The 42,094-nt window shown below is 64.6% G+C and carries 8 protein-coding genes (1 of these 8 running past the window's edge); 5 read left to right on the plus strand and 3 right to left on the minus strand.

The window, feature by feature from the left end:
* Together IVA79_RS11615 and IVA79_RS11620 are read left to right on the plus strand one after the other, a co-directional pair.
* Positions 1–33,402, plus strand: partial view of a tandem-95 repeat protein gene (locus tag IVA79_RS11615; protein WP_247552976.1) — the 3' portion only. Its footprint begins 6,996 nt before the window's first position; only the last 33,402 of its 40,398 coding nucleotides appear in the window; its start codon lies beyond the left edge, outside the window; it ends in the stop codon at positions 33,400–33,402.
* Between the two features lie 30 nt (positions 33,403–33,432).
* Complete coding sequence (locus IVA79_RS11620) at positions 33,433–33,747, plus strand: DUF3467 domain-containing protein (protein ID WP_247552979.1); 315 nt, start codon at positions 33,433–33,435, stop codon at positions 33,745–33,747.
* A 5-nt stretch (positions 33,748–33,752) separates the two neighbouring features.
* Here IVA79_RS11620 and IVA79_RS11625 read toward each other — a convergent pair whose 3' ends face one another.
* The 3 genes from IVA79_RS11625 to IVA79_RS11635 are packed head-to-tail and all read right to left on the minus strand — an operon-like array spanning position 33,753 to position 39,680.
* Positions 33,753–35,753, minus strand: coding sequence for a prepilin peptidase (locus tag IVA79_RS11625; RefSeq protein ID WP_247552982.1), 2,001 nt, complete (start codon positions 35,751–35,753; stop codon positions 33,753–33,755).
* Positions 35,753–37,897 carry a peptidase M50 gene (locus IVA79_RS11630; protein WP_247552984.1) on the minus strand — a complete coding sequence of 715 codons (2,145 nt, stop codon included), beginning with the start codon at positions 37,895–37,897 and terminating at the stop codon, positions 35,753–35,755. Before IVA79_RS11630 ends, IVA79_RS11625 begins: the two co-directional genes overlap by 1 nt.
* A 4-nt stretch (positions 37,898–37,901) precedes the next feature.
* Entirely contained in the window at positions 37,902–39,680 is a 1,779-nt protein-coding gene (locus IVA79_RS11635) for an HlyD family efflux transporter periplasmic adaptor subunit (protein ID WP_247552987.1), read from the minus strand.
* A 251-nt stretch (positions 39,681–39,931) separates the two neighbouring features.
* On the opposite strand from IVA79_RS11635, the gene IVA79_RS11640 reads away from it, so the two are divergent.
* The 3 genes from IVA79_RS11640 to IVA79_RS11650 all read left to right on the plus strand — a co-directional run bounded on the left by IVA79_RS11640 (position 39,932) and on the right by IVA79_RS11650 (position 41,503).
* Positions 39,932–40,723 carry an efflux RND transporter periplasmic adaptor subunit gene (locus IVA79_RS11640; RefSeq protein ID WP_346658171.1) on the plus strand — a complete coding sequence of 264 codons (792 nt, stop codon included), beginning with the start codon at positions 39,932–39,934 and terminating at the stop codon, positions 40,721–40,723.
* 230 nt (positions 40,724–40,953) lie between these two features.
* Positions 40,954–41,115, plus strand: coding sequence for a DUF2934 domain-containing protein (locus IVA79_RS11645; RefSeq protein ID WP_247552990.1), 162 nt, complete (start codon positions 40,954–40,956; stop codon positions 41,113–41,115).
* Between the two features lie 100 nt (positions 41,116–41,215).
* Complete coding sequence (locus tag IVA79_RS11650; protein WP_247552992.1) at positions 41,216–41,503, plus strand: DUF2934 domain-containing protein; 288 nt, start codon at positions 41,216–41,218, stop codon at positions 41,501–41,503.
* Positions 41,504–42,094: the final 591 nt, after the last annotated feature.

Genomic DNA, 42,094 nt, shown 5'->3' on the forward strand with positions numbered 1-42,094 from the left:
TTGACCAATGCGCCTCCGCCCGTAACGACATCGCTCGTCTTCAACGGTACCGACAACAACATCCAGGTTGCCGATAGCGCGGTACCGCGCCCGACCAATGCACTGACCATCGAGGCCTGGATCAACACGGGCGACAATTTCACCTCGAACGTTCGTCACGTCCTCGGAAAGACCGTCGGAAGCGGTAGCCAGGATTCCTACGTGGTCTGGTACGAGAACGGGTCGTTGCGGGCCGCGGTCGGCAATGCGTCGACGGGCGTGTCGATCGCCTACAATTGGGCGCCTGTTCAGAACACCTGGTATCGCGTCGCATTCACCTATGATTCGAGCGGCCTCAAGCTCTATCTCGACGGATCGCTGGTCGCCTCCAGCACCTCGACCACCACGATCGGCTATGACAGCCACGCCCTGACCATCGGCGATGATTTCAACAACGAGCGGCTGGGCATGCCCTGGTCCGGCAAGCTCGCGGAAGTGAGTCTCTGGAACATCGCGCTGACGCAGGCGCAAATCCTGGCGACGGCGCAGCCTCTGAGCGGCACCGAGGCGGGGCTGATCGGCTATTGGAAATTGAACGAGGGCAGCGGAGCCGTTGCGCGCGACTCCTCCGGCACCGGCGCCGACGGTACCATCGCGGGTTCTGCGGTCGTATGGATCACGACACGCAAGCCTGCGGTGAACATCCAGGGCGGCACGCTCTCCGGCAGAGGCGTTGTCGCGGCAGACCTCACCAATGCGGGGCAGATCAGTGTCGGCGGCACCGGCGCGGCGGGATCGCTCGTCGTCACCGGCAATTATACGCAGACCTCTGCCGGCGCCCTCAACGTCGAGGTCGGAGGCATCTCAGCCGGCTCGCAATTCGATCAGTTCCTCGTCGATGGTGCGGCGACGCTCGCTGGCGCTCTCAATGTCAGCCTGATCAACAGCTTCCAGCCGACCTCGGGACAAAGTTTCGAGATCGAGACGTTCGACTCGCATCTCGGCACGTTCGCGACGATCAACGGCCTGCCGCCCGGGCTGGTCGCCAATTACAGCGCGACCGACCTCACCCTGATCAGCCAGGTGGTCGGCATCACGGTGGTTCCGACATCAGGCCTTCAGACCACCGAGGCCGGCGGCAGCATCAGCTTCTCGGTCGTGCTCGACGGCCGGCCGACAGCCGACGTCCTGATCGATCTCGACACCGACAATGCTGCGGAAGGCACGGTCTCGACCACGACGCTGCGCTTCACGCCGCAGGATTGGGACACGCCGCAGGTCGTCACGGTGACCGGCGTCGACGACAAGATCCAGGACGGCGACGTCGTCTATCACATCATTCTCAGAAAGGCGGTCTCGGCCGACGCCAGCTACAACGGCTTCGATCCGAGCGATGTCACGATCACCAATCGCGACGACGACCATGCGGGCTTCACCGTCACGCCGATCTCCGGTCTCGCGACGACCGAATCGGGAGGGCAGGCGTCCTACACGGTCGTGCTGAACAGCCAGCCGCTGGCCAACGTCATCGTCAGCCTGTCCTCGACCGTGCCGGCGGAAGGCACGGTCACGCCGCTCACGCTGACGTTCACGCCCCAGAACTGGAACGTGGCGCAGACGGTCACCGTGACCGGCGCTGACGATCAGCTGATCGACGGCGACGTTGCCTACAAGATCCAGGGGACGGCGGGCAGCACCGACGCGAACTACAATCAGCTCAGGCTAGCGGACGTCAGCCTCGTCAACCGCGACAACGACACGCGCGATCTGCAGATCGGCAATCTGAAGCTGACGCCGGCAACGGGCCTGCAATCCGGCGGCACCGTGACGGTGGAGTGGACCGTCACCAATGTCGGCAACCTCGCGACCTCGGCGTCCTTCAGCGATCTGATCGTGGTGAAGAACACGACGACCGGACAGACGCTCGTCAGCACGACGGTGCCCTACGACCAGAACGCCAACGGCCCGATCGCGGCGGGCGCCTCGCGGCAGCGCCAATACAGCTTCCGCCTGCCGGACGGTGCGGCCGGCGTCGGGCAAATCCAGGTCACCGCGACCGTCAACTACCAGCGCGCCGTGGTCGAATCCGATGCCGTCGGCACCAACAACATCGCGAGCGTGACGCAGACGGCGACGATTGCGCCCTATCCCGACCTTCAGGTGAGTGGATTGGTTCTCAGCGGCGTCTCGCTGCAGCCGCCGGCCGGCGTCTCGAACCTCTTCAATCACAACCTCATCGTGAACGGGAATGCGGAAGCCGGCGCCGCGGGCACTCCGTTCCCGGGATGGACCGTGACCGGCTCGCCCGAATTGCTGGCCTACGGCGCGGGCGGACCATCCAGCACGGATCCGGGTCCTGCCGACAGAGGCACGCACCTCTTTGCCGGCGGGCAGAACAGCGCGCAATCCTCGCTGTGGCAGACCATCGATCTGGGCTCGGTCGACGCGACCATCGATGCCGGCGCTGCTTACTTCGCGTTGGGGGCATATCTCGGCGGATTCAGCGGCCAGGACGATTCCGCATCACTGACGGCCCAGTTCGTCGCGGCCGACGGCACGGTGCTCGGCACCACGGCGGTCGGCCCCGTCACGGCTGCGGATCGCGCCAATGCGACCGGCCTGCTGGCGCGAACGGCCACCGATCTCGTCCCGGTCGGCGCCCGCAAGGTCGTGATCACCCTGGCGATGACGCGACAGGGCGGCAGCTACAATGACGGCTATGCGGACGATCTGTCGTTCTCGCTCTACACGAGCAACGCCACAACGACGCTGCAATCGGGCGACCTGGTGGTCGTCAAATGGAACGACACCAACACCGGCAACGCTGCGACCTCGGGCGCATGGCAGGACCGCGTCGTAGTCCGCAACATCTCGACCGGACAGATTCTGATCAGTCAGAACGTCCCCTACGATCCCGCGGCTGCGAGCAATGGCAACATCGAGGCGGGCGGTCAGCGCGCGCGTCAGATGGCCTTCCTGCTGCCGGACGGTGCGGCCGGCGTCGGCAATATCGAGGTCACCGTCACGACTGACGGCGCCAGCAACAGCGTATTCGAGTACAATGGCGGCGGGACCGCCGAGGCCAACAACAGCGCGGTTGCCACCGTCGCATCCTCCATTGCGTCCTACCCTGATCTCGTCGTCGGCAACATCACCGTCGATCCGGCAAGCGGCGTGACGTCGGGCAGCTCGGTCACCATCCGTTGGAACGACACCAATACCAGCACCAGGGCCACGCCGGTCGGGTGGACCGACAAGGTCGTCATCCAAAATGTGACGACTGGAGAGACGCTTGCCACCTTGCTGGTACCTTATGATTCCGCGGCAGCAGGCAACGGCAGCATCGATCCCGGTGCGTCGCGCGCCCGCCAGGTCAGCTATCAGCTGCCGGACGGGACACGCGGCATCGGCCAGATCAAGGTCACGGTGACCGCCGACAGCGCCAATGTGCTGGTCGAGAATAATGCGGACGGCTCGGCGGAAAGCAACAATTCGGGCACGCTCACCTTCGCCTCGGTCAGCGCGCCTTATCCCGATCTCCAGGTTGCCAACATCAACGTCGATCCAGCCGGCCTGACATCGGGCGGATCGTTTACGGTTCGCTGGGACGACAGCAACACCGGGACGAAAGCGACGCAGTCCGGCTGGACCGATCTGATCGTCATCAAGAACCTGACGACGGGCGAGACGCTCGCCAGTGTCGCCGTGCCTTACGACCCGGCTCAAGCCGGCAACGGCGCAATCGCGGGCGGCGCCTCGCACACGCGGCAATATATCGGCAAGCTGCCGGACGGCAGCCGCGGCGTCGGCCAGATCCAGATCACCATCACCGCCGACAGCAACAATAATGTCTCCGAGTTCAATGCGGCAGGAACGGCGGAGAGCAACAACGCTGCAACCAAGACCGTGACGTCGACGGTCGCTCCCTATCCCGATCTCACGGTCCGCAATCTCTCCGTCGAGGCGCCGAACGGCCTGCAGTCGGGCAGCACCGTCGTGCTGCACTGGGACGACAGCAACATCGGCACTTCCGCCAGCAGCGGTTCCTGGTACGATTACGTCACGATCAGGAATCTCACGACGGGTGAGACGCTCGATACGATTCCGGTCGCCTACACGGAATCGGCAAGCGGAAATGGAGCGATCGCCGCGGGCGGCTCGCGGGCGCGCCAGCTCAGCTACACGCTTCCCAGCGGCCTTCGCGGCACAGGCCAGATCCAATTCATCGTCTCGACCGACAATTTCAACCAGGTGTTCGAGCTCAACAATTCGGGCAGCGGTGGCAGCAATACGGCGGAGAGCAACAACACCACAAGCGTGACCGTCACGTCGTCGGCCGCGCCGGCGCCCGATCTGCAGGTCGCCAACCTGGCATTGACGCCTTCCGCCGGGCTGCGCTCGGGCGACGGCGCTACTCTGAGCTGGACGGTGCAGAACACCGGCAATGCCGCCGTCACCGGCTCGTTCTATTCCCACCTGGTGGTCCGCAACGTCACGACCAATCAGGTGGTGGCTCTCGGCGACGTTCTGTACGACCCCGCCGCGGCAGGCAATGGGTCGATTACGGCCGGCGCAACCCGCGCGCAGCAATATGCGTTCACGCTGCCTCCGGGATCCCCCGGCGCCGGCCAGCTCGAAATCACGGTCACGACCGATTTCTACAGCCAGGTGGGCGAGTTCAACGCGGCCGGCGCAAACGGCTCCAGCACGGCCGAGAGCAACAATTCGGCGACCATCACGGCCTCGTCCGCGCTCGCGCCTTACGCCGACCTCGTGACCTCGGCGGTCACCGCGCCGAGCCTGACCATCGGCGATCCCGCGACGGTCACGATCGGATGGACGGTCACCAATGCGGGCCAGGCCGCGACCACGGTCGGCAATTGGAGAGACGTGATCATCGTCTCGTCCGACACCAATCCGAGCCATGGCACGGTGATCGGCCAGCTCGATCACGTCGGCGCGCTCGCGGCCGGCGCGACCTATCAATCCAGCCTGACGATCACGCTGCCGCCGAGATACCAGACCCATTCGCATCTGTTCGTCCGCACGGACGCGGGCGACGCCGTGTTCGAAAACGGCGTTGAGGCCAACAATGCGGCGGAAGCATCGAACATGTTCGATGTGGTCACCGCTCCGTTCTCCGATCTTGCCGTCTCGAACGTCGTGGTCGCTGCGACCGCGGACAGCAGTCGCCCGCTCGAAATCTCCTGGACCGTCACCAACCAGTCGCCGCATGCGATCGGCACCACCGATCGCTCCGCATGGGGCGACAGCGTCGCGCTGGCATCGGACCCGCTGGGCAAGAACATCGTCGCAAATATCGGCAGCTTCGACCACGTCGGGGCGCTGCAAATCAGCGGCAGCTATACCCGCACCGGCACTGCGATGATCCCGGACGGCCTGCACGGCACATTCTATGTGGTGGTGACGACCGGCGGGCCGTCGGAATTCATCTACACCACCAACAATTCCGCCGTATCGGGACCCGTCACGATCAATCTGACGCCGGCACCCGACCTCGTCCCGGGCACGGTGGTTGCGACGACGCCGGGATCGACCGCCCAGGTCAGCCTTGCCAACGCCGGCGACAAGATCGACATCAGCTGGACCATCCAGAACGCCGGCGGTGGTCCGGCCAACGGTACCTGGATCGACAGCATCTACCTGCAGGAGGTCGGCGGCCAGCATCGCACCTTCGGTCTCGGCGCTTTCGATTTCAACGGGCCGCTCGGTGCCGGGTTGTCCTACAGCCGCTCCGAAGTGGTGCAACTGCCGAGCAACGTCGCCGGCGTCTTCCAGCTGATGATCAAGACCAATGCCGGTCTGTTCCCGATCTACGAGCCGGTCGGGGGCAACAACACGCTGGCCGATCCCAACACGATCACGCTGGTGGTGCCGCCGAATCCGGACCTTCAGGTCTTCTCCATCGACAATTCACCGGCCACGGCGAATGCAGGCGGGACGGTCGCGCTCGACTTCACGGTCATCAACCAGGGCATCGTCGACGCCAAGGGCCATTGGAAGGACAAGGTCTACATCTCGCTCGTCGATCATCTCGACGGCAGCGCCATCCTGATCGGAACGTTCGACAATCTCTCCGCCCTCGCGCCCGGCGAGAAGTACAAGATTTCGACCGGAAACATGCTGGTGCCGAAGCGGCTCGGCGGACCGGCCTATCTGATCGTCGACACCAACGCGAATGACGGCGTCGGCGAATATCCGAATGCGAACAACAACACCTTCGTCAAGGCGATCTCGATCAACGCGGAGCCTCCGGCGGACCTCGTCACAGGCAACGTGGTCGCGCCGAGCCAGTCCTATGACGGCTCGACCATCACGGTCTCCTACCACGTCGACAATCTCGGCCTCGAGCCGACCGACCAGGAACATTGGACGGACACGATCTGGCTGACGCGCGACAAGACCCGGCCCAACGTGACCAAGGGCGACGTGCTGCTCGCCACCATCGCCCATAGCGGCGTGATCGGCAACGATCCCAGCGTGATCACGCTGCCGACCGGCTACGACGTCACCGCGACCGTGACACTGCCTAAGCATCTCTCGGGCGAGTTCTATATCACGGCGTGGTCCGACTCCTTCGACGTCGTGCACAAGAGCATGCAGGACGTCAACGTCAATCCGGACGATCCGAACCGCTCCAACAGCGACAATTACAAGGCCCGCGCGATCACGGTGCTGTTGACCCCGCCGCCAGACCTGGTGGTGACGGCGGTCACGCCGCAGGCGACGGGCGTCGGCGGCGAGGACTATACGGTCAGCTGGACGGTTCAGAACCAGGGCACCAACGCGACCGAGAATTCACTGCTGTTCGATCATGTGTACCTGTCGGATACGCCCACCTTCGTGCCCCCGAACACCGGCAAGGATACCGGCAACCAATGGTTCCTCGGCTCGGTCGCACACAACGGCATCGTCAATTCGAACGGCAGCTACACCAATCAGGCGACGTTCAAGCTCGCCCCCGAAATCGCGGGCAAATACGTCATCGTCGTCGCCAACGCCGGCGGATACAACGAAGGCGGCAGTTACGTGGCCCCGACATGGGAGGGCCAGTATACCGGCAACAACGTCAATGTCGGCAACACCAGCGTCACGCCGCGTCCGGTGGCCGACCTTCGGGTCACCTCCGTCACCGCGCCGCCGGCGAACTATTCCGGCGAAGCCACGACGGTCACCTGGACCGTGCAAAATTTCGGCGCCGACGCCTGGCCGGCCACGCGTTATTGGGTCGATGACGTCTACTTCTCGCGCTATGCGACGTTCGATCCGAGCCAGGTCACCTTCGTCGGTCGCTACCCGCACAGCAACGCTGAGCCGCTCGCCAGCGGCGGAAGCTACACGCAAACGGCGACGTTCACCCTGCCCAAGGGGATCGGCGGCACGGCCGCGGACCCGCAGCCCTATTACGTCTATGTGATGACGAACGCGGAAGGCAATACGTCCGCCCGCACGCACGACAACAGCAGCGCGCGGGAATCGTTCACCGTCCGTGGCTACGAGGACGTCAGCAACAATCGCGGCTCCGGTGTTCTCCCCGTGATCTACCGCGAGCCGGATCTCCAGGTCACCAATCTCATCGTTCCGACCGCCACGCCTTACTCCAGCCAGATCGTCCCGATCACCTTCACGGTCACCAATCTCGGCAACCGCGACACGCGCGAAGGACGTTGGACCGACCGCGTCTTCCTGTCGCTCGATCCGTCTCTCGACGGGCACGACATCGAGATCGGCTCGCTGTCGCACAGCAGCATCCTGGCCACAGGCTCCAGCTACACCGTCACCGTCAACGCACAGCTCCCCGACGGGATCGGCGGGGATTACTACGTCCTGGTCTACACCGACAGCACCGCGTCCGGAACGCTCGACGTTCCCGGCCTGATGTACAGCACCGGGATGGGCGACGTCCCGGAGTTTCAGGGCGAGGGCAACAACATCACTGCGGCCTTCATGCCGGTGTCGATGGTGCCGCCGCCGGATCTCCAGGTCACGTCCATCCTGGCACAAGGGCCGGACCCGCTGCAGCTCGACCACGTCCTGACGGGACAGTCATTCACGGTGACCTACCAGGTGACGAACACCGGCGGCGGCCCGACGCCGGACCGCCAGGGCAAGTGGGACGATTATGTCTATCTGTCGCGGGATCAGTTCCTCAGCGATGCCGACATCTATCTTGGCACCGCGCGCCATGTCGGCGGTCTCGCCGCCGGCGCCAGCTACCAGACCACCCTCACATACAAGGCGCCGAAGAGTCTGACGGGCCCGTGGTATGTCTTCGTCCTGACCGATCCGCCGACTGCGACATCGCCGGTCACCGGCATCGTGTTCGAAGCCGACAAGGAAACCAACAACGCCAAAGCGACGGCCACGCCGCTGCTGATCGACCAGCCGCCGCCGTCGGATCTGGTCGTCGACACCATCACGATTCCGAATGGGGCGATGTCCGGCGACCTCGTGCATCTGACCTGGACGACGAAGAATGCCGGCGTCAACGCTGCAATCGGGGCATGGCGCGATGTCGCCTATCTCTCCAGCGACAACACCTGGGACATCAACGACAAGCCGATCGGCGCCTATGATCACAGCGGCACTGTGCTGCCGGGCGAGTCCTATAACGGCGTGGTCGACGCGCGGTTGCCGCCGGCGACGCCGGGGACGTACCGGATCATCGTCAGGACCGACATTTTCGACGACATCGCCGAAGCTCCGACGCAGAACAATACGACGACGTCCGCGAGCGTTCTCCAGGTCTCGGTGCCTGAGCTGCATCTCGGCGTGGCGCTCGACACGACGCTCAGCACCGGCCAGGACCGGTTGTTCCAGGTCACGGTGGCGCAAGGTCAGACCCTCCAGGTCGATCTGACCTCACCGGATTCGACCGCGGCCAACACCCTGTTCCTGCGCTACGGCGCGCTGCCGACGGGCGCGACCTATGATGCGTCCTATCAAGGCGCCGTGCAGGCCAATCAGGTCGCCGTCATTCCGTCGACCGTTGCGGGCACCTATTACGTGCTGGTCCACGGCCAATCGGAGCCGGCGCCCAATACGCGCGTGACCTTGCGCGCCCATCTGCTGCCGTTCGGTATCATCGACGTCGTCCAGGACCAGGGCGGCGACAACCGATACGTCACCACGACGATCCATGGTGCGCAGTTCGACGCGCAGGCGGTCGTGAAGCTGGTTCGTCCGGGCTTCGCGGAGTACGAGCCGGTCAGCTACAAGGTCATGGACCCCACGCGGATCATCGCGGTCTTCGATCTGCGCAACGCGCCGCACGGTCTCTACGACGTCGAGGTCATCAATCCGAACGGCCTGATCGCCATTGCACCTTATCGCTATCTCGTCGAGGAAGCGCTGCCTGCCGATGTCAGCATTGCGCTCGGAGGACCGCGCGTCATCTGGGGCGGCCAGAGCGGCCTCTATGGCTTCACGCTGGCGAGCCAGACCAATGTCGACATTCCCTATGTCCAGTTCCAGTACGGCGTTCCGGGAACGCCGCTGAACGAAGGCGTGCCGTATCTCGGCGTGACCACGAACGTCACCGGGACACCCAACGTCGCCGACGTGCCCTGGGCCAGCATCGTGCCGATGACGAACACCAACGGGCAGTCGCTGACGACCGGCTACGCCTACGATCTCGCCACGCGTGCCAACACCACCTTCAGCTTCCTGGTGCAGACCTATCCGGATGGCCTGCCGCCCGGTAACCAGAGCGAGCACCCGGGCGTCACCGCGTTCGCGTTCAACATCATGGGCGCGGCCACGGCCCTGACGCCCGAGGAGTATGTCGCGCAGCAGCGGCAGTTCGCCGAGACGCTGCGCGTCAACATCCTGAAGGATCCGACGGCGTCGTCCGCCCTGCAGAACCTGGCGGCCGACGCAGAGTCGTGGGTAGACCTTTATCTGACCGCCCTGACGCAGGCCGGTCTGTTGCGGCCGGTGGACCAGCCGCCGGAGATCCATGACAACCCCGTTCTCGTCAGCCTCCAGGCGACATTGGCCGCGGGCATTCTGGCCGGTCCCGCCGGCAAGCAGATCATCACCAACGGCAACCTGCTCCAGTTCTTCAGTCAGGTGCAGCAATGGTACGGCAACGATCCGACCAAGACGACGCCGTACCAGACCATCAAGGAAGATACGGTCAGCCCGCACGAGCCGACCACCTATGTCAGCTTCGACCCGCCGCCGGCGAGCGACTTCGATCTGCACGCGGCCTCGCCGACGCATTATGTGGCGAACTACGTTTACGTCCCCTGGGCCAATAGTTGGGACTTCCCCTGGACCCAGCACGGGAACGATCAGACCCACCCCGAGAATCAGAATTTCATCAACGTCCAGCCGCCGAACTTCGCATCCTTCTTCAATGGCAGCGGCCGGACCGGTCAGGCGTTCCTGAACGGGCCGCTGGGCTATGGGACGGATCAGTTCGTCCCCGCGGGCGTTGCCGAGCCCTACACCATCCAGTTCCAGAACGCTCCGCACGCCTCGACGGTCGGCGAGATCAACATCGTGACGCAGCTGGATTTCGACTACGATCCTCGCTCGTTCCGCCTCGGCGATCTCCAGATCGGCGACATCAAGGTTCACCTGCCCGGCGGCGTCGGCTCGTTCCAGAACGATTTCGACTTCACTCAGAGCAAGGGCTTCATCCTGCGCGTCAGCGCCGGCATCGAGCTGTCGTCCAACACGCTGAGATGGCTGCTGCAGGCAATCGACCCGTTGACCGGCGAGGTCATCCAGGATCCCACCAAGGGATTGCTGCCGCCCGACAACGCGCAAGGCGATGGCCGCGGCTTCGTCAGCTACACCGCAACGCCAAAGGCGGGGCTCGCCACCGGCACGCAACTGACGGCAGAGGCCCGCGTGATCTTCAATACCGCTGCGCCGATGGATACGCAGCAACTGACCTTCACGCTGGACGGGCAGGCGCCGGTGACCACGCTGACGTCGGCGCCCCTGGTGCAGGGCGGCGCCGACTATCAGGTGCAGTGGAGCGCGAAAGATGACAATGGCGGCAGCGGCGTCAAGGACGTCACCGTCTATGTTTCGGTCGATGGCGGCAACTACGCCACCTGGCTGAAGCAGACGACCGAGACCTCCGGCATCTACAACGGTCAGGCCGGCCACACCTACAAATTCCTCGCGCTGGCGACCGACAATGCCGGCAACCGCGAGCAGGCGCCGCTGGGCGCTTCGGTTCCGAATAGCGACGCCTCCGCCAATCTCGGCGCGACGCCGACGGTTTCCGGAACGACCCAGGATTTCGGCACGCCGCCGGCGCCGTCCCCGCAGCCTTCGACCAATGCGCTGTTCGTTCAGACGCAGCAGGGCATTCCATCCGCAATCGTCCAGACGCGCGCGTCCGAATTCTCGACCGTGCTCGCGCCCTTCACGGCGCAAGCCTTCGCCACTGGAATCGGCACGAGCGGTGCGGGTATCGGCCCCATGGCCATTCTGGTCATGCCCGACGGCACGGTGCTGGTCAGCGGCGGCGCATCGCGCAACCAGATCTTCAAACTGAGTGCCGAAGGCGGGCAGGTGGGAGCGCCGCTGGTCACGCTGCCCGAGCCGATCTACGACATGGTGCTCGACACCACCCGCAACGTGATCTGGGCTGCCACCGGCGGCGGCCCGCTCTACGAGCTCGACGCCGCCACCGGCGAGGTGATCGATCGGTTCGGCGATTCCCTGACCCAAAGCCTCGCCATCCAGCCGGGCACCGGTCTGATCTACATCTCGTCGGGCGACGGCATCGAGGTGTTCGACCCCGTTGCCAAGACCTTCAGCCACTTCAGCGACATCAGGGTCGGCAGTCTGGCTTTCGCGCCCGACGGCAAATTGTGGGCCGTCACCTGGCCGCACAATCAGGGCCAGGTCATCCAGTTCACGGGAACGCCGCTGAAGCCGAAACTGATGTTGTCGTTCGACGACGATGTCGGCTCGATCGCTTTCGGAGCTGCAGGTTCGAAATTCGATGGCCTGCTGTTCGTCTCCCACACCGAAGCATCCAGCGCCGGCGCCGTGCTGTCGATGGTCGACCTCGCGACCATGAAGGTCGTCGACATCGCCAGGGGCGGTACGCGCGGCGACATCGTCAGGACCACCGCGGATGGGCGTGTGTTCCTGAGCCAGTCGCATCAGGTCGACGTGCTCGGTCCGGTGCGCGCGCCGCATGTGGCCAGCACCAATCCACCGCCCGACGCGTTCGTCCCGCTGCCGTTCGCCAACATCTCGGTGACCTTCGACGAGGACATGCTGGCCGATGCCGCGAGCGATCCGCGCTCGGTCCTCAACCCCGACAATTATCAGCTGCGCGGCGATGGCGCCGGGCTGATCCCGATCCAGGCGATCGCCTACGATCAGACGACGCGGACGGCCGTTCTCAGCTTCGCGCCGCTCTATGCGGATCATTACCAGCTCAAGGTCCTGACCTCAGTCCAGAGCGCCGCCGGCCTTGCGCTCGCCGAGCAATACTCGACCGAGTTCACTGCCGTCAGCGACGTCACCTCGGTGCTCGATGTGTCCTTCTCGCTGGCGCGCAGCGACCGCGACACCGGAACGATTTCCTTCGACGTCACGGTGACGAACAAGAGCTCGCACAATCTGGTGCTGCCGCTCGTGCTGAAATTGACGCCGACGCAGCATTTCGACGGTGAACCGCTTGGCACGGCCGGGCGCGCCGCGGACGGCTCCTGGCTGATCGATCTCAGTTCGAACCTGCCGGCCAACGGCATCCTGCTGGCTGGACATTCGACCACCGGCCGGACCATCACGGTTGCCGATCCCAATCGCCGGCCGGTCACGTTCGACCCGAGTGTCAGCGGCGTGCTGACCGGCAACGCGCCGCCCGTCTTCCTCACCTATCCCATCATGTCGGCTGCGGCGGGGGAGGCCTATACCTACCGCCCCACCGCCTTCGATCCCAACGGCGATCCGCTCTCCTTCGTGCTGGTGAAGGGGCCGGACGGCATGACGATCAACGCGGCCACGGGGCTCGTGTCCTGGATGCCGACGCCGAACAGTCTCGGCCGGACGACGGTGGCCCTGCAGGTCTATGACGCAGGCGGCGCTTACGACACGCAGACTTTCACGCTCGTCGTGACCGGCGTGAACCGGGCGCCGGTCCTGGCCGCGCTCCCCGCCGAGATCGCCGGCAAGGAGGGCGAGGCGCTCACTATCCCGGTGCAGGCAACCGACCCGGACGGCGACAGACTGATCTATTGGGCCAATAATCTGCCGCCCGGGGCGACCTTCGATGCGCAGCAGCACGCCCTGATCTGGGCGCCCGACTTCCACGCCGCCGGCACCTACACCAACGTCACCTTCGTCGCCAGTGACGGCATCCATGAGGTGAGCCAGGTCACGACGATCGTGATCGCGCCGACGCCTCAGCCGCCGAAGCTGATCAAGCCGGCCGATTTCACCGCCGCCGAAGGCGTTCCGGTCCGCATCGCGTTGCAGGCGACCGATATCGACGGACTGCCGCTCACCTATTCGAGCAATCTGCTGCCGCCGGGCGGCTACCTCGACTCCAAGACCGGCGTGTTCACCTGGACGCCCGACTACACCCAGCACGGCGTCTATACGATCCCGTTCACGGTCAGCAACGGCCAGGCCAGCACCACCCAGACGACCACGATCGCGGTGCTGAACGTCAACGCCGCGCCGACCTTCCAGAACCTCGACGTCTTCCAGGGACCGGAAGGGCAGAAGATCGAGTTCCGTGTTCAGGCGCTCGATCCCGACAATCCGACCTTCACGCCGCCGGACCGCGCCGCCGACGGCAAACTGGTCTACAGCGATCTCAACATTCCGACGGTCAGCTACGTGCTGAGCGGCATGCCGCAAGGCGCGACCTTCGATCCCGATACGCTGATCTTCAGCTGGACGCCCGGCTTCGGCGCTGCCGGACAGCATGTCGTCACCATCACGGCGACCGACAACGGCGACGGCACCGGGCAGCCGAAGGTCACGACCCAGCAGGTCACCCTCACGGTCCTCAACGTCAACCGCGCCCCGCAGGTCGCTCCCGTCGCCAATCAGAGCGTCGATCATGATGGCGTGCTGACGGTGCCGGTTTCCGCCGTCGATGCGGACGGTGATCCGCTCAAGCTCTCGATCCTCGGCGTGCCGGCCTTCGGCGCGTTCGTCGACAATGGCGACGGCACCGGTGTCTTCACGTTCAAGCCGACCGCAGACGACCGCGGCAACTACACGATCTTCCTCACCGCGACCGACGATGGCGACGGCAACGGCATCAATGCCGCGCTGTCGAGCACGCAGTCCTTCGTCCTCACCGTCAACGCGCCGGACCGTCCGCCCCATGTCGCTCCGATCGGCGACAAGGTCGCCGTCGTCGGTCAGCCGTTCCAGCTCGTTCTCAAAGCGGTCGACGCCGACCAGGACCCGCTGACCTTCAGCGCGACCGGGCTGCCGCCCGGTGCGGTGCTGTCATCCAACGGCATCTATGGCCATAGGGTGCTGACCTGGACGCCGACGAGCGCCGATGTCGGCAAGTACAGCATTTTGGTATCGGTGTCCGACAGCGGCAATGGCGATCCTGCCAACGTGCTGGAAGACCATCAGCTGTTCACGCTCACCGTGCGCACCAGCAACCAGGCCCCGGCGTGGGTCGCGGCCGGCGATCAGACGGCTGCGGCCAATCAGACGCTGAGCGTGTCTCTGCACGCGATTGATCCCGACGGCGACACCGTCACTTATTCGGCGACGAATCTGCCCGTCGGCGCCAGGATCGATGCGGTTTCGGGCGTGCTGACCTGGACTCCCGGCCTGTTCCAGGTCGGCAAGTACAGCGGCATCGTGCTGTCGGCGACGGATGGCAGCCTCACGACGACGCAGACTATCGCCATCACCGTGGTCGCCTCCAACGAGGCACCGAAATTCATTCCGTTGCAGCAGCAGTCCGGCCGCGAAGGCACCAAGCTCCAGTTCGCGATCTCGGCCGCTGATCCGAACGACGATCCGCTGACCTACAGCGTGGTGTCCGGACTGCCGATCGGCGCGACGTTCGATCCGACGACGGCCCAGCTGATCTGGACGCCCGGTTTCGAGCAGACCGGCGATTATGCGGTGGTGTTCAAGGTGGTCGATCCCGGCGGGCTCACCGACAGCCTGACCGCCAACATCCACATCGACAATGTCGATCGCGCGCCGACGCTGCAGGTCACCGACCATAACGTCGTGGTCGGCCAGCCGCTCAGCCTCCAGCTGATCGCCAGCGACCCCGATCTCAACACCCAGCTCGGCTTCTCCGCCCTCGGCCTGCCCGACGGCGCGACGCTGGACCCGCATACGGGGCTTTTGACCTGGACGCCGGGACCGACACAGACCGGCGACTACGCGATCAAGTTCACGGTGACCGACGGCGAGCTCAGCACGTCACGTGTCGCGACGCTGCGCGCGACGCTCGTCCCGGCCGCGCCGCAGGTGATCGTCGAAATCACGCCGAGCTTCCCGGATGTGCCGGGAACGCCCGTGCTGCTGCACGTCGCGGCGTCCGGCATCGCCCCGATTGCCGGTCTGACCTTGTCGGTGAACGGGCAGGCCCTGACGCTCGATAGTCACGGCCGCGCCAGCTATACGCCGCAAGTGCCCGGTGTGTTCGCCGTCGATGCCACGGCGACCGACGCCGATGGTCGCACCGGCACCGCACTTACGGTGCTGAAGGTTCGCGATCCCAACGACCACGCGCCACCGATCGTATCCTTTGACAACATCGCCAGTCACGCGCTGCTGACCACGGCGCTCGATCTGCATGCGACCATCAGTGACAGCAATCTGGATTCCTGGGTGCTCGAGCAGGCCCTGGTCGGTTCGAGCGCGTTCACGACGCTGGCCAGCGGCAATGCGCCGGTCACCGGGACCGTCCATCATTTCGATCCGGCCGCCTTGCGCAGCGGCGCCTACCAGCTCCGGCTGACCGCGACCGACGTCAGCGGCCGCAGCACCGTGGTGCAGATCGTCGTCGAGGCCGACGCTGTCGCAAAGCCATCGGCCTACATTCAGAACTTCACCGATCTTTCCGTGGTGCTGGGCGGCACCACTGTCAATCTCGTGCGGTCCTACTCATCGCTGGACCAGGACATCGCGGGATCGTTCGGTTATGGCTGGCGCCTCGCCAACCTCGATCCGCAGATCCAGACCAGCATTCCTCCGACCGGCCGCGAGAGTCTCGGCATCTACAATCCCTTCGTCGACGGCACCCGCGTCTACCTGACGCTGCCGGACGGGCAGCGCGCCGGCTTCACCTTCACGCCCGAGAAGCACGTGCAGCTCGGCGTGACCTATTACACGGCGAAATTCACCGCCGATCCCGGCGTGACCTATCAGCTCGCGTCCGCAGCCGTGCCGCTCAGCAAGGGACCCAACGGCTATTACGAGCTGCAGACGGCGCGGCCCTACAATCCTGTCGACGGAGCGTTCGGCGCGGCCGACTACACGCTCACGGCGCCGGACGGCACGATCTATCATCTCAGCACCACGCAGGGCGTGCTCGACCAGGTCTTGCCCGGCGGCAACAAGCTCTATTTCAGCGATGGCGGCATCCTCGCTTCGAACGGCGATTCCGTGCGGTTCACCAGGGATGCCGCAGGCCGGATCACCTCGATCGTGGCCTCCGACGGCACGCGCGTGGTCTATTCCTACGACAGTGCCGGCAACCTCGCGTCCGCGCACAACACCAACAGCGGGCAGAGCAGCCGCTACGGCTACGCCATCGACGACCCACACCGACTGATCGTGGCGACGTCCCCAGCGGGGCCGGCCGGCAGCGTCATCAATTACGGCACGACGGCCGAGGTCGCACCGCTCACGGCCAATCTCGGCGGCCCCAGCGATTTCGGCGCGAGCACCTATCAGGGCTCGCTGCCCGCCGGCGCCAGCAATTACCTGGCCTTCAATCTGCGGCCGTCGGAGCTGCGGTCGACGCCGACCGATGCCGTGCTGCTGGGCGTTCAGATCACGGCGGCGAACGGCAGCGCGTTCCAGCCCGGCGCGCCCGTCATGGCCGGGTTGACGCCGCTGATCCAGCGCAGCGGCAACGGCACGTCCTTCGCGCTGTTCGCCGTTGGTCGCGATGGCGTCAACCTGCTCGAGATCCTCGGTTCCGACGCCGCAACGTCGGGCGACTACACGGTCCAGCTCTTCGTGGTCGGCGATGCCAACCAGGACGGTACGGTCGATGGTTCGGATAGTGCATTGCTGAGCCAGGCCTTCGGCAAGTCGTCAGGGCAGGCCGGCTACCTGCTTGGGGCCGATGCCAATCGCGACGGTGTCGTGAACGCCGCCGACGCGCAGCTGCTCGGCAACAATTACGGCTTCCACGCCGCCCCGCCGCCGGTCGCGCAGGACAAGCAGGTCCTCACCCACATCGACCTTCCGCTCACGATCGACCTGAACACGATCTCGAACGATCCGGAAGGCGATCCGCTGTTCTTCAAGCTGATCTCCTCGCTGAACGGCACGGCGACGCTGAACCCGGACGGCCACACGGTGACGTTCATTCCGGAACTCGGTTTCTCCGGCCATGCCGACTTCGAGTTCCTGGCGGACGATGGTTTCAACAAATCGTCGGTAGCGACCGTCACCGTCGACGTCAGCACGGCCGCGCTCGTCAATCTCGACTTCCAGAACCGCGCGCCGCGCCTTGGCGCAGGCGCGACACAGATGATGGTGCTGGTGGGCGACTTCGAGGACCAGCAGGACGTCTTGCTGCCGTCATCCTACGTCTCGTTCCAGATGCTGGATGCGTCGGTTGCCTCGATCTCCGGCGCGGGCCGGGTGACGGCGCTCCACGACGGCACCACGGTGCTGCTGGCGACCAGTCACGGCGTCACCGGCGCGACAGCGGTGACGATCGGTGTGCCGACCAGCGCGCTCGGACGGCAGCTCTATGACCAAGGCATCGATCTCTATCCGCTTGCGGTGTCATTGAGCGCCAATGGCGGCACGCGCCAGCTCGACGTGCATCCCGGCGGTGACCAGTTGCTGACCACCGACTTGGCCGCGGCGTCGACCGGCACGCGGTATTTCGTCAGCAAGCCGGGCATCGTGTCGATCAGCGCCGATGGCCTGATGACGGCCGTCGCGCCGGGCACGGTGACGGTCACCATCATCAACGGCGCCGCCGAGGTCGTGGTGCCCGTCCGGGTGCAGGTCCCGCAAACCGGCACTGTCGCCGTCGGTGCCGAAGGCGCCGTCGTGCAAGGCAGCGACGGATCGACCGTGGCGGTGCCGCCCGGCGTGCTCGACGGCACGACGACCGTGAGCATCACGCCGGCAGGTCAGGCCGACCTGCCTCAGGCGTTGCCCAGCGGCTTCCACTACGCGGCCGCGTTCAACCTGGATCTCGGCCCGGATCCGCTGGAAGTTCCGGTTCAGCTCGCCATCAAGGTCGATCCGTCGATCCCGGTGGGCACCAAGGTCTACTTCTTCCAGGCGGGCGATTATCTCAACGACGATGGCACGACGCGGCCGATCTGGTGGCAGGTCGAGAACGGTGTCGTCGGCGCCGACGGCTATGCCCATACCAACTCGCCGCCCTATAACGGCGTCGACGGCAAATCGCTCTACATGGTCGCCTATGGCGACTCGAACCTCGGCACCTTGCAGCTTCAGCAGGCGCAGGCGAGCCAGATGGCCTTCACGGTCGCGATAGGTGGCGCCGGTGGCGGCTTCATGGGCGCGTTCGGCGTGACCGGCGCGGTGGGCGTGCTTGCGACCATGGCCGTGCCGTCGGCGCCACAGCCGCAGCCATTCCTGATCCAACTGATTCCGCAAGCGGGCCTGCCTGTCACCACGACGTCGAATTTCCAGATCAATCCGGACGCGGTCAACCTCTTCAAGACCGACATCCATCCGCCGCCGACGATCAATCCGACCGCTCCTCAGGTCACCGGCGTGAGCGTGGCCTTCCCGGTCGATCAGACAAGTGGAAACGTCAAGCCCGAAGTGATCCTTAAGGGCACCAATTTCATCAAGTCCGGGGCACTGGCCTCACCCCAGGACCTCACGGTCACATTCACGCTGCCAGGAAACATCGTCATCACCGCGAAGCCGAACGCGTCGAGCAGTGGCACCGAGCTGCACGTCTCCGTTCCCGATTCCGTGACCCTTGGCCTTGCCCAGATCACCGTCACGCGGACGGACGAGGTGCCGGTGTTCAGCAACGGTCTGGTGACGACGGAGGAGACGCCCGTCGTGAGCAACGCGGCGAAGGTCACCCCGAACGGCACTTACGTCTTCGTGGCGCTGCCGGAGGCAAAGTACACCGGCAACGGAATTGGCGGCGCCCTCGGCGTCATCGACGGCGATCCCAGCCATCGTATCGATGCGACCAACCCCGGCACGTTCGGCAGCCTGATCGCCAGCATTCCGCTCGAGCGCACCCAAGACACGCCTTATCCGCGCGACGTCGCGGTGACCCCCGACAACACCCGGGCCTATGTCACGCTGCTCGGCTCCGGCCGCGTCGCAGTCGTCGACACCCTCACGCTCCAGGAGATCGACGTCGGAGGCGGTTCTCCGACCCTGTCGATCAAGCCGCATACGATTTCGGCTCCGAACGGAGTGGCCGTCGATCCGCAGCTGCACTCGGTCGTCTTGACCAAGCCGATCGACCTCCTCGGCACGGTCGACGTCAACAATCTCGATCGCTGGACGCTCGAGCTCGTGCCGCTGTTCGGCGGCGCCAACATCGTTGTCAATTCGGGCACCAGCAGCGTCTCCAGCGACAAGCTGGTTTCCCAGTTCGATCCCTCGCATTACGCGACTGGGTTCTATCGGTTGGTGCTGACGGCGACCGATCGCAACGGAACGACGTTCAAGGACGACACCGCGATCGTCGACCTCGAAGCGAACCCGCGCTACAAGGAAATCCGCATGCCGTTCGGCGCGCAGCCTTACGGCATCGCGATCGATCCGAACGGGAAATACGCTTACGTTGCCGCCCACAATCCCTATCTGATCGAAGGGATCGCGTCGTCCTACATCTTCCAGATCGACATCGATCCGGCATCCGCGACCTATAATCAGGTGGTGCGCAACATCGCGATCGGCAGCGTTGCGCTCTCCGGCGTTGACCAGGCCAACCAGGACGTCTTTGCGCAGAGCTCCATCGCGCCGTCCGGCTTCCGCAATCTGGCGGTGTCGGCGGACGGCCTGCACGTCTATGCCACGGCGCCGAACGAGCATCCGGATCCGAACGGTCCGCATGCGTGGACGGATCTGCCAGGCAGCCTGATCGACATCGATCTCACCCCGACCTTCGCCAAGGGCGCAGCGCCGACGGTCAAGGTCATCCCAGGTGCGAGCGGGACCAACGGCGTGACGACCACGCCCGGCGGAACGGGTGCCGCCTTCACCAATTCGGGCTCGGATGCCGCGGGCGTCTTCGTCACCAACACGGCAGCGGGAACGAAGCAGTCGATTCCGCTCGATCTCCAGAAGCTTGCCACCGCGAGCAATCCGCAACTCTCCGTCCACAATGCCGGCGGCATCGTCTTCACGCCGGACGGCAGCTACGCATTCGTCACCGGGCGCGCGGACCAGGTCAACTCCGTGTTCGGCGGCGGCTACAACGGCGTCGGCCTCAACGCGACCGGGGTTTCCGGCTATCTCGATCAGACGGCGAACCCGCTCTACATGGACGGCAACGTTGGCATCATCAAGGATCCGCTCGGTCCCAATCCGCAGCTGGTCGCCGCCACGCGGCCGATCCCGTTCGGCTACCCGACCGACATCGCGATGTCCGAGGATGGCCGTTTCCTCTATGTCACCTATCAGGGCTTGCCCACCGACAACGGCTCGGGTGGCGTCCTGGTCTTCGACGCCCAGGCCATGCTGGGGCAGGTCGAGGCCGCCCTCAAGGCGTCGCCGACCTTGTTGCGCAAGGTCGCCGTCGACGATTTGCCGCTGAATGCCAACAGCCAGCGTCAAGCCAACGCGCTCATCGACGTGAGGGCGGACTATCTGTTCCACATGGAGAACGGCCAGCAGGTCTTCGGCGTGCCGGGCGGCAGCCTGCGGGCACCCGTCGCGACCGGCGGCCGCCCGGCCGGGATCGCGACGATGCACAGCCCGACACCGTCGCTGACCATCTACAAGCGGGTGGCGGACGATGCGCCCGGCAACAAGAACCTCCTGCCTGGCGTCAATCTCGCGACCACGACCAATCTCGAGATCGCCGCCACCCGTGTCGATCAGATCAACGGCACCGTCGTCAACGAGAACGGCGACTTCATCTTCTCCCTCGACGTGAGGTCGAAGGTCACTCTGCTCATCGACGGCAAGGTCGCCACCAACGTCCACGATGCCCTCAGCCCGGGCAACGTCATCTCGAGCTTCCAGGATGTGGTCCTCGATCCCGGCGTCTATCACAAGCTGATCGACGCGGTGTCGAGCCTCGATCCGAGCCTGAAGAACCACGCCTATGTGATCACCGCCACCGCGTTCAATCCGGCCGTGCCGACCGCGGTCGGCAGGTCGGTTGCCGCCAAGGGGCTCATCACCGACCAGTTGGATCAGGACCAGGCGCTCCCGGTCGGGCACCAGATGGTGAATGGCGTCGATCTCTGGGACGGTCATCTGGCCATCTCCGAGAACGACATCTCGATCTCCGGACGCGGTCTCAGTCTCGACTTTTCGCGCACCTACAACACCCAGGGCGATTCCTCGGACGGCCCGCTCGGAGCCGGCTGGAGCAGTTCTTACGACGTGAAGCTGGTCCAGGACGATAAGGGCCTGCTGACGATCGTGGGCGGCGAGGGCACCGGCAACACGTTCGGCGCCACGGGGCATACCAATCCCGGGCTCGCGGCAACCTATGGCGTGCCGGGCAATCTTGCGGCGACGGCATTGTTCTTCGATCCGCAGCCCGGCTATCACTCCGTCCTGGTTCAGTCCGACAAGAACAAGGCGGCCTACGACTTCTTCACGGCGTCCCACACCCGCTATCACTTCGAGCTGGAGCCCGATCTGGCGCCGTACAACAAGACCTTCACGCTGCGCTACATCGAGGACGCCAGCGGCAACCGGATCGACCTGTACTACACCAAGGACGCGACGCAGGATTCACGCGTCAACGATCTTGCGCCGGACCTGCGCGACAAGCTGGACAGCGACGCGACGACGGTCGACGTCGTCAAGGACGGCGCCAACCGCGCCTTCGTCTTCACCTATCAGGCGATTTTCGGCGACAAGCGCATCGTCGAGCTGAAGGGCTATGACACCGTCAGTCCGGGACACGATCTCCAGGGTCTCGACATCCACTATTACTACGAGGACGGCTACGGCAATCTCACCAGCATGGTCCGCGCCGCCACGCATTCCGACGGCAGCGACGGCTATAGCGCGAAGTACACCTACACGCCCGGTGACGAGCGCCTCGGTCACAACATGCTGTCGCGCACCGTTCCGAGCAACAGCAGCGCCGCACCCGACGGCGAGAAGACCACTTACGAATATTACTCGGGGTCGACCAAGTCCGGCGATCTGCCGACCTCCGGCGCGAACGCGCAGATCAATGCGTACTTCCAGAGCCTGAACGTCGCGGGCGAGCGCATCCTCGCCGTGCACATGCCGGGCGGTGCCACGGGCACGTCCAGCGAGTCCGTGGTCAAGTTCCAGTATGACTTCGGCGCCAAGACCAGAACCGTATCGGACGCGCGTGCCGGCGTGGGGTCGACCGTCTACACGCTCAACGAATACGGCGCGGTCACCAAGATCCAGGCGCCTGAGGGGCGCACGACCACCATGGTGTGGGCGACGCCGCAGACGCCGCATCCGGAAGCGTTCGTCGGCGGCGGCAAGCAGGGCAAGGACATCGTTCTCGTCTCGCAGACCGATGCGCTCGGACGCGTCACCACGTTCAAGTACGACAATCTCGGCAACGTCGTGGAGACGAAGATCACGTCGATGGTCGGTGCGCCGGTCACCGACAGCAGCGGCAATGCGGTTTCCAGCATCACGACGACGGCGGCATACGATCCGATCTTCGACAAGCTCGTCAGCGCGACCGACGCGGAAGGGCACACGACGTCGTCTGTCATTGACCCCGCCACCGGCCACACGATGTCCACGTCCGACGCGCTGGGAACGCGCGGTCAATTCTCCTATTCACAGGTCAAGACCTATGATGGGACCTACGGGCCCGGTGATCTCACGAGCTCGATCGATGCGTCCGGCAACGAGACGAAGTACCTCGCCTATGACGCCTATGGCAACGCCACGGCCATCATGGATGCCGTCGGGGTCCGGACGACACAGACATTCGACGTACGAGGCCGGCTGACCGATCAGAGCGATCAGAGCGGCCGCCGCGTCCATTACGAGTATGACGGGCTCAATCGCATCCTCAGTCAGACGGTCTACGACGACCTGCTGCACACGACCGCGCCGGGCTTCGACTGGGCCGAGCGGACAACCTACACCTACATGGCGGGTGGGGCGGTCAAGTCGACGGTCAATGGCCTGGGCCAGGAAACCGCGTTCGAATACGATGCGGCCGGGCGGGTGACGGTCAAGACCGCGAAGGGCGTCAAGCAGGCGGACGGATCGAGCGTCACGCTGCGCTGGCAGTACTCCTACGACGAGGACGGCAATCTCGTCCGCGACCTCGACGCGGGCGGCAATGCTCATCAATACACCTATGATGGCTTGAACCGTCTGACGATGACGACCCTGCTGGGCGGATCCGCGGGGACGCCGAGCAATCTCGTGACCCAGCGCTCGACCTACGATGCGCTCAACAAGCTGACCGACACTGACCTGCACAACAATACGACGACCTACACCTATGACGGGCTGTACCGCGTCGTCGCCACGAAGGTCGACGCGCCGGCCAACGCCGATGGCAGCGGGAAGGCAACCGCGACACGTGGTTACGATCGCGTCGGAAACGTCCTCTTTATTCGCGATGGCAATGGCCACGGAACAACGTACAGCTACAATGCCGACTACAGCTTGAAGTCGGCAATCGACTCGGTCGGAAACGAGACTGACTACACCTATGCCAACCGGCATCTGGCGACTGAAACCAATCTCAGCAGCGGCCTGAAGACGACGTACAGCAACTATGACGGCCGCAATCAGGCGCACCAGATCGAACAGTCTGTGTTGCGGGGCGGGCCGGGCGACGCGGTCGATACCTATGTCACAACTTATGATCCGAACTACAGCGCGAACACTGTGGTCGTGACCGATGCCAACGCCAACAAGACGTTTACTCAAAGCGATGGCCTGGGACGCGTTCGTACGAAGATCGTCGACGTCGGCGGGCTGAACCTCACCACCACCTATACCTATGACGGCAACGGGAACCTCGCGACCATCAGCGATCCCTGGAACAGCGATGTCGACGTCACGTACGCCTATGACGGACTCAATCGCAAGATTTCAGCGCAATATGTCGGGACGCCGGACGACCAGGTCACGCCGACCGAGCAGTTCTTCTATAACGGCAACGGCGACCTGATCCGCTACGTCGATAAGCGCGGCGGCGTCTTCCTGAGCACCTACGACAATCTCGACCGCGTTCTCACGCAGACCGCGCCGGGGCTGCCCGCGACGGTCACGGGATATAGTTATGACGACGGCACCAATTCGGTGACGGTGACCGATCCGAACGGGAACAAGACGACGTCCAAATACGACGCGCTTGGCCGGGTCGTTCTGATGACCGATCCTTACGGCAACACAGTTCGCTATGCCTATGATGCCGTCAATCTGAGAGCAGTCGTCGACCAGAATGGCTTCGAAACACGATTCACCTACGATGCCAAGAATCGGGTCGTTCTAACTGAAGACGCCGCCTCTGCGGGCGGCGCGGCGCTGACGAGCAACGCGGTCATCTACGACGACAAGCAGAATCAGGCGATCTCGCGCGACGGACGCTATGCGGAGACCGGTCGGGAGACGATCAGCCAATACGATTCGTTGGGCAGGCTGGTGAAGGAGATCGTCAGGGCACCCGGTCTCTCTGCTCACTACCAAACCTCGGAAATCGTGCTCGCGAAGACCTATGACGGTCTCGGCAACCTCATCTATTCGATCGATGCCAACGGCAACGTCGCTCACTATGTCTATGACGGCGCGAACCGTCGAACTCAGGCCACCGAGGCCGAGGGAACGGCCGACCAAGCCGTGACCACGTATGACTACGCCGCGGTGACTGGAAACCTGACGATATGGGATACCGGGCCCAACGGCACCATCGCTGAAGCCAGCTATGTATATGATGCGCGGCACCGCGCCGTCAGCGCGACCAATGGAGACGGCGAGACCAAGACGTTCACTTATGATGAGAACGACAATCAGACGAGCGTGACAGACGCGCTCGGTCACCGCTCCGTCTACCACTATGACGCGCTCGGCAAGCTGACGTCGGTCGACGAGACCGCACGTGGTGGCGGCTCGACGCAATATGTCTATGACGCTAATCGAAATCTACGCTTCCAGACGGACGCTGCCGGTCGTCAGGTCGTGAATGTCTACGACAAGCTAAATCGACTCACGGATACAACCCTGGCCGATGGCCAGCACTGGCAGTACGGATATGATGCGAACGGCAACCGGAATTTACTCGTCGATCCGCTGAAGCAGCAGACAATCATAACGTACGACTACATGAACCGCGTGCACACGCTGACCTATTCGGGCGCAGTGTTGCCGAGCCTCGACTACCAGCCGTTGTCGATCGTTTACGAGTACGACGGCAACGGAAACAGGATATCAGCGACCGAGGTCAAGATGATCGGAGCCGGCACTGTGGCCGAGCTGACGACCTATGCCTACGACGAGCTCGATCGCCAGATCAAATCGACCTTCGTCAACGACAGCAAGACGATCGCGTTCAGCTACGACAAGGTCGGCAATCGCGGCAGCGTGACCGATGCTGACGGTTTGACGACGACCTACCAATACGACCATCGCAATCGCGTGCATACCGCCACCACCGAGGATGGCGTTACCCGTTACGAGTACTATCAGAACGGGTTGCTCAAGATGGTCGTTTATCCCAACGGCACGGTTGAGGATTACGGTTTCGCGGACTCCTACGACAGGGCGAACCGCGTCACGCACGTCGTCAATCGTCAGCTCGCGCCTGGATCGTCCCCGGACAGTGCGGTTCCCGGTACGACGCCGTCGGCGAGCCAGCTCATATCGAGCTTCGTCTATACGTATGACGACGCCGGCAATCGCCGTTCGCAGACTGAAGCGCATGCCAATGTCGATGGTGGCGCACCGAGCACGACAACCTATTCCTACGACATGCTCGACCGGTTGCGCGATGTCACCTACGGCAACGGCGGCCACATGGCCTACACCTACGACAACGCCGGCAATCGTCTGTCGGAGGCCGGAGCGGATCCTGGCGATCCGGCCAAGCAGGTCAGTCGCACCTACGCGTACTACGCAAACTCGAATCGATTGATGTCGATTACGGACGGCGTCGATTCGACCAGGAGTGTTGCATACCAGTACGATGCCAACGGCAATCGCGTTGCCATGACGACGAATGGGATTACCGTCCCGTACTACTACAACATCCTCGATCAACTCGTTCTGACCTCGGACCTCCACGGCAATCCCGTCAAGTTCGACTACGACGTCGATGGGATGCGGAGCAAGAAGATCACGACCGTGGGTGAGACCCGCTATCTTTACGACGATGGCGCCACGCTGCAGGAATATGACGGCGCCACGGGTCAGACGTTGCGCAAGTACAATTACGGTCTGGATCTGATCTCCATGACCAACGTGGATCCAGCGACCCACGCGCGTACGAGCGAGTTCTATCTGGTCGACGGGCTGGGAAGCACGTCAGAGCTGACCAACGAAGCCGGGCACATCGAGGTCACCTACACGTTCGACGCCTGGGGCAATCTGCTGAAGACCGTCGGCACCTCCGACAATCCCAAGCTCTACACGGGGCAGGATTTCGATCCGGAAACCGGCTTGCAGTATTTCGGCGCGCGCTACTACGACTCGCGGACGGGATCGTTCATCACGCAGGACAGCTTCACCGGCCGTTCCGAGAGCCCTCCAAGCTTGAACAGATACGTCTATACTCTCAACAATCCGCTGCGGTACACCGATCCCACGGGCCACGAGGCCACCGAGAACGGCGGCTATTCCACCGATATCATGATGTTGCCCGGAGGGATCGACGCCGACTTTCTCTACCAGAACTCGACCTTCCAGAATCTCGCCGATGCGGGCGCAGTTTTTGCGGGCCTGTTCTCGGGAATGTTCGAGACCGTCACCAAGAGAGCCGACAACTCATATGTCGAGGCTCTGCTGAGCGTCTTCCCGATGTCGCGGCCCGGCTACAACATGATCAGCGGGATCGTGAGCACGTTCGCCCGTCGCATGGACCAGGATGGAGCCGGCTTTGCGACATTGGCCGGTGTCAATGATCTGATCGGCGGCACCCAGATCGTCGAAGCGTTTTCGGAGACTGACCTGGAAGGCCGCCAACAGTCGATGGGCACGCGCATTGCAAAGGGCATCGTCGGTGTCGCTACCCTGGCGCTGACGTTGCTAGGCTTGAAGTCGGTCGGAGCGGCAAAGGGCGGTGTGTCCGGGGCAGTTGCCGAGGGCGCCCACGGTGCGCCCGTGGTCGAAGGTGGCGGGGCACTGGAAGCCGCAGTCGATAGGCCAGCTCCGGGTGCAGGGGCGGAGCCGAGTTTCTCGCACTGGCCCGAACCGAAGAATGTCGTGCGAAGTCCGATGTCGCCGGATGCGTTCGGCGCATTGGAGTTCGATCATTGGGCGGACTCGGCTCTGGCAGAGCCAACGGTGCGGCCTGTGGCGGAACGTCTCATCTTCGAGCAGGGCGCCGCGAATAACTGCATTGTCCAGACGGCTGACGGGATGCTGTTGGACTATGGCAAAGGCGGGATCACCGACATTCCGGGAGTGTCGCGCGAAGTGTATGCCGTCAAGAGCCAGAGAGCTGCTTTCGCGAGAACCGTCGATGTTCTGCAAGAGTCGCTGCCTGACGCCCATGCGCGATCCGCCGTGACCATGGCGGAGATCGAGGCAACTGTGAACGCCGGACATCCGGTGATCATGGATGTGCGCGCCGGCATGTGGGACAAGGCAGCGAAAGGCTTCCCCGGACATGCGATCATAGTCGACGAGATCATAACCAAACCCAATGGTGCGAGATACGCGTCGATCAGGAACTCGGGCTACCAAATTGGAGAGCGGATCTTCGTTGATCCCGAAGGCGTGCTCGGCAACCGGGAACTGGTTGGCATGCACCAGCTCGAGCGTCTCTTTGCCGATCGTGGCAGGAACGCGATTGCGGCCGTCTACGTTCCCGGGGGCGTCTTGGAGGCGACGATGCCCGTCGGTCCTCCGAACCTCGATCATCTCGCGGTCAGCGATGAACAACTTTCTGCAATTGTCGATGCGGCTCAGGCACTATGGAATGCAATCGCGCCCGGAACATCGATCAGCATCGACGTGCAATTCACCGACCTGCCGGGCAACGAGCTCGGTGAAGCGAGGATCACGGCGGTCGGAGCCGGCGGTCTGCCGACGGCGGGAATCATCTTCCTCGATCGCGATGCCGGCGGTGCCGGCTGGTACGTCGATTCCACGCCGCTCGACCATTCCGAGTTCGGCACGGCGCTGAACGCCAGCGCGTTCCTCGCCACCGGAAATTCGGCAGCCGCCGGCAAATATGATCTCCTCACCGTGCTGATGCACGAGGAGGGGCATCTGCTCGGGATGAACATCGACATCCCGGCCTTTGCCGCCCATGTCGGCACGGTCGACGGCTCGCAGATCTTCGTCGGTCCCGGCTTTACCGCGAAGCTGACGGCGGCACCGGATGAGGACCACCTCGACAGCGGCGCCTTCCCCAACGATCTGATGGCGGCTTCGCTTGCACCGTCAGAACGGCGGCTGCCGTCGACGATCGACGCGCAGATCATCGACGTTCTCCGCAATGCGATGTCCGGCCTCCCGCCGCTGACCGATCAGCAGGTCACGCAGATCGTGACCTCGTCGCACGCCGACCTCGTCGCCGCCCAGCTTCCCACCAACTGGACCAGCCACGGCACCACCAGCGTCAACGGCGGCACGCTGGTGCTAACGGAGAATGCGCAGACGCTGTCCGGTCTGTCCGAGAGCTTCGTCGTTCCCGCCGGCGTCGACACGCTCGAATTCACGATCCTGGCCGACCATCTCTTCGCCAATGCCGGCGGCAACCCGCCGGACGCGTTCGAAGTGGCGCTGCTCGACCAGAACGGCAATCCGGTGAACGGCGCGGCGATGGGGCTCGCCAACACCGACGCGTTCCTCAACATCCAATCGACCGGTCAGATCTTCTTCGGTCCCGGCGTGACGGTCTCGGGCCGGGCCGCATCGGGCGATGCCGGCTCGCTGTCGCAGCTGATCACGGTCACCAAGGACCTCAGCGGCATCGCGGCGGGCACGACGCTCACGCTCTACTTCGATCTGCTCGGCTTCGGCGCAACCAGCAGCTCCGTCACGGTCAATGTCGCGCCCGGCCAGAACCGGGCACCGAGCGCACAGGACATCGCGGTGGACGCGCAGGAGACCGGCCCGGCCAAGTCGGTGACGGCGACCTTCACCGACGCCGACACGAACGATACCTTCACCTTCGCCATCGACACGGCGACCGATAGCACCAAGGGCACCGTCACCAACAATGGCGACGGCACCTTCAGCTACGATCCGAATGGCGCCTTCGCCAGCCTGAAGGCGGGTGCCACGGCAACCGATCAGTTCCGTTACACGGTGACCGACGCGGCCGGCGCATCGTCGACGGCGATCGTGGTCATCACCATTCACGGCGAGAACCAGGCGCCGTCCGCGAAGGAGGTCGCCGCCAACGCGCTGGAGCACGGTCCGGCGATTTCTGTTGCAGCGTCGGTTACCGACATCGATGCCGGCGATATCAGCTCCTTCACGATCGACACAGCGACCGACGCCACAAAGGGCAAGGTCACCAACAATGGCGATGGCACCTTCGCTTACGATCCGGACGGCGCGTTCGACGGCCTGAAGGCCGGTGCCACCGCGACGGACCAGTTCCGCTACACCGTGACGGACGGCCGCGGTGCGACGTCGACGGCCGTCGTGACCGTCACGATCACCGGTCAGAACGAGGCGCCGGTGGCGGCGAACGTCGGCGGCGGTGTCTCGCAACAGGGGCCGGCGATCACCGTTGCGGCCTCGTATGACGATGCCGACAATGGCGACGGCCACAGCTTCACGGTCGATACGCTCACCGACGCCACCAAGGGCAAGGTCATCAACAACGGCGACGGCACCTTCAGCTATGATCCGAACGGCGCCTTCAACCTGGCGCTCGGCACCACCGCGACGGACAAGTTCCGCTACACGGTGGTCGACGGCTCCGGAGCCTCGTCGACGGCCATCGTCACCATCGTGATCACCGCTACCGAGAACCAGGCGCCCGTGGCGCAGGATGTCGCCGCCGGCGTGCAGGAGCACGGTCCGGCGACGACGGTCACGGCGGCGTACAGCGATGCCGACACCGGCGATGCGCACAGCTTCACCGTCGACACCGCGACCAATGCGACCAAGGGCAAGGTCACCAATAACGGCGATGGCAGCTTCAGCTACGATCCGAACGGTGCATTCATCGGCCTGAAGGCGGGCGAGAGCGCGCAGGACAAGTTCCGCTACACCGTCACGGACGCTGCGGGTCTGTCGTCGACGGCGACGGTGACGATCACCATCACCGGCGAGAACGACGTACCGGTCGCCAAGGACATCGCCGCCGACGTGCAGGAGCATGGTCCGGCGAAGACGGTGACGGCGTCGTATACCGACCCCGATAGCAACGACAGCCACACCTTTGCGGTCGACACGACCGTGACCAAGGGCAAGGTCACCAGCAATGGCGACGGGACCTTCAGCTATGATCCGAACGGCGCGTTCGTCGGACTGAGGGCTGGCCAGACCGCGCAGGACAGTTTCCGCTACACCGTGATCGATGGCTCCGGTAGCACGTCGACCGCAATGGTGACGATCACCATCATCGGCGAGAACGATGCGCCTGTGGCGAAGGACATCGCCGTCGACGTGCAGGAGCACGGGCCGGCCAAGACAGTTATTGCCTCGTTCGCCGATCCCGACCTCGGCGACAGCTTCACCTTCGCGGTCGACACCGCCGCGACCAAGGGCAAGGTCACCAGCAACGGCGACGGCACCTTCACCTACGACCCCAACGGCGCGTTCATCGGCCTGAAGGCGGGCGACACGACGACGGATACGTTCGTTTACGCGGTGAAGGATGCCTCCGGTGAGTCGTCGCTCGCCACCGTCACGATCACGATCATCGGCCAGAACGAGGTCCCGGTCATCACGTCGCCCGCCCAAGGTGCCGTACTGATCGAAGATGCGCACGTCAACCGCATCGAGAGCGGCACCGGGACGATCGCGTTCACCGATGCCGATATCGGCGATCTGCATACCGCATCGTTCACGGCGCAAGGCGCCGGCTATGTCGGCCTGTTCGGGCTCGACACCGGCAAGCGCGAGGCGGGCACGATCGGCTGGACGTTCTCGGTGCCCGATGGCGTCATCGATCATCTCTCCGCCGGGCAGACGCTGACGCAAAAATACACGGTGACCGTCGACGACGGTCACGGCGGGCAGGCGCGCGAGACCGTCACCGTGACGATCTCCGGAACCAACGATGCCCCTGCGATCACGGGCGGCAGGCACACGGCCGACATCGAAATCGATGCCGATCATCGCGGCGCGGGCGCCGCATCGGGCCTGCTTGCCTTCGGCGATGTCGATCTCGGCGACAAGCATGTCGTCAGCGTTCAGTCGCACGATCGTGGCGGGAAGGCCTACCATGGCACGCTCGAAGCGATCATGGTCTCCGACACGGCCGGCGGCGGGACGGGCGCGGTTCAGTGGACCTACCGCGTCACCGGCCAGGGGCCGAGCCTCCGCGAAGGAGAAAAGCTGGTTCAGCTCTACGACGTCGTCGTCGATGACGGCCATGGCGGGAAGGCGACACGGACAGTCACCATCACGCTGATCGGCGCGCAGCGCGGGCGCGACCAAAACGACGACCGGCCGCAATTCATCCTGCCTTGGTGGGAGTTCAAGTTCGACTTCCCGCAATTCCCCGAAATCAAGGGCCATACGATTGATACGGTGTTGGAGCCGCCCCTGAACGGGCTGCCGTATTTCACGTTCGTCGCCTTCAGCGGCTGGCTTCCGCACCAGGGCAACAACGTCAACACCAAGTCCCTGGACCCGTTGCCGGAGGACGACCTCAATTATTGCCCGATGCCTCCCTCGTTCACGCCCTGGCTTCGCGGCGCCTCGCCCTTCAGCCTTCAGGACCTGCAGAAGCAATTGCAGCTGCTGGATTCAAAGAGCTTCGGCACGCTGCCGCCCAAGCCGTCAGCCGGCACTGCCGCCCCGGACTACAGGGGCGATGTGCGGCCCGATGCGCCGAGCGGGCAGGAGAGCGGCCAGCAACCCGGCAAGTCGTCCGACGTGTCCGGTTCAAAGCGCAGCGAGGCGAGGCCGCAGCCGCCGTCCGCCGACCGCCAAGCGATTGTCGCCGGCGCCGATGTGCCGCGAGCCATCGAGCATCTCGCTGCCGTGGCGGCGCCCATCATGCTGTTGCAGGGCGCGGCCCTCGGCGTGCACAAGCGCCGCAAGCCGCAGCGGAACAGCAGCCTCGGCGTGTCGTTCACCAGTGCGGGCGGCGTCAAGTCGGTCGTGTTCAAGCTCAGTTATGATGCGGAGCGCGTCGACGTGATCGGCGTCGAGCCTGGTGCCGACCTGCCGGAAACCGCGATGGTGTCGTTCTCGCGCGCGCCGAGTGACGGCATCGCCATGGTCCGCGTCGTGGTGGTCTCGGACGAGGAGCTGGCCGGCGGCACTGTCGATCTCGCCTCGCTGACCGTCCGCTACCTCGATGATGCCATGGACGGTGCGCTCAAGCTGGTCGCCGTCGACGTCAATGGCGAGTCAGCCGCCGATACGGCGCCGGTGCGGATCCACGCAGCCAGCCTGCCGCTCGGCGATGATGCCGCGGAAGCTGAGGACCCCGCATTCGATCGCCCGGCGACGACCGGCCGCGTCAGGATCGCGATGGACACATTGGCAGCGCGGCCCGCCACCGCGCCGGCCATGGCAGCCGATCGCGTTCGCGCCCGGCCGCCGATCCGGATCGCAGTTCAGGATATCGCGAACGAAGCGCCGCAACCTCACGACACGCTGTCCGCGCCGGACCATCCGTGGCAGGCTGAGCAATCGCTTGGGGGCGAAGCGGGCGCGAGCGCGGTTCGCATCCCGGTCGCGGCATTGATGAGGAAGCCCGGAGGCCCGGGACCTCGCGTTTCGATCCCGTGATGCGTCAAGAGTGAAAGGAAGTCTGCAACCATGTCGAACGAGAAAGATGCCGCGCATCCCACGGGGCAGCCGGCCAAGGAGGGCGCCGCTGCGCCTCAACAGGGGATCAGGGTCGATACGTCATCGCTCAAGAGCTCTTATTGCAATGTCGTCAGCGGCAACAGCACCCGCGAAGAGGTGGTGTTGTCCTTCGGCGTGAACCAGGATTGGGACATGGGCCCGCAGCCGCGGGAGATCCAGCTTCACCACCGCATCATCCTGAGCCCGGGTGCGGCCAAGCGCCTGCTCGATTTGATGACCAAGCTCGTGCACGACCACGAGGCGCGGCACGGGGAGATCAAATAGCGCGCTCAGTCGGGCCTTGCGAAGGCGAGCATGTTGTCGCGTTGGTCTTGCAGCCGCAGCGTCTGCTGCCTGATTCGGTATTGAAGGCGCTGCGCCCGGTCCTGGGCGTAGAGTTGCAGGATGCGGGCAAGCGCCGCCGGAATCGGCGTCCCCTTGCCGGTGAGCATGCGATCGAGGATGGCTGCAAGTCCGGGTGCAAACACGCGCGGAAGCTCGTCTTCGAGCGAGGCAATGATCTCGTAGGTGCCGGGCTGGCCCTGCCGGCCGCCGCGGCCGATCAGCTGGCGGTCGATCCGGGCGGATTCGTGGAACTCGGTCAGGACGACGTGCAGGCCGCCCTTGGCTTCCACGCCTTCGCCGAGCTTGATGTCGGTGCCGCGGCCCGCCATGTTGGTGGCGACCGTGACGCGCCCGGCGCCGCCGGCCTGGGCCACGATCTCCGCTTCCTGGCGGTCGTGATGCGCATTGAGCACGACATGATCGATGCCGGCTGCATCGAGCAGCTTCGACAACAATTCCGATGTTTCGATTGCGCGCGTGCCGATCAGGGTCGCCCGCCCGGCGCGGCGATGGTCAAGGACGGTGTCGACGACGGCGGACCATTTCTGCTCCGCGGTGCGAAACATTCGCGTGCCGCGCGAGGTGCGGCGGCTCGGCCGATGCGTCGGGATGCGCACCACGGGCACGTCATAGACCGCCCGCAGCTCTCCGGCGACCTCCGAGATCGTTCCGGACATGCCGCACAGATGCAGATAACGCCGGAAGAAACGCTGATAGGTGATGCTGGTTTGCGTCTCGTGACGCTCGGTGATCTCGCACTTCTCCTTGGCCTCGATCAGCTGATGCAGCCCGTGCTGCCAGGAGCGGCCCTCCGCGATGCGGCCGGTGAACTCGTCGATGATCTGGACCTTGCCGTCCACCACCACATAATGCTGGTCGATCTTGTAGTGGTGAAGGGCCGCGAGCGCGTAATTGACCAGCTCCTCGCGCGCCTTGCGCGCCTCCCAGATGCCGCTGAGACCGTGGCTGAGCTTCTTCAGGGTCTCGGAACCCTCCGGCGTCAGCGCGACATCCTGCGCATTGCCCGATAGCACGAAATCCACATGTGGCGTGAGCTTGTCCGCAAAGCCCAGCGCCTCGGAGAACACGGACGGGGGCAGCGGATTGCTGTCGGCGCCGGCAATGATCAGCGGCGTGCGGGCCTCGTCGATCAGGATGCTGTCGGCCTCGTCGACGATCGCGAAATACAGGCCCCGCAGCAGCAGCGGCGGCATGTCGGCGCCGCTCAGCTTGCCTGCCATCCTGCTGGCGTGGCTGCGCCGATTGCCGAGCTTCAGTCCGTCGCGCAGATAGTCGAACGCGATCTCCTTGTTGACGCCGTAAGTCACGTCGCAGGCATAGGCGGCGCGGCGCTGCTCGGCCTCGTCGTCGTGCTGGATGACGCCGACCGTGAGGCCAAGGGCGCGGTAGATCGGTCCGAGCTCCTCGGCGTCGCGCGCCGCCAGATAGTCGTTGACCGTGATGACGTGAACGGGGCGCCCGGACAGGGCCGCGGTGATGGCGGCGGGCAGGGCGGTCAGCGTCTTGCCTTCGCCCGTATGCATTTCGGCGAACCGGCCGTCGAGCATCGCCCAGGCGCCTTGCAACTGGACCGCATGGTGACGAAGCCCGAGGGTTCGAAACGTCGCCTCGCGGACCAGCGCGAAGCTGCGCGCGACGAGATCCGGGCGAAAGCCGTGGCGCAGCAGGGGCCCGCGCAATTGCCTGGCCGCGGCCGCCAGCTCCTCGTCGTTGAGGTCAGTGAACATCGGCGCGCATTCGTCGGCGAGCTTCACCCGTGCGGCCAGCCTGCCGGCATAGTTCTCGAAGCGCGACACCAGGCCGCCGAGCGCCCGCGTCAGCGCGTAATCCAGCGGCGCGATCTTGACGTCGCCGCGCTCCGCGTAGGGACTCCTGCTGCGCCAGGCCTCGCTCTTGTCCGCCGCCCGGTCCGACATCCCGGCCATCAGGCTTCGAACCGGGACAGGAACAGCTGTCGCAGGCGCCGATACCATTGCGCGGCGAGCGGCTCCATTCCGTGGTCGAAGCGCACGAGCACGTGGCTGCCGAAATTGGCGTGGTCGGCCCCGGCTGGGAGCTCGAGATCGAACTGGAAGGTGCGGGCCAGCGTCTTGAGCTGATTGCTGTCGCGCGGATCGGTGGTGAAACGGCCGCCGCCCGCCTCGGTCAGCGCCCTGCTGGGCAGGCGGTCGGATGCCGCAGGGACCTCGCGCACGATCTTGCTCTGGAAGCTGACCGACGGCTGGTTGGCGAGCCGCACGTCCATCTTCTCGGTCTTGTTGCGCACGAGGTCGATGTCGTCCTGCGACACGACGATGCGCGCGGTGCGCGACTGCGGGAAGATCACGTAACCGAGCACCTCGCCGCGCCTGGCGTAACGCCCGGGCAAGTCCTCGGAGGCCGGCGACAGGAACACGCCGTCCACGGCGCTGCGGACCTTCAACGCATCCCTGCGCTCGGTGGCCCTGTCCAGATTGGTCTGCTTCAGCGAGATTTCCTGGCGGGTGATCTCGGCCTGATTGCGGTCGGTGAACTGCTCGGAGGCCAGTCGCCGCCTCAATCCGTCGATCTCCGACTGCAACACTTGAATCCTGGCGTTCAGCTCGGGCTCCTCGGCCTCCACGAGCACATCGCCGGCATGCACGGCGGCGCCGGGGTTTGCCGCCACCCTGGTGACGAAGCCGCTGTCCGCGGCCCGGACGAAGCTCTCTTCCGGAAGCCAGACGATTCCTTCGGACACGGTGTAGAGCGGCAGCGGGACCAGGAACAGGGCGCCGAAAAGAGCGGTCGCCGCAGCCAGGCTGATCGAGGCCGCGCGCAGCCGGCGCTTCTCCAGGCGCGCACTGGTGAGCACGTATTTGAGGCTCTTGTAGACCGGAAGCCCGAGCCCGAGCACGAGGCCCCAGATCGCGATCAGCGCACCGACGAAGAAGTAATGGACGGCGACGAAGATCGAGATGGTGAAGAGCATGAAGATGCGATAAGCGAGCGCGAGCGGAGCATAGACCAGGAACCAGACTCTCTCGCGCGCCGAAACCGCGGGCGGCTGATCAGGCAGGCCGAAGGCGAAGCGGTCGATCAGCCAGGTCCAGTACTTGGTCGAGCGGGCGCCGAGATTGGGGATCTCGATCAGGTCGGACAGGATGTAGTAGCCGTCGAAGCGCAGCAGCGGATTGACGTTGAAGAGCACGGTCGAGACGCCGGCGATCAGCACGATCTGGAACAGCATCGAGCGCACGAGGCCGGGCTCGACCAGCGCCCACATGAATATCGCCAGCGAGGCGATGAAGATCTCGGTCAGCATGCCCGCGGCGCCGACCAGCGCGCGCCGCCACTTGCTGCGAAACGCGATCGAGGCCGATGCGTCGACGTAGGGGACCGGCGCGAACACCAGCATCATCAGGCCGAGCTCGTGGACCTCGCCTCCGCCGATCTTGGTGGCATAGGCGTGGCCGAGCTCGTGAAAGAACTTGAGCACCGGAAACACCATGGCCGTGAGCAACAGGCTTTCGGACGCCATGATACGGTCCGACATGCCCTCGGTCAGCTCGGTCCAGTGCATGCCGATGAGAACGAGAGCCGAGAGCACCGTCGCCAGCCAGATCAGCGCGCCCGCTCGGGTGAAGGCGTAGCGAGCGACGGGCAAGGTCGCTTCCAGGAAGCGGTCGGGGTCCCAGACCGGCAGGCGCATCGCCAGCGGATTGCCGAAGCTGCCGCGGCGCTTCATCTTCGCATAGCGGGTGTATCGTGCCAGCATCTCGTTGGCGTTCGGCGCGATGTCGGTCTGCAAGAGGTCCGCCGCGTTGAGCTGCGCCAGCAAATTGATGACCTCGCCTTGCGTCGGCGCATCGTCCTTCAATTGCCGCACCGCCTGGTTCCAGATATCGTCCACGCTGCGCCGTCCGTCCATCAGGCCGACGAAGAAATAGACCGCGGGCGTGAAACGGTGCGTGCGGCCCGATGCGCCGTCCTGGACGACGTACCACGAGGCGTCGCGATAGCGATGGCGATGCACGCGGACATGGCTTCGCAGCTTCGGCTTCAATGTGCCGACGCGATGCCAGGATGCATCGAGGAAATTTTCTCTCATGGCCTCAAGGCAGCCATTTCCAGGCGGTGATGTGGATCCAGTCGATCAGCGAACGCGTCCAGATCGCGAGCAGCGAGCGGCGATCGATCGATATCTTGCCGATGCCTTCCATGCCGGGGCGCAGCAGCGGGGCAACGCCTTGCACGGCGGCTTCCACCCGGAACTGGTTTCGGCCTTCGGACGCGGTCGCAACGGGGGTGATGACCTTGACGTTGAAGGGGACCGCGTCGCTCGACAGGCCGGTGAGAACGAGCGTGCCCTGCTGGCCTTCCGTGAGGAAGGCGATGTCGCGCTCGTCGACCTGGAGGATGACCCGAAACGCATCCAGCGGAGCGATCTCGAACAGCACCTTGCCCTTCTCGATCGGAGACCCGATCAGCTGGCGCAGGTCGCCCGAGACGACGACGCCGCGAAATGGCGCCGCGATCGCCGCGCGGGTGAGCTTGTCCTCGACGAGCGAGAGCTGCGCTGCGGTCTGCTCCAGCGAAGCCGACACGACGAGCGCGACGGACCTGTCGTGTTTCGACATCGCGTCGCTGTATTTCAGCGCCTGCTGGTCGCGTTCGCTCTTCCAGCGTGCGGCCTCGAGCTTGAGCTCGCGGTCGTCCAGGGTGGCGAGCACCTGGCCGGTGTCGACGATGTCGCCGGCGCGTGCCGGCGCGCTCGCGACATAGCCGTCGAACGGCGCCACGATGGAGCGCTGGATCGCGCCCTCGACGACGGCCTTGGCGGTGACGCGGAATTCGCCGGTCGCGAGCGCCATCCAGCCGAGCACGGCGAGGACCGCAACCGTGCCGAGCTTGATCGCGGGACGTCCCGGGCCGAACAGCGCCCGCACGCCCGATCCGATTGCGGTGACGGCGCGGCCGGCGATCAGCCTGTTGGTCTCCGACTTGGTTTCCAGGCCCGGTCCGACCAGCGCGGCGACGGCTTCGAGCGTCTCGATCGTCGGGTCGTCGAATGCCTTGCTGCGATCGCGCTCGAGCAGAATGACGCCGACGGGCTTGATGCCGTTGGTCATTAGCACCGAGACGACTGCCGCGCCGCCCAGTCGCCTGGCAAGATCCTCATGCGCGAGCGCGATGCGACGCTCGGTCCCGGGCGTGACGGGAAAGGCGACCGATGCGTTCTGATCGGCCGCTTCCTCCATCGCATTCTCGATCGTCGAGACGATCTGGCTGTACTGGCTGAACACCGCGGAATGCGACATGGCGATGAGCCGGACGTTTCGGCCGTGCGAAAAGCCGACGCTCACATTGGTGCAATCCAGCTTGCTGGCGATCTCGTTGGCGATCGCGAGGGCCGAGGCACGGAACGCGGGATGCTGCTGCGCCTCCGACAGGATGCCGAGCGCAAAGCCGGTGCGGGCGAGCTTGGTCGCGTCTTGTGCGCTCTGCTGCCGGACGAACAGCAGCTCCAGCCACCCGATGCCCCAGCGCAGTTGCCGGATCGCAGCCGGGATGTCGGCAGCCGTCCGCTTCAGCTCGACCACCACGACGCCCGTCAGTCGCCCCTCGCTCTCGATCGGTTGGCCGATCTGTGTCGTGCCTGCTGGCATGGCCGGCTGGTCGATGAAGCTGGTCCGGCGGCTGAGCGCCTGGTGCGCGGTTGCAGCAAGGAAGGACAGGTCCTGGTGGCCGTCGGGCCAGCCCGCCGCGCTGGAGAAATGACCCTCGCCATCGTCGAGCAGCAGAAGCGCGGCGGTTGCCCCGGTGACCTGTTCGCATTGAAGCCGCAGCCAGGCCTGGCAGAATTCCGGAGCGTTGCGGGTCCTTGTCAGCACCGACCACAGGGCGGGGTCCTGCCTCGAACTGCGCGGCCCGCTCTGTAATTCAATGGCCTGTTCTGGAGTTGGCACCGGGCGCCCGCTGAGAATAAGCTGTCGAAAAATTTTGTATCTATATGCGTCGAGTATCGGGTTTTGCGTCGGGGAACGCAATGTTCCCATAGGATGAGGAGGCCTCTGGCGAGGTGAAGGCATTGCGCATTTTCGCTCCTGTCCCGCTGTGGGCACTCAGCAGGCACGTTCCGGCGGTGGCCGCCGTCCTGCTTGCAAGCATTGATTGGTCATATGCACAAAATAGAACCTTCGATTGTATTTTGGAGCCGCGGCAGAAGATCAAGCTGGCGACCCCGGTCTCCGGTGTCCTGAAGGAGGTTCTGGTCGACCGCGGCGATGTCGTGCGCAAGGATCAGATCGTGGCCGGACTCGAATCGGCCGTGGACCAGGCCCAGCTCGAGCTCGCCAAGGCCAAGGCCGAAAGCGATGCGACCGTGAAGGCGCGGGAGGCCCGCCTGGTCTTCCTGACCAAGAAACGCGAGCGGACCAGCGGCCTGCTGGCCAAGGGCGCGGCCTCGGCCGCTGCCCTGGACGAGATCGAATCCGATTTCGGCGTTGCCGGCCAGGACCTGCGCGAAGCGCAGGCCAATCTGCGCATCGCCCAGCTCGAAGTGCAGCGGGCCGAAGAGGTCTTGAAGCTTCGCTCGATCAAAAGTCCCATCGACGGCGTCGTGGCCGAACGCAATCTTCTCAGCGGGGAATACGCCTACGAGCAGGCGCCGATCATGACGATCGCGCAGATCAATCCGCTCAACGTGGAGGTCTTCGTGCCGGTGGCGCTCTATGGCACCATCAAGGTCGGGATGGAAGCGTCCGTGACCGGCGAAGCTCCGGTCGGAGGCCGCTACCTCGCAAAGGTCGAGGTGATCGATCCGCTGATCGATGCGAGAAGCGGCACCTATGGAATTCGTCTGTTGCTGTCCAATCCGGACAACAAGATCCCCGCGGGCCTTCGCTGCAAGGTCGAGTTTCCCAATGGACCGTGATCCTGCCGTCGGATCGCATCTCTGCGGCTTGCGGAGCTTCAACGAGACTTATCCCGATACCTGTCAGGCGCGGCGGGGGCCCGGCTCTCGCACGATTAGGAACCCCCGCCTGCCATCGCGGCTTGACTCCGCGGGCCAGCATCGCCGCCGATCGCTGGTCTGCACGGCCCCGCCTCCAAGCCCCCCCATACCCCCCAGGGTGGGGCCGTGCTTCATCAGCAGGAGACGAAATGCCCGAGCCGACCGAGCAAGAGATCAGAGAACGTGCGCACGAATTGTGGGAGCAGGCAGGCAAGCCCGCAGGCCGCGAGGACGAATTCTGGCACGCCGCCGAGCAGGAACTGCGCAACGAGGACAAGTCGGACACGCTGCGGACGCCCGATACGTTGTGACCGTGCCCTGTTGTTGAGGGAACAGAGCATCCCGGCAAGGAATTCACTGTCTGACAGCACGGGCTCTGACAACAACCTTTATCCCACGGCAGTGTCGGCGGTGGACGAGCAGAAAAAAATCGAGCACCAGATCGAATTCGCAACGCGAGCGGCCGCGCTCGTCAAGGACGAAACCACGGGACAGCGCTTCCGAAGTTTTGCCGAAGAGCTGAGACGAAAGCTCCGTCGCATGATGCGGCGCGGCCAGGTGCGCGCGCGTGCCTACGAGCTCTGGGAGCAGGCCGGCCGGCCAACGGGCCGCGATCTGGACTTCTGGCTCGACGCGGAACGGCAGCTGGAGGAGGAACGCGAGGAGCGCAAGCCGTCCGAGGCGTCCTCGAAACGATAGAAGCGGGCTTTGCAAGAAAAAGCCGCCGGGCTCTTCACCCTGGCGGCCCAAAAAAGTCCCTAGCTGTTGATCCCTCCGCAGCCTTACGCGTACCGCCGTTACCTTGTTTGCGGCCATGCCCGGTTTTTGTAGGTGAAGGCGCGTGATTCTGCTGTGACCTGAAGCACACAGTGGAAAAGAGGATGGCGGGAATTGGGACGGCGCTGTGTGAGAGCTCGGGGCAATAGGATGGGTAGAGCACCTGCGAAACCCATCATGGTTCATTGCGGTTAGAATCTGATGGGTTTCGCTTTCGCTCGACCCATCCTACGGGCTCTGTAGCCCGGGTGAGCGTAGCGATACCCGGGACCCACTTGCGGGCTACGGATGCGTGCCTGTGTCCCCTCTGTCAATCCACCCCGCTAAAAATATTCCACTTTACCGAAATTCGGTTTTATCGTATGTGTCGGCCATCCCGGCTCACCAAGAGGGGCGATCTCGAGGTCGTCTTGATCGCGAGCCGGGCTTGCGGTGGACGCGGCAGCGTCGGCATGAGAGGCGCGGGCAGGGCGGGTAGTCCCTGTGAGCCCGAGGCTTCGTGCAGACGAGCGG

It is taken from the genome of Bradyrhizobium sp. 138 (genome assembly GCF_023074075.1).
In the GTDB taxonomy this organism is placed as follows: Bacteria; Pseudomonadota; Alphaproteobacteria; order Rhizobiales; family Xanthobacteraceae; genus Bradyrhizobium.

Excerpts from the sequence above, each read along its gene's own strand:
- IVA79_RS11625 (WP_247552982.1), bottom strand. The coding sequence starts at position 35,753 with ATGGCCGGGATGTCGGACCGGGCGGCGGACAAGAGCGAGGCCTGGCGC.
- IVA79_RS11620 (WP_247552979.1), top strand. The coding sequence starts at position 33,433 with ATGTCGAACGAGAAAGATGCCGCGCATCCCACGGGGCAGCCGGCCAAG.
- IVA79_RS11630 (WP_247552984.1), bottom strand. The coding sequence starts at position 37,897 with ATGAGAGAAAATTTCCTCGATGCATCCTGGCATCGCGTCGGCACATTG.
- IVA79_RS11645 (WP_247552990.1), top strand. The coding sequence starts at position 40,954 with ATGCCCGAGCCGACCGAGCAAGAGATCAGAGAACGTGCGCACGAATTG.